The sequence below is a fragment of the Campylobacter sp. RKI_CA19_01122 genome (assembly GCF_025771325.1).
GTDB lineage: Bacteria > Campylobacterota > Campylobacteria > Campylobacterales > Campylobacteraceae > Campylobacter_D > Campylobacter_D lari_D.
In genome coordinates this window covers 1-55,089 of sequence record NZ_JAKMPZ010000011.1, presented here as the reverse complement: position 1 = coordinate 55,089, position 55,089 = coordinate 1, and the positions used below count along the sequence as shown (strand labels likewise).

Genomic DNA, 55,089 nt, shown 5'->3' with positions numbered 1-55,089 from the left:
AACCAAAACCTGAACCAAAACCTGAACCAAAACCTGAACCAAAACCTGAACCAAAACCTGAACAAAAACCTGAACTAAAACCTGAACTAAAACCTGAACTAAAACCTGAACTAAAACCTGAACTAAAACCTGAACCAAAACCTGAACCAAAACCTGAACCAAAACCTGAGCATAATAACTCTCAAATAATAGTCAAGCCTATTATAAAAAACAATGCATATAATACTCAAAATAGCACCATAGGACAAGCATTAAGAAGCATTAGAATGATGGATAACTTAAACGAAAACTATAAAAATTATTTTATTTTACTAGATAATGCAGATAAAAAAATCGTTCAAAGTAGTCTAAAAAGCTTGGAATCAAATGATTATTTATCCAATTCAATCCAATTATTAAACACCTACAGTAATTTCGGACAAAATAACATGCTCTCGACTCTTAATCCAACTTTCATAAATACACCTATGGAGGATATTAGATTAGCTAGTAATACTTATCCGACAAATTTATTATATCAAAGTGATGTAGCCAATTTTAATTTTTATGATAATCAAACATATATCTTCCAAATGGGACCTAGTTTTAAAAAAATATATGGTAATGATTTTCATGGAAGCTCCTATGGACTCAATCTTAGCGTAGGAAAAGAAATTAATTCTTCAATGTTCGCAACGCATTTAAGTACTTCATATTCTAATGTTGATTTTTCAACATCTAATATCAAAACAAAAAACGCAAATTTATCAAGCAATTATATTTTGAATTTAGAAAATTTTAAAATTTTAAGCGGTATTGGCATAGGATTATACTCAAGCAACATGCAAAGATATATACTAAATTCAGATACTTTAAAAGGAACATATAATGGATTGATAACTTCTACCCAATTAGGTGTAGCAAAAGAATTTAGTTATAATAAAAATTTAAATTTAACTCCTTTGGTATATTTTAATTACAATTATTTTCAACAAAATGCATTTAGTGAAAGCGGTGGAATTTTTTCAAAATCTTACGATAGCATAAAACACAACAGCACATCTTTAGTTTTAGGGATTACTTCTTCTTATGTATTACCAAATTTAGATGAAAATAAAAATACTATAACAGGTTCTATATTGTATGAAAAAAGATTAACAGGAAAAAAGATAAGCAATAATGCAAATTTTATTGATTTTAAAAATCAAAAATTTAAACAATACTATGATTTAGATACTAACTTACTCAACATTAACCTTGGACTAAATTTCAAACCAAATAAAACATTCTTTTTTGATATAAAATTATTAAATGAAATTTATAAAAATCAATATAATGTTAATTTGGTGTCAAATTTTGGATTTAATTTTTGATTAAACAACTTAAAAAGGAAAAGAATGCAGATTATAAAATCATTTTTTAAAGGAATTGGAAAAACCATTTCTTATATCAACACTTATTTTAAAACCTTTGTGTTTTTATTTATCGTGTTTTTAATCCTTACTCCAAGCGGGGATAATGCCAAACTTTCTAATGCAAACCTAGCTCAAATTAATCTTAAAGGTGAAATTAGCGATGCGAGCAATCTTTTAGAACAAATTTACAAAGCCAAAGAGGATAAAGCTATAAAAGGAGTTTTGCTTTTTATAGATAGCCCTGGTGGAGCTTTTGCACCAAGCATGGAAATAGCTTTAGCTATACAAGATCTTAAAGCTAAAAAACCTGTGGTAGTCTATGCAGGTGGAACTATAGCAAGCGGAAGCTACCTAAGCGCGGTGGGGGCTAATATGATCATCGCTAACCCTGCTAGCTTTGTAGGATCTATTGGGGTAATCATGCAAGGCTTTGAAGTAAGTGAGCTTGCACAAAAACTTGGTATAAATGAGCAAACCATCAAAGCAGGAAATTACAAAGAAGCAGGAACTTTCATGCGTAAATGGAGTGAAGATGAAAAAGACTTTTTGCAAAATTTAGCTAATCAAAGCTATGAACTTTTCACGCAATTTGTCGCTAAAAATCGCAAGCTAGATTTAAATCAAACAAGCTCATGGGCTGATGCAAAAGTATTTTTAGCAAATGAGGCTTTAAAATTAAAACTCATTGATAAAATAAGCAATTACGAGCAAGCCAAAAAAGAGTTAGAAAAACTAGCCAAAGTGCAAAACCCTATCTGGCAAAAAGAAGATGCTATAGATAAGTTTTTAAAACGATTAGAAGAGCAAAGTGCTAGCTTTTTTGCTAACACTTTAGCGCAATTTTTCACACAAGTAAGCTCACAAAAAATCTACTAAGATTTAATAATCTCATAAAACCCATAAGTATCATTTTCTAAAAAGCCTTTGTATAAAGGCTTTAGCTTTAAATCTAACTTAACATTTTCAAAGGTATTTAAATTCGAGCTTGAAAAAATCAAAAGCATATCTAACTCATCTTTAAAGGCTTTTAAAAAGTTCTCCCCACCCTCATACATGATGAGCTTTGCTTCACTAGGAATGTTTGTAAAAATTTCTCTTTCAGCTACGCTAAATAAAGGAATGTTTAAATCAAAACTTTCTAAATTTTGACGGCTTAGTATGCATAAATTTGGTGCTTTAGCCTGAACTAACCTTGCATCTAAAATAGGCCTATCATACCTTATAGTTTCTCCACCTACTACTAGCAAATCAAGCTTTGAGCGCAATGCATGAGCGTAAGTTCTACTTGCTTTAGAACTTACGATTTTGCCATAAGCAGAACCATTTAAAGAAAGGGCTAGTTTAAAAAATTTAAAACTTGATTTTTGCCATTTTAAAAAAGGCTTTAAAAGCTCTTTGGCTCTTTGCTCGCAAATTCCCATGTGAACTTTTACGCCTTGATCTTTTAAAAATTCTGCCCCACCGCTTGCGAGCTTATGCTCATCTTTAGTAGCAATAAAAACTTCACTAAAACCAAGTGTGCTAAAAAGCTTTGCACAAGGTGGGGTTTTACCCTGATGATTGCAAGGTTCTAAACTCACATAAGCACTAGCGCCTTTTAATAACCCCTGATGATTTTTGCAAATAAACTCATGCAAATCATTTGCATTTTGTGGTAAATCTAAATTTGGATTAAGTGCTTTTAAGGCTTTACTCACTGCTTCAAGTTCTGCATGAGCCTTGCCTGCTTCTTTGTGTGCTTCTATGCTTAAGATTTTGCCATTTTTGTCTAAGATCACACAACCTACGGCTGGATTAGGGTAGGTTAAAAGCTGATATTTCCAAGCTTCATCTATGGCTAAATTCATATAAAATTCGTGATTCATATTACCTTCTATAATTTTATTTTTAAAAATATAGCAAAATATATTAATCACTTATCAATAAATAATCAATATAATAAAATTAATATAATTAATTAGGAATAATATGATTTGGACTATCGTAGGAATAATGATATTTATACTTTTACTCTTAGCTTTTTGGAAATTATGGCTAGGTTTAGCTTTATTTATATTAATCCCAACACTCATAATTGGAGCAATCGTAGGAATAGGGCTTTTAATATACTATAATATCGATGTTGTTATGCTTGTCTTCTCTTTCATAATTGGTGCTATATTAATAATCGGAGCAATTCTTATAGGTATAGTATTTTTATATTATATTTACACGAAAATTTTATCTTTAAAAAATTATCACCCAAAAACAAAAGATGAGTTAAAAGAGTTGATTGAAGATGAAATTAATTTAAAAGATATAGATACCCGCTTTATCACAGATATGAGCGAATTATTTAAAAATTCTACAAGAAGTGATTTTAAAGGATTAAAATATTGGGATGTTTCAAATGTAAAAAACATGGCTTCAATGTTTGAAGGTTGTGAAAATTTTAATCAGGATTTATCGAGTTGGGATATTTCTAAAGTAAAAAATATGGATTTTATGTTTGAAAATTGCGTTAATTTTAATCAAGACTTATCTAATTGGGATACAAGTAAAGTTGATTATATGCATAAAATGTTTAGAAACTGCCATAAACTTGACAAAAGCATTGCGCAAAAATGGAAACTAGATCAAGATTACTTGTTTTAAAAAGGTAAAGGCGCAAAAAATACCTTAAGCTTTACATGCTCATCACAAGCTTTTAAAAAACCTTGTGCTAAAAACTTAATATCTTTAGTTTTTAATTTCTCTCTTAAGTCAAAAGTTCTCTCACATAGAGGATAAATAAGATAAATTTCCTTTATCTCGTATTTATTTGCATAAGCAAACATTTGGTATAAATCGCTTTGCGATATGCCATGCTTTTTCTCATCTTCACTATCATCTGGAATTTTCCATTTGGTATCTAAGATCATTTTATTTTCTATATATAAATCAGGCTTTAACATAAAACATTTTTCATCATTTTTTGAGATTAAATACTTTCCACTACTTTGGGTTTTTATATTTTCACTAGGATTAGCAAGTTTAAACATATAAGCCACATAGTTTTCAAAAAGTTTTTCCATAGGAAAAAGCAAAGCAAAGGCTTCGTTTTTGCCTTTATATTGAGCAAAACTTTGATTTTTTAAAAATACCTTACACCAAGAAAGTATATTTTCATAATAATCAAAATGTCTTGAAATTTTAAAGCTAAAATCTTTTTCATAATTTTTAGAAAATTCTACCTCATCAAGCATTTGCATAGCTTTGATGATTTTAAATTTATTCAAGTTTGTTTTGGATTTTAAAAAATTTAGAGTTGATTTTATCAAACGATTTGGTGCTATATCTAAAACAAATTCATCACTACTTGTGAAAAATCTTTCTTTGTGTATTAAATTTGATTTTATATGCTCATTAAATAGTAATTTTCCTTTTAAGAAAGCTCTATTTTCTTCGCTACTTACATAAGATCTCATCAAACCTTTTTTATACACACTATCAAATTCATCTAAAAACATCGTGATAAACACTTCAAACAAAGGCATTTTAGCAATTTGCAAAGATGAAATTTGAGACTTTTTAAAGGGAGAATTCTTTAAAGTTTTTAACATGTTGATTAAAAGATTTCTAGGATCATTTTTAAGATCTTCTTCACTAAAATCATCATTTTTAGAGATATTTTCTAATTCGTAGTACTTTTTTAATTTTTCTTTATCATAATTTGAGGATTTATCTTCTTTTTTATAGCTATCCAAATTTGTGCATTTTGGAAAGATCTCCAAAACACCGCTTTTAGTCTGTATAATGCCGACATAATTTTTAGCTTTTAAGGTATTTTTGTTTTTAAAGCCTAGAAGACTTTCATTATTTTTTGCAAAGTCTTCTAGCTCTTTATAAAATATTTCAGTCTTTTCTTTGAAAATTTCTTTTAAATCTTCTTTAGAAAAAGCTTGATATTCGATGATAGAAAAAGTGTTAATTGTTTTCATTATTCATATATTTTTTTAAAAGTAGCTTCATCCCATTTTTGACTATCACTAAACTTATAAATAACCTTATCACTTTCTATAAATTCTGTCATATTTTTTAAATAATCTTTATTTTCAACAATAACATTTTCCAACATACCATTTTTATTTAAAACTGCGTCAATCAAAGCATAATCATTATAAAAATACTCTTGCAATAGTGGGATGATTTTATTTTGAAAAACATTTTTTAATTTCTCTAAATTCTCAATGCCTATAAAAAATGCATGTCCTATAGTCTTTTCTCTATCTAGCAAGTATTCTATGCGAGTATTAATAGCTTTTAATAATTCTTTCAAATTAACACCTTCGCAATTATCAGATAAAACATTAGGTTTAGGTATCATCTCGATAAATTCAAAGCGTCTTCGCAAAGCTGTATCAAGTGAAGTTATACTTCTATCAGCTGTATTCATAGTGCCTATGATATAAACATTCTTAGGCACTCCAAATTTTTCACCGCTATAAGGCAAAGTAACTTTTAATCCCTCGCTTTCATCTATTCTTTTGCTAGGTTCTATTAAAGTGATAAGCTCACCAAAAATCTTACTTACATTACCACGATTAATCTCATCTATGATTATTATATAAGGTTTTAATTCTGGCTTTTCACTAGGATTATTATCTACTTTATAATCTTGTTCTCGTTCTTTAAACAATTTAGCTAGCTGAAAATAATAACTATCGATTTGTCTTCTATGTTTGTTATTTAAAATTTGCTTAATGCTTCTTCCGTTTATAATTTTATCTTTATTTTCCAAAAGCGTTTTAAAAATTTCTAAATTTAAATACAAATTTGCATTAGTATCATCTGTGATAATTCTATATTTTTCATTATATTCTTCTAATTTAAATCCACCACTTTGAGTTTTTTCTATAAATTTTTGTTGATCTACTAATTCATCTAAAAAAATTTCTATTTTGTTTTCTAAATCTTCACTCTTTACAAATTCTTCTTGTGTTAATAAAGATACTTTGTAATTATCCAAAGCTTTTTTACAAAGTTCTTTAAAAATTCCGTCTTTTATTTCGTATTCTACTTCCTTGGAATTTTCTTTATCCATGCGAGGCTTTATGCCTTCTACAAATTCTTCATATCCATAGCTTTGATGAAAAGTAGTAAAAACTATTTGTCCGTTTTTGACATACTCATTAAAAAGTTTTTTTCTATCAACTCTATTATTTTTATCAGGAAGTTCTATTTTTTCAACCTTAGATATAATTTCTAAAGCTTTATCTATAGTGTTATAAGTTTTTCCCGTCCCTGGAGGCCCATAAAGAATTTGATTTAAAAGTGGATTTTTGTTTTTATTTAAATTTTTTATATCTAAATTTTCAGATTTTATTTTTAAATGTTCTTCTTGTTTTTTACTATTTTCATACGATTTGAAATCATCTTTATTTAAAGAATTAAAATAATTCATCATTTCTGAAAAATCTTTTATTAATTTATCTTTATTATCTAAACCATAAGCAAAATCAAATCTTTGTAAATATCCTTCACTCTCCATTTTATTTACTGCTATACATCTTGAATTCTCAATATCTTCTTTAGGAAAACCAAATTTTAATACCAAATGTTTATTATTTTGAAAATATCCAGAATATGCTATAAATAAATAAACTCCTTTTGTAGGGGTAATTTTTTTACCATTAATAAGATTTTCTTCCAATAAGTCTTTTCTAACAAACATTATCCAACAATCATTACTTAAAAAACCATTTGAATTTCCTATTGCTATTTTGAAAGAATAGTTGTATTTATCACTAATAAAACTTAAATTTTGTTTAATATTTTGGCTAAAACTGCCTTTATTGCTAATATTACCTCGTTGCGTTTTTTTGTCTCTTAAAATACAATCATCTACTTGTTTTATTAATTCATCTATAGCGTTTATAAATCTTTCTTTTTCTTCATTTAAAAAATCAATCATAAATTATCCTTTATTTTTGATAGATTTAAAATTATTATCTAAATATTATAAGATAAATCTATATTATTATTACTTTATATTAAACTTTAATTATACAAAAGATAAGTAAAAATTTAGATTTCTAAATTTTTACCATTGTATGAAAGTTTTAGCTTTTCTTATATCGCTAAAATTTATAGTAGTTTTTTCTTGAGTTTCTAAATTCTCTAAAGTGATATTTTCATCATCTACAGCGATGATTTTTGCTTCGATTTTTTCTTTTTCACTAGTTGTGATTTTTACAAGTTCGTTAATGCTTTTTGCAAAATGCTCTATTTTACTAAGTTTTCTCTCAAGCCCACAGCTTGATACTTCTAAAAAATACTCCCCACTCACAGGTGGCTCTACATCAAAAATAGGTGATAAAATCTCACTAAGCTTAGCACAATCATCAAGATTTACCCCGCCTTCTTTTTGCACATAAATTCTATAAATCTTTCTACCATTTTCACTTACTAGCTCATCATCATAAAAGCTAAGCCCTGCTTCTTTACAAAGTGCTTCAAGATTCATTTTGTTCCTTTTTGATTTTTTCAAATAAAGCATCCATATGATTTTGATACTCTAATCTATCATCAAATTTAAAGTGAAAATTTGGACACCTATACCACCCTTGCTCGCTCATGCAGTAATTTTGCAAAGCACGGGCGGCTTTTTTGAGTTGGTTGAGTATGATTTCTTGCTCTTGGGTGTTAAAAAACATTTTATCTAAATACACAAAAGCATCATATCTGCCTTTTTTACACTCCACATCCACTACACACAAATTTTTTAAAGCTTCGTTGTCTAAATTTGCTAAAGCTTCTGGTATAAGTTCTTTTAAAATGCTTTCTGTGCGTAGTTTTTTGATTTCAGCTGGATTCATAGACTTACTTGTTCCTCAACTTCTTTGTAACTTTCTATATAATCCCCCACTCTCATATCATTACAACCTTCTATGCCTACACCGCATTCATAACCTTTTGCAACTTCTCTTACATCATCTTTAAAGCGTTTGAGCGAACTTACATTACCTTCAAATACCACAACCCCATCTCTAATAAGCCTGATTTTCGCACCACGATTGATCGTGCCTTCTGTCACCATACAACCTGCGATTTGGCCTAATTTTGGTACATTGATCACTTGGCGAATTTCAGCTTGACCAAGTTGTTCTTCAGAGATGATAGGGCTCATCATACCACCTAGCAAGGCTTTTACATCATCAAGCAAGTTATAAATAACATTATAAGTTTTTATCTCTACGCCTTTATCTTTAGCGCGTTCTTTGATCTCACCAGTTGGGCGTATATTAAAACCTAAAACGATAGAGTTTTCACTCGCACTTGCAAGCTCTATATCACTTTGAGTAATCCCACCTACCCCACTATGGATGATATTAACCTTAATCTCATCGTTTTTAAGTTTTTCTAAACTAGCCTTAATCGCTTCAAGTGAACCTTGCACATCTGCTTTTAAGATCACAGGAAGGGCTTTTAAATTGCCCTCTTTGATTTTTGCACCAAGCTCATCTATGCTTACTTTAGTAGATTTACTTAGTTCTTTTTGGCGGTTGTATTCATGGCGTTTATTAGCATATTCTCTTGCTTGCTTATCACTATCTACGGCTATTAGCGTTTCTCCTGCATCAGCTACTTCACTAAGACCTATGATCACTCCGCACTCACCTGGACCTATTTCTTTTAAAGCTTTGCCTTGATCATCACTCATAGCACGCACTTTACCATAAGCTTCCCCTGCTACGACTGTATTTCCTACTCTTAAAGTACCATTTTGCACGATGATAGTAGCCACAGGACCTCTACCTTTTTGCACTGAAGATTCTATAATACTTGCTTTAGCATGGGCTTTTGGATTTGCTTTAAGCTCTAAAATATCAGCTTGTAATAATACAATTTCAAGTAAATCCTCTACACCATCACCCTTTTTAGCTGAAACTGGCACAAATTCATGGCTTCCACCCCATTCTACTGGCATGATGTCCATTTCTGCTAGTTGGGTTTTTACCATGTCAGGATTTGCGTTTTCTTTATCCATTTTATTAATAGCAATGATGATAGGCACATTAGCTGCTTTTGCATGATTAATCGCTTCTTTAGTTTGTGGTTTTACCCCATCATCTGCAGCTACTACGATAATAACAATATCCGTTATACTAGCTCCCCTTGCACGCATAGCAGTAAATGCCTCATGGCCTGGAGTATCGATAAAAGTGATTTTTCTACCATTTTTTTCCACCATATAAGCGCCCACATGCTGAGTAATCCCACCTGCTTCGCCACTTGCAATGCGTGATTTTCTTATATAATCAAGCAAAGAAGTCTTACCATGATCCACATGCCCCATAATAGTGATAACCGGAGCTCTTTGGCTTAAATTTTCTTCTGTTTGATTTTCATCATAATCTTTTACATAATCAAACTCATCAGCCTCATCAATGATATTAATCTCCACTCCAAATTCAGCAGCAAGAATTTCTATAGCATCTTCATCTAAAAAGTCATTTTTAGTCGTCATCATACCAAGCATGAAAAGTTTAGAGATAACTTCTCCGGTGTTTTTACCAAGTTTTTCAGCAAATTCATACACACGAATTTCTTTAGGTATGCTTACACTTGTTATAGCTTCACTTTCTTTTTTCTCTACCTTTTTAGGTGGTTTTTTACGACTTCTTCTTTGTATACCACCCTCGCCAAATGGGTTGATAGAGTTATTTAAAGATTGCTTTAAAATATTTGGTTGTTTTTTGTTTGCTGGTTGTGCTGGTTTGTTTTCTTTTACACTAAAATCAGGTAAAACTACCATATCATCATCTTCTAAAGAAATATCAGCAAAGTCTTTATCTCCTAAAAGATCCATTTTAGTAGTGCTTTCTTTTTTACTTATCGCAGGATGATTTTTCTTTTCTTTTTTCTTTCTTTTTAAATTCTCATCTGAATTTGAAAAAATCATACTAAGGCTCAAGCCTTGAGTATTTTGCATATTAGATTTTTCTTCATTGTTTATTTGGTTTTCTTTACTTTCTTCTTTTTTCTTTTTAACGATAACTAAACCTCTTCTTTTAGCTAAATTTAAATTAGAGCCTAGTTTTTCATCGAATTTAATTTCTTCTTTTTTTTCCTCTAATGCTTCATTTTTAATAGGATTTTCAGGTTGCTTTTCTTCTTTTTTACTTTCTTCTTTCTTTTCATTTGTTGTTTTAACAGGAGTTTTTGTTTCTTTTTTAGTAGTTTTTTTCTCTTCTTTTTTGCTTTCTTCTTTTTTAGTAGTAGTTTTTTTAGTCGCACTTTCTTTTTTAGGCTTTGCCACTTTTTTTACCACATCTAGTATTTCGCCTGATTGCACATATTGATAAATCGCTTCTGCGATTTCAGAAGATACTTTTTTGTTAGGGGATTTTATATCCTCTAAGCCTATTTCATTGGCTTTTTCTATAATTTCTTTACTAGTATATCCTAACTCTTGAGCGATTTCGCTAATCTTTACATCTGTCATTAAAAAATATCTCCTTTAAATCCTGCTGATTTATACTGCCATAAAAATTGCCTTTGCAAGCTCTCATAAAAGCCTTTTGCAATGTTTTTTCATCTTTTTCAAAACATGGATTACAAATATATAAACTCCTACCAAATTCCACTTTAGTGATAATTTGAGAATTTTTTATTTGAAATTGATGCAAACTTTGCTTTTCATAACGACCTTTGCAAACAATGCACATTCTAATGGGTATATGGTTTTTCAAAATTATATCTTTTTTTTGGAATTTTTAGCAAATTTTAAAGCCCTCATCATCAAATTCTAAAAGCTCAACTCTAAATTTAGCAAATTTATTTTTGATTTTTTCTTTGATTTGTTTAGCATCATCTTTATAAGCTAGAGTGAAAAAACTCGAACCTGAGCCTGAAAGCGTGCTCATGAGAGCATTATTATCTAAAGCTAATTTTTGTACTTCAAAAAGCTCAGGTAAAAGTTTCATTCTTTGATTTTGATGAAGTTTATCTAAACTTGCATATTTTAATAAATCATATTTTTTCTCTAAAAAACAAGCAGTTAAAAATGAAGCATGACAAAGATTAAAAACAGCATCTTCTTGATTAATTTTTTTAGCTAAAACTGTTCTTGATTTTTGAGTATTCATCGCTACATTTGGTATAGTTATAACAGCTTGTAAGTCTTTATCTACTTCTTTTTTTATAGCTAAGACTTTTTGATTTTGATTTAATGCACACACAAAACCTCCAAGAGCTGCTGGAGCTATGTTATCTGGATGATTTTCATATTTTAAAGCTTCATTTAAAATGATATTTTTATCTGCTTTAAATCCGCTTAATTCATAAGCACAAGCAATAGCTCCAATTATTACAGCAGAAGAACTTCCCATACCTCTTGCTAAAGGGATATTATTTTGAAAAACAAAACGAAAATTATCTTTTTTACCGCTAAGTCTTTGATAAATTTCATAAAAAATATTAACAAAAGTATTATTTTTTTTAAGATAGATATTATTTTCACCTTCTCCATGTATGTTAATACTAAAAAATTTAGATTTTTCAACTATAGTTTGATTAAAATGTTTTAAACTCAAGCCCAAACAATCAAAACCAGGACCTAAATTTGCACTTGTCGCAGGAACTAAAATTTTCATTTTTTACCTTAATTAATTGCATCTAAAACATAAAAAGGTGTATTTTCTTTGCTTAAATTTAAACCTTTTAAACTTTGAGGCATAAAAAAACTTCCTGCTTGTGTCTTCTCTAAAATAATTTCACCATTGTCTTTTTTTACAAAACATAAATGTTTGTTTGCAGGTATAGGAGTGTTGTTATTTAACTCAAAAGCACTGATTGCTTTTAAAGGAATGTTTTTGACTATGGCTAATGTCTCAAAAGAAACATAAGAAATTTTTATACCCATGTAAGAACCTGGTCCATGTACATAAATAAGCTTTTCAAACTCATATTGCGAAAGTAATTCTTGCAATATTTTTGGTAAAACCTCGCTAACTTTTAAATCACTTTCAATGGTATTTAACAATAAATCATTTTCATAAATACCAAGCATTAAAGGTTTTGCTATGGCATTTAAAAGCAAAGTAACCTTTTTTATGCAAAAACCTTTTCATAAACCTTATGTGTGCTTTTTTCTAAGCTTACCACTTCATAGGTACTAGGATCTTTTAAAAGTTCTTTAGTTAAAAGATGATTAAGCTTGTGTGAACCTGCATAAGAAGTATAATCTCCAAAAACTCTACATCCAAGCAAGGTTAAATCCCCAATAGCGTCTAAAATTTTATGACGCACAAATTCATCCTTAAAGCGCAAACCTTCAGGGTTTAAAATACGATTATCATCAACCACAACAGCATTTTCTAGGCTTCCACCAAGACCTAAATTCATAGCTCTTAAAGCTTGAACATCTTTTAAAAATCCAAAGGTTCTTGCTCTTGCTATTTGCTCTATGTAGTTTTGTTTGCTAAATTCAAAACAATAATTTTGTTTGCCTATAATAGGATTATCAAATTCGATTGTATAGTTTATAATAGGCATATCCGTAGGACTTAAACGCACAAATTTATTGCCTTCTTTTACTTCTACACTTTTTTTAATCACTAAAATTTTTTTTGCCGCATCAAGCTCTTTTATACCTGCTTCTTCAAGCATCATACAAAAACCTATACTGCTACCATCCATTACAGGAGCTTCGTTTGCGTCTAAAACTATACGCACATTATCAATACCATAAGCATTAATTGCGCTCATTAAATGTTCTATAGTAGAAACATAACCCCTATGATCGCCTATTACAGTAGCCATTTGTGTATCGATGACATTTTCAGGCTTTGCTTCATAAGAAATTCCCAAATCACTTCTATAAAACACTATACCACTACCAGCTTCTAATGGCTCTAATTTTATACTAATAGGCTCACCCTTGTGCAAACCTATACCAACACCTTTAACTTCTTTTGCTATTGTTGTTTGATTCATTTTTATTCACTCAAAATTCTTTTTTTGCTTGATTCTAATACATTATAGATATTTTCTTTTATCCATTTTGCATCTTGCCATTGCTCAGGACGCACTTCAACACCTTGCACCAAAACACCAAAATGCACATGATCTCCAAGCGCTAAGCCTGTAGTGCCTGTAGTGCCTATAACATCACCTGCTCTAACTCTATCGCCCACATTTACATCCACATTAGTGCAATGTCCATAAAGAGTATAAATCCCAAAACCATGATAAATAATAATATTTAGTCCATAAATTCCATTTTCTTGTACAAATACCACTTCACCATCATTATTGCTAATGATAGGCGCTTCTTTTACACTTGCTAAATCAAGCCCCATGTGATAAGAGCTACTAAATGCTTGATTATTATAAGAATAAAACCTATGATCAGCATAATCAGCTACTTTTTGGCCATTTTTTAAAGGCTTGAAAAGATTGACTTTAAAATTATTAATCATAGTATCAGGAACTTTACTCGTAATATCATGAATGATAACTTCATTAGAAGCTCTTAAGTCCTCATTAACAAATTTAAATTTTTCTAGCCTGCTTAACTCTCTGTCTTTTGGAGCATATTTTTGTGCTAAAAATTCAATCTTTCCATCTAAAAATCTATCACTTACTTTTATATTTGATACACGGTATTTTTTATTGGTAAAATAATATCTAATTCTTTGTTTGTTTACATTACCTGCTTTATCTACTGCTACTACATAAGCTCTAAAATGCTCATCGGTTGCCTCCCAAGGAATCAAAGCAGCATAATATCCTTCTTTCACATAAGGAGTTGCTTTAAAAATTTTGTCTTTATCAGTTGTGACATAAACTTCTTGTAAATTCTCATCACTTGCTTTAAATACCACACTACCTACTCCACCTTGTTCGATTTGATAAGAATTGTCTAAAATTTCTACAAATGGTTTTTTGGTATCAATGATAACTTTCACTTCTTTAAGCGCTTGATTTCCTAAAAAGAAATTCCAAAAACTACTATCACTTGCTTCTATTACAAGCTTATAAGAATCAACATTTTCTTTATAAGCTGGTTTTGGTAGTTTTAAATCAAAATGGACACTTTTTTTATTACCTTTAACATGTTCATTAACAAGCATTTCACCATTTAATTCATTTGCTTTAAATAGTGTGACTTTAACATCTTTTAAAACGCTTTCATCGCTTATTTCTATAGATATAGGATCTGTTAAATTGCTATAAATAATATCTGATTTTGTTTGGATTAATGGAGGATTTTTTTCAAACAGCTTTGTATTTAACACAAAAACCCCAAAGGCTAAAAGTATTAAAAAAACTAGAAAAATCCATTTTTTATTTGATCTTTTACGCGTAAAAACCATATTCTCCACTTTCATTGTATAATTTTTGTAAAAATATATTATGCTTTAGCAAATTAAGAGTAAATTATAAAAAATTTTACAAAATTTCTCTTAACTTATTTGCGCTTTTAATCCAAGCTTCAAGTTCATTTATATCACATTTTTCTATCATTTTTTTACACTCTTGTAATTCTTTTTGAAATAAATCAATAGAATTTAATAAATTTTGTTTGTTTTGTTCAAAAATACCACTCCACATTTGAGGGTTTGATTTTGCAATTCTACACATATCTTTAAAAGAAGGACCTCCTAGGTGGGCTATATTTTTTTTATTTTCTTCTTTCATTACAAAATTTGCCAAGGAAAAACTAATCACATGCGGTAAGTGTGAAATGATAGAAGCATGATGATCATGTGAAATACTATCCATAAATACAAGCTTCATTCCTAAATCTGAAAAAATTTCTATAGCTCTTTTTTGATGGATATGATCAGCATTTTGCACATCACATAAAACACAAACTGCATTTTTATATAAGTCTTTTATAGCTGCATTTGGACCGCTATTTTCTGTTCCTGCCATAGGATGAGCTGCGATAAATTGACTTTGTAAATCAGATGGTAAATTTTTAATAATTTCTTCTTTTGTACTTCCAAGCTCAATGATAGTGCAATCTTTAGAAATATTTTGAAATTCTTTTAAAATTTTTACAATAGCTCTTACAGGGATAGCTAAAAAAATTACATCACATTTTTTTAACTCTTCAAATGAAACAATTTTATCTATTAATTTTAGCTCTAGCGCGATTTGTTCAAATTCTTTGTTTATATCATATCCGCAAACTAAATCTATTAATTTATTCTCTCTTAAGCTAAGGCCCAAAGATCCACCTATTAAGCCAAGTCCGATTATACCTACTTTCATAAATTTTCCTTAAAAAGCATTAGTTAAAAATATTTTGGTATTATAACGATTTTGTATATAAAAATTTAGGTAAAATGATGAAAAAATGGTTTGTTTTCTTTGCACTCTCAAGTTCTTTATGTGCAGCTACGATTAAAGATATCAAATTTGAAGGCTTATCGCAACTTTCTAAAGAAAGTGCTATTGCGATTTCTAAATTAAAAATAGGACAAAAAATCGATCCTGCTAGTATAGACATAGCGATTAAAAACCTTTTTGATAGAAATTATTTTAAAGATATAGTAGTAGAAGAAAAAAATGGGGTGCTAACTTTTAAAGTAATAGAAAAACCTTCCATTGGAAAAATAGATATTCAAGGTATAGCAAGTAACGATAGAAAACAAATAGAAAGCCTTGTTGGTTTAAAACCTGGAATTTTATATGATGAAAATTCAGCTAAAGACGCAGCTGAAAAAATCAAACTTTTTTATCAAGCCAAAGGTTTTTATGATACTGTTGTAGAAATCAAAGATGAAAAATTAAGTAATTCAAGCTCATTAAAACTTACTTTTGTTGTAAATCGTGGGGAAAATATCATCATAGAAAAAGTACATTTAAGTGGTGCAAAAAATTTAAGTTATTCAGATATTGAACCTGCGGTAGCAAATAAACAAAGAGAAGCCCTAGGCTGGATGTGGGGCTTTAACGATGGTAAGCTTAAAATCTTTGATCTTGCAAATGATAGCTCAAGAATTTCAGATGTATATTTAAAAGAAGGTTATCTTGATGTGAGCGTATCTCCTGCTTTTTTAAATACTTATACAGATACTTATCAAGCTGATTTAACTTATTTTATCAACGAGGGTGAGGTTTATAAAGTTAAAGGGATTAAAATTTTTAATCCTATTTTTAGTGATGAAGAAAATGAAGCTTTAGTAAATGATTTAAAATTAAGTGTTGGAAAAATAGTTAATATAGAAAAACTAAGAGAAGATATAAAAACTATAGAAACAAAAACAGCTGATTTGGGTTATGCTTTTGTACAGGTTATACCTGATATACAAAAAGATAAAGAAAACCATGAAGCTATGATTATTTTTAAAGTCATACCTAATGAAAAAGTATATGTTAGAAATGTTGAAATTTCAGGTAATACTAAAACAGTTGATAGGGTTATTCGTAGAGAGCTTTATCTAACCGAAGGCAATCTTTATAATAGAACTGATTTAATAGACTCAAGAAATGCTCTAAGAAGAACTGCATATTTTGAAAATGTAGATATTAAAGAACAAAGAGTAGATGATACGCATATTGATTTGATAGTAGAAGTCAAAGAAGCTTCAACTGGAGCTATTTCAGGTGGTATTGGTTATGGAACTAGTGATGGAATTTTACTTAGTGCTTCATTATCTGATGCAAATATCTTAGGCTCTGGCATGAAAGGAAGTGTAAGTATAGACAAAGGCGATGATACACTTTCAGGTAGAATATCTTTAAGAAATCCTAGAGTAAATGATAGTGATTATTCTCTTGGAGGATCATTATATTCAGATCGTTTAGAATGGGATAGTTATGATGAGAGAAACTATGGTTTTGATATAAGTGTTGGTAAAACTTTGGGAAGATATACAAGCATAGATTTAACTTACAATCTTGAACAAAGTGATATTTATCATTTGAGTGATCGCTTAATCGCTCAAGGATATAAACTTGGTAAAACTTACAAAAGTTCTATCACTCCTTCAATAGTATTTAACAATACAGATGATTATTATCTACCAAGATCAGGTTTTATCGCTTCAACCTCACTTGAATATGCAGGCTTAGGTGGAGATCAAGAATTCATAAGCTCTACTACTAAATTTAATTATTATCAAGGCTTAGAAGAATTTATAGGTTGGGATTTGATTTATCGCTATAAAGCAAGTTTTTATAAGGTATGGGATCAAGGTTATTTACCTATCAATGAAAAATTATACCTTGGAGGCATAGGAACTATTAGAGGTTTTGATAGAAGAAGCGTGAGTCCTAAAAACGAATGGGGTGATGAAACAGGTGGTACAGTGGCTTTTGCAAATTCTGTAGAGCTTAGCTTTCCAATCTTTGATAGAATCAAACTAAGAGGAAGTGTGTTTTTTGACTATGGTGCCATAGGAGAAAGTTCTTTAAGTCAAATTCAAAGATGGAGCACAGGTGTTGGCTTTGAGTGGCTAACCCCACTAGGTGCTTTAAATTTAGTTTTTGCTAAACCATTTAACACTAATTCAAAAGACGACTTAAGCAAATTCGAGTTTATGTTGGGTGCAAGATTTTAAAAATACTAAAATCTTGCTATAATTTTGAAATTTTATTTTAGGTAGAGATAATGAATTTTTTAGATATTTTTTCTAGTATAAGACGCAAACAAGCCGCTCCAAGCGAAGCTCCAAATCACTGGGTAAAATGTAATTCTTGTCATGCGTTAATGTATTATAAAGAAATAGAAACTTGTTATAATGTTTGTCCTAAATGTAATTTTCATATGAGATTAAATCCTTTAAAACGTATCGAGCTACTTAGTGATGAAGATACTTTTGTAGAAATGGATAAAGATTTACATGCGATTGATCCGCTTAAATTTGTTGATAGTAAATCATATAAAAAAAGATTAGCAGAAAATGAAGAAAAAACAGGAAGAAAAAGCGCTATAATAAGCGGCGAGTGCAATATAGATGGCATTAAAACTCAATTAGTTGTTTTTGATTTTTCTTTCATGGGTGGAAGTTTGGGCTCAGTAGAAGGTGAAAAAATTCTTAGAGCTATTGAAAGAGCGATTGAGAAAAAAACTCCTGTTGTTATAGTGAGCGCAAGTGGTGGAGCTAGAATGCAAGAAAGCACTTATTCTTTAATGCAAATGAGCAAAACAAGTGCAGCATTAAAGCTATTAGCAGAAGAAAAGCTTCCCTATATTTCTGTCTTAACTGATCCAACTATGGGTGGGGTGAGCGCATCGTTTGCTTGGCTTGGAGATATCATTATGGCTGAACCTGGTGCCCTAGTAGGCTTTGCAGGAGCTAGAGTTATCAAACAAACTATAGGTGCTGATTTACCAGAAGGCTTTCAAAAGGCCGAATTTTTACTTGAACATGGATTAATTGATGCTATTGTAGAAAGAAGTGAACATAAAAAATTTATAGCAGATTTTTTAAGATTTTTTTCTAAAAATTAAAAATGCATATTAATCTTTTAAGCATTCAAAAAAACAATAATAATGAATTTAGTAAAATAGATGAGCACTACACCAAGCTCATCAAAAAATTTTGCAATTTTAATGATATTTGTATTTTTAACAATAAAATTAATTTAGCACAAAATACCAATACCATAGAAGCAAAAAAATCTTATACAAACGCGCTAAATCCTTATAAAAAAGGTTTTTGCATAGCTTTAGATGAAAAGGGTAGAGAGCTTACAAGTGTAGAATTTGCTAAATTATTACAAGATAAAAATGAAATTTCTTTTTTTATAGGTGGCGCTTATGGCCTTGAAAAAGAATTCATCGCACAAATGCATACAAGCATAGCTCTTAGCAAAATGACTTTAGTGCATAAATTTGCTAAAACTATGCTTTTAGAACAAATTTATCGTGCATTTTGCATTAATACAAATCATCCATACCACAAATAGGAGCATTTATGCAAGAGTTAAATCTTGAAGAATTTAAAAATATATTACTTCAAAGACAAAAAGAAATTTTACAAGAACTTCAAGGTAATATAGACAATATCCATGATCTGCAAGATAGTGAACCAAGAGATGAAGTTGATTTACAGCAAATTGACAACAGCTCACATATTGACTTAAAAATCAATGAAAATTTAAAAACAGAATTAGAAGAAATTAAACATTCATTAAGCAAAATAGATAACAATACTTATGGAATTTGTGAGTATTGTGATGAAGATATACATCCTGAAAGACTCAAAGTAAAACCTCACGCAAAATATTGTATAAATTGTCGTGAAAACTTAGAAAAAAGGAAAGAATTATGAAAGTAAAATTATTTTTCTTTGCAAGTTTAGTTTATCTTTTAATCGTAGCAGCCTTAGTTTATAATCTAAATTTGGGAAATTACACTTTCACAATTTCTACTTTTGAGCTAAATTTACCTATCAGCTTGTGGGTAATTTTACCTGCATTTATTTTGATGGTTTTAGCTTTATTGCATATGAGTTTTTATGGCTTTTTAAAACATTTACAATACAAAAATCTTATTAAAGATAGCAAAAATTATGAAAATTTTTTAATTGATGTATTTTTGAAAAAAATAAGCAAAATTAAATTTAAAACTCAAGAATTTCAAGATATAGCCAAAAACACTCAAGCTCTTTATTTTAAAGAAAAAAATCAAAATACAAAAATAGATGATATTATAAATATTTTAGAGCAGTTAGACAAAAAGGAATTTGTGGAATTAAAAAAATACAAACTCGATCCACATAATGAAATTTTCATTTTAAATGAAAAAAATCATTTCCAAAAAGATAGCGACTATGCTTTTTCTTTTATTAAAAATAAAGAAACTCTGACAAATGAATTAGAAAATTTTGCTTATAAAATGGTATTAGATAATGCACCTTATAGCCAAATTAAAACACTAAAAATACAAAAAAATCAAGATGATATTTTATTACTTTTGGATAGATTTGAAAAAGAAAATTTGGAATTAAATCATGCTGAAATCGAAGTTTTGCTTAGCATGAATACCTTAGATGATAAGTCATATTTACAATGCACAAAAATACTTTGTAAAAAAATAGAGCCTCAAATATTAATTGCTTTATTTAAAAAGTTAAAAGATAGTCATTCTCAAGCTTTAAGAGCTTATCTTTATACTTTAGCAGAATTTGGTATGTATGATGAATTGCTTAATGAATTAGGAAATGATCAAAACGAACATAAGGATTTTAGACTCTTGCTCTTTTTAAGAGAACATAATAAAAAAATAGAACTCGAAAAATTTATACAATGATAGATTTTAGTAAAAAACCTTTGTTTTTAGCTCCTATGGCAGGTTTTTCAGACTTGCCTTTGAGAAATTTAGTTAAACAATTTGGGGCTGATGTAACAATTAGTGAGATGATAAGTTCTAATGCTTTAGTGTATGAAAGCTCAAAAACTCTTAAAATGTTGGAAAAAGCTGAACTTGAGAATCCTTATATAGTTCAAATTGCAGGCTCGGATGAAAGTGTGATTCAAAGAGCGGTAGAAATATTAAATCGTTTTGATTTTATAGATGGGATTGATTTTAATTGCGGCTGTCCTGTAAATAAAGTTATAAAACAATGTGCAGGTAGTGCTCTTTTGCAAGATCTTGATAAATTGCAAAGAATTTTAGAACTTATCAAAAAAACAAGTAATAAAAAGCTAACTAGTGTCAAAGTAAGATTAGGGTTTGAAAAAAAAGATCCTATTACCATTGCTAAAGCATGTGAAAATGCTGGGGTAGATTTTATCAGTATGCATGGTCGCACTAGAAAACAAATGTATAGTGGAAATTCTGATTATGAAGCTATAGCTTTAGCTAAAGAAAATATCAAAATTCCTTTAGTTGCAAATGGCGATATTAGCACAGAAAATGCTAAAGAAGTTTTTAAAATAACAAATTGTGATGCATTGATGATAGGGCGTGCAAGCATAGGAAAACCTTGGATATTTCACGAGGTAAAAACTGGCAAAAAAATCGATAAAATTTTAAAAAACAAAATCATCTTTACACATTTTGAAGAAATGCTAAAACATTACAAAGAACAAGGTATAAGCATATTTAGAAAGCACTTACATGAATATTCTAAAGGCTATGAAGATGCTTCAAATTTTAGAGATTGTGTTAATCGCATTAATGATGCAGAAATTATGCGAAAATATATGCAAGAATTTTTCAATAAGGAATGATTTTTGCTTGTAAAATTCTAAGCAATATGAATGAAGAGATACCATAAAACAAGGAAGGTTCATGGCAGCTCATATCAATTCAAAAGGGATTTACAAAGCATTAGGTGGCATTAGAACAAGTGCAAATAATCTAGCAGCACATGCTTCAAAGCTTAACAATCAAAGTTTAAATTTCGAGCAAGTTTTACAACAAACACAACCAAAATGTATAAGCACTTGCTTACAAAGCTCCCAAAAACAACTTGGAAATTTGCTTGAAGATATTAAAAATAGCAAGGAAGCTATTATAAAAAATACACATATTGATAGTGCAAATATCATCGCAAAATTAAGACAAGAGGCTATTATGATGTATGATATTACTCTTAAAAACCCTCTTTAATGATTTTATATAAATTATCAATATATTCATCGCTAAAATGCGATGAATTAAAATTTTCATAAAATTTTGCAAGATCTTCAGCTTTAAACTCATAGCCAAAAGCACATTTTTTATGCGCAGGCAAAAAAGCCCTTACCAATACAACATCTTCTTTTATACACTCATCACACAAAAAGCAAATAAAATCCTTATGCAAGCGTCCTTCAAAGCTTAGAATCTTTAAATAAGCATCCACAATCACACGCTTGCAATCTTGTTTTTCAAAACGCTTAGCACAATCTTCTAAAAGCTCAAAATAAAAACTATCAATCTCCTCAACATCTTTTAAATGCCAATAAAAAAGCCTGATAAATTCTTGCCAAAAAAACATTTTTTCTCTATCTAAAACCCAAGAAAATCCAATGTGTAAAACATCTTTTAAGCGCGGTAAAAATCTTGAACTTTCCTCAAGTTCAAAATCAATCTTATATCCATTTAGAATATTAGAATGTCTCATTCCGTAAAATCTATAACTTTTAATAACTTTTTTGGCGCTTAAAAGATAAACAATCAAATCCTCATCTTTTACGCTCTGAGTGTGCAAAATAAAGCCTTGCATCTATAAAAGCTCTATACCATAAGCTTGTAAAATTTCATAAGCACTATTTTCTAAAGATTCATTAAAACTTGCAGTAGCATTTTTATGTAAAATAATTTTAGAATTAGGCGTGGCGCTTTGAGCTAAAATAATATTACTAAATACACAAATATGCGAAACCAAACCACAAAATTCTATACTTTCATAATGATTTTGTTTTAAAAAATTAGCCAATTCTAAACTACCAAAAGCATTCTTATAAAAGATTTTTTTTGCATTTTTTAAATACACATCAAAATCACTTGGCATTTGCCAACCAAAAGTATCTTTAATACAATGATAAATAGGCAGTTTTTTTCCTTCTTGGGTTTTTAAATAGCTCTCATCATGCGTATCAAAAGTAAAAACAACATCACCTTGATGATTTTTTAAAAGAGTAAGAATATTATCTTTTATCTTGGTAGCTTTTTCAAAACCTAAGCTACCATCGATAAAATCATTTTGATAATCAACTATAATTAAAAGTTTAGTCATTATCCTTAACCATGAAAAAACTATCCGTGTGGATATTTTCAAATGCAGTTTTTAAGCTCGTAAATAATTTTGGATTTTCTTTTTCTAAATTTGCTAAAAGCTGTTTAGCTTCTTCTCTAGCATGAGGAAATTTTACATTTTTTTCACTTAATTTCATACCAGGACAAAATTCATTACCAATTACTTCTAATTCATTATTAATAGCATTTTCTCTTAATTGCCTTTCTCTTACAAAAATCAAAGGACGGATGACTTCTATACCTCTTTTACTTTTATATTTTGGCGCTAAACTTCTAAGAGCACCATTATAAATGAAATTCATAAAAAAACTCTCTACTGCATCATCTAAATGATGAGCTATGGCTAACTTATTAAAACCATTTTCTAAGGCGTAAGTATATAAAGCTCCACGTCTCATTCTTGAAAAATAGCTACAAAAGCTTGAATTTTTTCTAATGGTATCACCTGAAATTTCATAAATATTAGAATCAATAACCTCATGGTCAATACTATGTTCTTTGCAGTGATTATGAAGTTTGGTGTAATCTTCACCCATGCCATAACTTAAAGTTACTGCTTTAAGTTCAAATTTAAAAGGTGCATGTGCTTGCATACGCTTTAAAAGATGAGCTAGAGCTAGAGAGTCTTTCCCGCCACTAAGTCCTAATAAAACTTTATCATTATCTTCTATTAAGGAAAACTTAGCATTTGCTTTTGCAACTTCTCTGATTAGTCTTTTGCTAAGATTTATCATAATTTCTCACAAATTTTTAAAACAAAATTAGCTGAAATTTTAGCGGATTTTTCTACAAACTCATCAAAGTCAAATTCAGCTTTTTCACCTGCCTTATCACTCATTGATCTTAAAACCAAACATGGAATTTTTAAAGCATCACATACCAAAGCCACACTAGCTCCTTCCATTTCACAAGCATCTGCATTAAAAATTTCTCTAATTTTTGCTTTTTTATTCTCATCACAAATAAATTCATCACCCGTAGCGATAATACCTGATTGTAATTTAACACCAAGTTCTTTAGCAACCTCTATGGCAAGATTATTAAGCTTATCGTCTGTTTTTATAAAAATTTCATTACCAGGAACATAACCGAGCGGATGTCCAAAAGCTGTAATATCTAAATCATATTGAGCTAATTTTGTAGCATAGATTAAATCCCCTATTTCCAAACTAGGATTAAAAGCACCAGCCACTCCTGTAAAAAGCATAAGTTCAGCTTTAAATTTTTCTATCATAATAGTCGCACTAAGAGTGGAATTTACTTTCCCTATCTTAGAATAAGCGATGATTAATTCATGATTTTTGTATTTTGCAATATAATAAGTATTATTTGCATATTCAATTGTTTGATATTCTTTTAATGTTTCGAGTAAAGGAGTAACCTCTTCGGGCATAGCTCCTAAAATAGCTATTTTCATTTAATCACCTTTAGAATTTCATCAATATCTTCTATTTTACTTAAAGCATAAGTTTCTTTTTGAGTGATTTTTTTATTTAAGCCCTTTAGCACGCTCGCACCAAATTCTATATAAAAATCCACTTCATTATCTATTGTTTTAATGCTTTGCTTATAAAGAACAGGCTTTATAAGTTGCTCGCTTAAAAGTGTTAAAGCTTGAGTTTTATCACTATATATTTTTGCATTTACATTTGAAACTACACTTTTAAAATCATCTTTTAACACAAGCTCTAGTTCTTTTGTAAGTTTTAAAGACGCATTTTTTAATAATGGACAATGGCTTGCAACACTCATATTCAAAAGCATAGCTCTTTTGGCTCCTGCATTCTTAAACTCACTCTCATAAGAAGCTAAATCAGGCTTTAAACCCGCTACTACAATCTGTCCTTCACAATTATAATTAGCTGCAAAAATACTTTTTTGCTCACTTAATGCCTTTTGGCAAAGTTCTTCTACTACTTTATCTTCAAGTCCTAAAACCACCATCATACCAGCTTCGATTTTAGAGCAATCCTCCTGCATAAATTGGCCACGCTTGTTAACAAGTACTATAACATCTAAAAAGTCAAATGCACCTTGAGTCGCTAAAGCACTAAATTCTCCTAGTGAATGGCCTAAACTATACTTAGCTTCTATACTAGCTTGCTCTTTTAAAGCTTCATAAGCCATTAGTGAGTTTAACACTATGGCCATTTGTGTAAATTCGCTTTTATTTAAATTTTCATTTTCCTTAAAAAGCAAATTTTTAAAATCAATCTTACAATAATCACTTGCACAATCTAATAATTCTCTTGCTTTAAGTGAATTCTCATAAAAACTAAGCCCCATACCAACACTTTGAGAGCCTTGGCCTGGGAAAATAAATGCACTATTCATTAGTGTCCACCGCAGCAACCGCCACCACCATGTCCGTGGCCACCACAACATCCACCACCATGTCCGTGATGATGATCATGATGATGTCCTCCACCACCACATCCACAACTTCTGCTACCTGCAATAATTCCTGTTAAAATTTCATCTTCACTTGCAGCTCTAACATCTACAATATTAATTGAAAATAACAAGTCTTTTCCTGCGTAAGCATGATTATAATCAATAATAACTTCATTCTCAGTAATTTCTCTAACAATTACTCTTACTGTATTACCATCTTCGCCTTCGCCAAAAAGCTCCATACCAACTTGCAAATCAATCCCTGCAAACTGTTCTTTTGGTAAAGTTTGCAATGCATTTGCATCATATTCACCCAAAGCATTTTCTTTTTTTATCACAATATCGGCATTACACGGGGCATCAAGTTTTTGAATTTCTTCTTCTAGTCCTTCTAAAATTTGACCCTTACCTAAAATAAAAGAAATAGGTTCAGCATAAATATTTGATTCTAAAACTTCATTTGTGTTTGCATCTTTTAACTCATAAAACATTGAAACTACACTATTTTTTTCTATAGCCATTTTATCTCCTTTTTTATTTTCTATCTGGCGAAACTTTTGCTTCAGGACTATCAGGATAAGCTGTCTTTAAAGCTTTGTAAAATTTATTAGCACTTTTTGGATCCCCAACTTTATCTAAGCTAATAGCCGTATGATAAAGTAATTTTGGCACATAATCACCCTTGGTGCTTATAGCAGAACTTTTTTTGTAAAATCCCAAAGCGCCTGCATAATCTTTTTGTTTATATCTTATCTCTCCAAGCCAAAAAGTAGATCTAGCAGGTTTATAATGGATACTAATTAAATACTCAAATTTTTCTTTTGCATCATCAAATTGATTTTTATTGGTTTCATCAATAGCTTTTTTTAAAATTTCGCTAGATTGCAGTTTTTTCCAACTATCATCTTTCGCTTGAACAATTTCTTTTTCCAAAGTCGTATTTGTTTCTTTAATGACTTCTTGTGTTTTATTGCTTTCGCTAGCAATAGGAACAACTTGGATATTATTTGTTTGATTTTGCACTCTAGCTATTTCCGATTGAAAAAAAGTTATGGTTTGGTTCATATCTTCTTTAGAAACATAATCATCATTAATTTTATTGATCAAAGTTGTTATTTCGCTCAATACTTTTTGAATTTCTTGGTGATTTTTTTCTTGAATTTGCCTATTTTCTTCTACATAAGCTCTTAAATTTTGAATTTCTTTTGTGATATTTGCATCAAAATTTTGATAGTTTTCTTCTAGTGAAAGTAATTTTGTATTCGCTTTAGAATATTGAGCATTTAAACCCTCGGTTACACTTTGTAAACCTTCTATATTTTCTACAGCAGTATTTATCTTACTAGTCAAATTAGTATAATATTCATTTAAAGCTTTTAAGCGTTCTTGATTTTCGTATTGTAATTTTTCATTTTGAGTTAAGCCATAAGGTGTTTTTGTATCTACTTTTCCTGCATCAAATGCTGAAATTTCAGCGTATAAAAAAGTAGCTCCTAAAAGAGCTACTGATAATAATTTGATTTTCATTTATTTAAAACTTATTTTGATAATTTAAATTCTGCACGACGATTTTGCGCATCACAAGCTTTTGTTCTTTCAGTACATACAGGATTAGTTTCTCCATAACTTTTTACGCTTATTCTATCTGCGCTAACACCTTGAGCTACTAAAGATTCTTTAACAGCTTTAGCTCTTTTTAAACCTAGAGCTTGATTGTATTCATCAGTTCCCCATTCATCGCAGTTTCCCTCAACTACAATTGCAGCATTCGCGGCTTCTTTGTTGAAAATTTCAGCATTATCTGCAACAACTTTTTGCATATCTTTTCTAACATTAAATTTATCAAAATCAAAATACACATTTGCAATAGAATTCAAAGATTCAAGATTTTCAAATCTATCAGAACCACCACTACCTTTTGATCCATCTACACTACTTGAACTGCTTACACTAGTATTTTTTGTAGCACAACCACTTACAATAACAGCAAACGCAGTAATTGAAGCAAAAATGATTTTTTTCATTGCTTTTCCCCTTTTTTATTTAAAAATCATGTTTAATTATAACAAAAAAAATACAATTTTGATATTTTACCAATCAATTGATTGAATTTTACCCACCTTTAAACCATAATGAAAAGCCCTATTTGCATTAATTCTAATGACTCCTAAGGCACTTTGTGAACCTAAATATTTAATAAATACTACACTTTCTCCATCACTTGAAAATCTTGGAAAAAGATTTTTACCATTTGCAGTGAGTTGTCTTATATAATCACTCTGGGTTGACATTAAATAAAGATTAAAAACCCCACTTTGATTTACCTCCCTGCTAGAATAAACCATATAATGTTTATAGGTAGAAACTGAAGAATTATTTTTACCATGAAAAACTACTTGTTCTGTTAAATTAGAATCTAAATTTTGCATAAAAATATTTGGATAACCTAAACGATCTGATACAAATACGATTTTTTTATCATCATCTACAAAGTTGCCATTTACATCAATACCCGTATAATTTGTGATCTGTTTTAAATCTTTTGTATCTGTATCATACAAATACACATCTGGCTGATCTTTTGGCGCCATAGTAAGTAAAATTTTTTTACCATCATCGCTAACATCAGAAGCAACCATCATACCCTTACTAGCAATGATTTTTGTGATGTTTTTATTTTTCATATTATATTTATAAAGTGTTGGAATTTCATCTTCATAAGCAGTGAAATAAAATGCATCTTGTTCTTTATTTGCCCATTTGGGAAATAAATTTAAACCTTTTGATATTAATATCTTTTGATAAGTTAAAGTATAATCTGCTAACAAAATATCACTTTGCTTATTACCTTGAGTTCTAGCTATTAAAATTTTATGATCCATCCAATCAACTGGTGCAAAACCTAATTTTCTATTCATTTGAGCGACACTTCTATGTGCTAAAAATGGATATTCTTCAATGGAAAGAATTTGCTCATAAAATCTCGTTTTTGTTTCATTTGCAGCTAAAATTTCAACATCAATATCCAAAAGCTTACCATTTTTATTTAAAACATAAGAAAAAATATAATCACCTTGTTTTTCATCTTGAGTTAATTCAAAATTTGAACTCACTTTTATATCATTAACAAGCATATTATAAAAGCTTTTTTTAAGATCTAAATCATTCAATCTTGATTGATCTTTAATATAAATTTTAGGTAATTGCATACCTTTATTTACAACAGATATTGTCGCATCTTGCCCAAATAATACTGAACAAAAAAATAAAAACGCTAATATTTTTCTCATCACTTCTCCGTTTTAAACTCAATTATATCACTAAGTTTCATTTTAATTTTTCTTATTTTACCATTTGGAGGTAAAGTTATGTATTTTCCTTCTAAATTTTGTAAAAATTCTTTTGCCTTTTTATCAAAATTATCACTATGTGCGCTAGTGGTACTTAACAAATAAAAATATCCGTTATTATCAATTACAAATTCTACTTCTATACTTAAATTACCACTAGGATTGTATATTCTCCATCTATCTTCAAGATGTTTTCTAACAACACCTAAAAATTGATCATAAACTCCTATTTTTTGTTCTATAACAGATTGTCCTAGTTCTTGATTAATTTGTAGATTTTCATTTAATTGCTTAGAAAAATCATTGATTTTTTCTCTTTGAGTAAAAGTAGGTTTTTTCGATGGCATTGAAGATTGTACTTTTGTAGTTTTTTCTTCTTGATAGTCTTCTATTTTGCCAAATAACTCATTGAAAACACTAGCTTGTTGTTCTACATTTTGAGTATTAACATTTTTATTTGTAGTGTATTTTTGCAAAAGATTCTCTTCAAATAAACTTTGCAAATTTTCCTTTTGTAGCTCTTGTATCATATTTACTTGATTTTGATTTATACTATCTCCAAGTTCTATATTAATAAAACTATTGGGATCAATGGTATATTCAATAGCTTTTGGCTTATATTCGACTAACTTAAAAAATACTAAAAAAACAACAAAAAAATAAACTAAAATCGCATAAGTAAAAGCTTTAAAATTATATGTAGAATTTTCTTCCATTTTTTACTCAGTTTGCAAAGCAACTTTTTGAAAACCCAAATGCTTCATTGTTCTTAAAACACTCATTACATCATCATATTTTAAATTCTTATCCGCTCTAATGAAAACTGTTTCTTGAGTATTATATTGCACTTTTAATGCATTCATATTATCCGCAAAACTTAAAAAATTAAATTTATCTTTTCCTATAAAAATTTCTTTTTTTGCATTAATTGTTATAATTAAACTTTTGATATTTGGAGCACTTGAAGTTTTTTGTGAACCTTGAGGAAGTTGAACTTTTTCTTCATATGTAATACTTGGTGCTGTTACCATTAAAATAGCAAGCAATACAAGCATAATATCCACTAAAGGTGTAATATTTAGTTCGGGTTTTTCTTCTAAAAACATCAATTAAACCTTTGCTGAACTTACTAATACTTTTATCTCACTATCTAAAATATTAATTAGTTCATAAGCTTTGCGTTTGATAATCAAATGAAAACTATATGCAGGAATTGCCACTAAAATTCCACAACCTGTAGCTATCAAAGCTTCACTAATTTTTGGCGCAATAATACTCAAAGAATTTTGCATTTCTAAACCACCAAAAGTTTCAAGTATAGAAATAACTGTACCAAAAAGACCTATAAAAGGAGAGGTTGAAGCAATAATACTAAGCCAAGTTAATCCAATTGTGGCTTTTTTTTCAACAGAATTTTTATAAATATTCATCTTAGTTTCATCAATCTCTATACATTTTTTTAAAATTGATGCACTTTGGCTTAAATCCCTCTCTCCTCTCATCAAAGCTTCTAAAGCCTGACTTTCATCTTGCATCCATTTATTAATAAGCATTAATCTTGAGAATAAAATGCTAAAACTAAGTATAAAATACACCGAAAGCCAAGCCAATACAATATAAGTAATTAAGCTTGTATTTTCAAAAAAATGAAAAATTGATTGAAAATCCACTATTTTTGCCTTACATTATTATCCATCTTAGCAAAAGTAGAAGCTAAAGCAACACTATCACTACTCATAGATTTGATTAAATCTTTTGCATCTGCTAATCTTTTTGCTATTTCACTATCACTATTTCCTCCAACCCACACAGCACCTTTTGCTAAAACGCTTACTTTCGTTTCAGAAACTTTTGCATGACCTGAATCAATAGCAACTAACTCATGGGTAGAATCTGATTTTTCTATATCTATAATCCCTGCCCTTAAAGAAGAAATTAAAGATGCATGTCCTTTTAAAACACCAAATTCACCTTCACTTCCAGGAAGAACAATAGATTTTACATTATCATTGTAAATCATACCAAGAGGTGTTACCACCTCTATATGTATTAAATTATCCATTATTAAGCCTTAAGTTTTTCTGCTTTTTCAATAACTTCATCAATTCCACCTACCATATAGAAAGCATTTTCAGGTAAATGGTCATATTTTCCTTCTAAAATACCTTTAAAACCTGCTATTGTATCTTCTAAACTAATATATTTACCAGGACTTCCTGTAAATACTTCAGCAACGAAGAATGGTTGAGATAGGAATTTTTCAATTTTTCTTGCTCTTTCAACGATCAATTTATCTTCTTCACTCAATTCATCCATACCTAAAATAGCAATAATATCTTGCAAATCTTTGTATTTTTGAAGTACTGATTGTACTCCACGAGCTACTTTGTAATGCTCTTCACCAATAATTTGTGGATCAAGCATTCTTGAAGTAGAATCAAGCGGATCAACAGCTGGATAAATACCTTTTTCAGCAATCGATCTATTTAAAACCGTAGTTGCATCCAAATGCGCAAAAACAGTTGCAGGAGCAGGGTCTGTTAAATCATCTGCTGGCACATAAACTGCTTGAACTGAAGTAATAGAACCTTTTTTAGTTGAAGTAATTCTCTCTTGGAATTTACCCATTTCGCTAGCTAAAGTTGGTTGATACCCAACAGCTGAAGGAATTCTTCCTAAAAGTGCCGACATTTCAGAACCTGATTGTGAAAATCTAAAGATATTATCAATAAACATCAACACATCAAGTCCCATTTCATCTCTAAAATACTCAGCCATAGTAAGACCTGTTAAAGCAATACGATTTCTTGCTCCTGGTGGTTCATTCATTTGACCATAACATAATGCAACTTTATCTAAAACATTACTTTCTTTCATTTCATTGTAAAGATCATTACCCTCACGAGTTCTTTCACCAACACCTGCAAAAACAGAATAACCGCTATGTTTAAATGCAACATTGTGGATTAACTCCATAATAATAACGGTTTTACCAACACCTGCACCACCAAAAAGTCCTACTTTACCACCTTTTGCATAAGGAGCTAACAAATCAACTACCTTAATACCTGTTTCAAAAATTTCACTTTTTGTACTTTGCTCTTCAAATGGAGGTGGATCTCTATGGATTGACCAATGTTTATCAAAATTGATCTCTTCACCCTCATCAATCAAATCACCTGTTACATTGAAAATTCTTCCAAGTACTTTTTCGCCCACTGGAACGCTAATTGGGTTTCCAGTCGCAACAGCCGTTAAACCCCTAACAAGACCATCAGTCATATCCATAGCGATAGTTCTTACTTTATTATCACCCAAATGCGCAGCTACTTCAAGCACTAGCTTGCATTCTTTTCCTTCTAATTCATAATTTACAATTATAGCTTCGTTAATTTGTGGAAGATATTCTTTAAATTCAACATCAACCACTGGTCCTAAAACTTGAGAAATAAAACCTTGCATCATCACTCCTAAATTTATTTCATTGACTCAACACCACTGATAATTTCTATCAATTCGGTGGTAATAGATTCTTGTCTTGCTTTATTATAAGCTAAATTGAGTTGTTTAACTCTAGCTTTTGCATTATTGGTTGCATTATCCATAGCTTGCATTCTTGCACTATGCTCAGCCGCCAAAGAATCAACTAAAGAAAAATACATATTATATTCAAAATAAGTTTTTAATAAATCATTTAAAATTTCTTCATCTTCAGGTTCTAAATCCATTAAAGATTGAGACTCTTGTTCTTCTTTGCTCGCAATAGCTTGCACTGGTAATAATTCATTAATACGAATTTCTTGCGAAATCATATTTTTATAGCCATTGTGTACAATTACAACCTTATCTGTAACTTCATTTATAAAATCATCAACTGCATTTTCAATAATAGCACAAGCTTTTTCATAATCAGGGCTAGAGCTTGTGTCTAAATATTTTTCTAAAATTTCAATATTTTGAAAATTAAAATACTCAATACCTGTTTTACCAATAGCTCTTAATCTTACCTTGATTTTTTTTGCTTTACAATCTTCGAGCATTTCATTTACTGTTTTAATAGTTTTAATGTTAAAACCGCCACACAAGCCTTTATCAGCAGTAATGAAAATAATATCCATTTTTTCAATATTGTCTTTTTTTCTAAAAAATGGAAGTTTATCATCAAGACCTTCGTATTGATTAATCTTGAAAGCAATTTCAGATAAAACTTCATCAATTTTTTGAGCAAAAATCTTTGACTTTTTAGCTGCCTCTTCTGCCTTTCTTAATTTGGCAGTAGAAACAAGCTTCATTGCATTAGTTGTTTTTTGTGTATTATGGACACTTTTTATTTTTCTTTTTATTTCTTTTAAATTAGACATTTAAAAACCTTATATATGGTTTGCTTTAAACTCACTCAACGCTTTAGCTAATTTTTCTTCCAAATCTTTATCTAAAGCTTTTTTAGTTCTAATTTGCTCAAAAATTTCTGGATATTTAGCTTCAATAAATGGATATAAGGCTGCTTCAAATTCTCCTATTTTTGAAACTGCAATATCATCTAAATATCCTTTAGTTCCTGCATAAATCATCACTACTTGATTTTCAGCTGAAAGCGGAGAATATGGAGGCTGCTTTAGAACTTCAACCATTCTTTGTCCACGCTCAAGTTGTTTTCTACTTGCTTCATCTAAATCACTTGCAAATTGCGCAAAAGCTTGCAATTCTCTATATTGAGCTAAGTCAAGTCTTAAGGTACCTGAAACTTGTTTTGTTGCTTTAATTTGTGCAGCACCACCAACACGAGATACAGATAAACCAACATTAATCGCAGGACGAATACCTGAGTTAAACAAATCTGTCTCTAAGAAAATTTGACCATCGGTAATTGAAATAACATTGGTTGGAATGTAAGCTGAAACATCCCCTGCTTGAGTTTCAATAATAGGTAATGCTGTTAAGCTTCCTGCGCCAAGCTCATCACTTAATTTACTTGCTCTTTCAAGCAATCTTGAATGTAAATAAAATACATCCCCTGGATAAGCTTCGCGACCCGGAGGACGACGCAAAATCAAAGACATTTCACGATAAGCAACAGCATGCTTACTCAAATCATCATAAACAATCAACGCATGTCTTGAGTTATCTCTAAAATACTCACCCATAGTTACACCTGTATATGGAGCAAGATATTGCAATGCAGCAGGATCTGAAGCACCTGCATTTACCACTATACTATAATCCATTGCGCCGTATTCTTCAAGCTTTTTAACTACTTGAGCCACTGTGCTTTGTTTTTGACCAATTGCCACATAAATACAAATAACATCTTTACCTTTTTGACTAATAATCGTATCTATTGCAACAGTAGTTTTACCCGTTTGTCTATCACCAATAATTAGCTCTCTTTGTCCTCTACCAATTGGAACTAAAGCATCAATAGCTTTAATACCCGTATGTAATGGTTCATGAACACTTTTTCTAGCCATAATACCTTTTGCTTTTTCTTCCACAAAGCGATATTCACTTGTTTCAATCGCTCCTTTAGCATCAATTGGCTCACCTAAAGCATTTACAACACGGCCTATCAATGCATCACCAACTGGAACCTTTAGAAGTTTTTTTAATCTTTTTACAGAACTTCCTTCTTTTAAGCCAAGTCCCTTTCCTAAAATAACAATACCAACACTTGATTCTTCAAGGTTAAGCACCATTCCCTTTTCGCCATTTTCAAATTCAACCATCTCACCGGCCATAGCATTTTTAAGACCATAAACCTTAGCAACACCATCAGCAACTGAAATAATCTTACCGGTTTCTTCTATTTCAAGATTAAAATCAAATTTTTCAATTCTTTCTTTTATAATAGAACTAATTTCATCTGCTTTAAATTTCATCAAGTCTCCTTAAATTGCTTTTAATATATATTCATTCATTTTAGCTTTTAAGCTTTGCATTGAAAATGAAATTTCATAACCAAGTCCATCTAAGCTAATTTTTACACTGTCATTATCACTTATTTTACTATCTAATCTAATCTTTGCGTTGAATTTAAGACTAAGTTTTTCTTCTAAATTTTTAATTTCTTCTTCACTTAATTTTTCTTTTGAATAAACTTGCCCTAAAAATTCATTTTCTTTTAATGCTTTTTGTTCACTCAATTCTTTAGTAATGCTTGGAATTAACATCTCTCTATTGTTGCCAACAACTAAGCTCATAAAATTTTTAAAAGCATCACTTGGATTATCTAATAAAGAAAGTATAAAATCTAATTTTTTTTCTTGTTTAAGCTCATAAGCATTTAAAATACTTACAAATTTATCAGAAGCAAAAGCTGAACTAAGTTGTAATAAATTTGAATAAAAATTTTCAAAATCTTTTCTTTCTAATATAGCTTTTGCATAGGTTTTTGCAATTACACTTTCCATCAAGACACCTTTTTCATCATGATATTTAAAATTTCTTTTTGCTGAAGCTGTAAACTTTGATCTTCAAAAATTTCTTCTAAAACCGCTTGCACAACTTCTTTTTCCATTCTTCTTATTTCATATTCTTTATGCTCTTCATAAGTTTTTTCTAAAGCCTTAATCTCCATTTTTGTTTCAGCTTCTATTTTATCTGTAATGATTTCTGCTTCTTTTTTTGCAAGAGCAACTGCATTAATTGCTTCTTGTTTAGCTAAATCTAGTTTTTTCATCATTTCTAATTTATGATTTTTGCTTGCAATAAGTTTTTCTTGTATTTCATTCATCCTAGAGGCAATTTTTGCAATTCTTCCGTGGTAAAAATTTTTTAAAGGTGTTGCTATAAAATAATATAAAATAGCAGCAAACAAAACAAAATTAACTGCTCTTGGGATAATATCATACTCACCACTTCCATTACCTGCTGCAAAAGCATAAAAAGGAAGCACCAATAATAATGTAATTTTTTTCAACATTTATCTTCCTTAAATTTTACTCAAGCTATCTTTAAAGCTTTGCTTAAATTCTGGCATTTTTAACCGCATCTCTTCTTTTAATTCTTTTTCTTTTTCTCTTAGACTTTTTAGAAAAACATGCATTTGTTCTTCTAATTCTTTTTTCTTTATTGATAATTCTTTTTCTTGTTTTATTTTAGCTTCTTCTACTGCTTTTGCTTTGATTTGATTAATCTCATCTCTTGTTTGTATATGAATTTTTTCCAACTCATTTTCTACATTTGAAACATCATCAGAATTTTTTTTCATTTTTTCTTCGTCATTTTTAATGGTCAAATCTCTAGAATCCATAAATTTAATCAAAGGTTTATAGAGTATAGAATTTAAAATTGCTATCATGAGCAAAAAAATGACACCAGTAGCTATCATGATGGAAAAATGTACATCATTAAACATTAATACTCCTAAATAAATCTAAATAAAACGCGCAATTATACCAAAATATACCTAAAAGCATATTTAATCTAGTATTTTTAAAAATTTTAAAATCTCATTTTCGTCAGAAAAATTAACAATAATTTTTAAATCTTTCACCACTGTCTTAAATCCAAAAGATTCTATTTTTTCTTTTAAATTTAATATAGATTGATTTTGCTTATTTAAATTTGTATTTTTTTCTAAATTATTTGAATTTTTAAAATTTTTAATCAGTTTTTCTGTATCTCTTACATTAAGTTTTTGACCTATGATAGTATCAACTATCATTTTTTCTTCTTCTTTTTCAAGTCCTACTAAAACTTTTGCATGACCTTGTGAAATTTTACCTTCTATAATGAAATTTTGCGTTTGCTCATTTAAATTTAAAAGTCTTAAGGTATTAGCAATTTGTGGTCTTGACTTGTGAATAAGATCTGCTAATTTTTCTTGAGTTATGTCATGAATTTCCAATAATTCTTTATAAGAATGTGCCAATTCTATAGGATTTAAATTTTCCCTTTGGATATTTTCAATCAAAGCAAGCTCGCGTAATTTTATATCATCCACATTTAAAACTACGGCTTTAATCTGTTCTTTTTCTAAAAGCTTACATGCTCTAAATCTTCTCTCGCCAGCTATTATAATATAATCAAATTCATCTTTTTTAAAAACTACAATAGGCTGAATTAAACCATATTCTTTAATAGACCCCGCAAGCTCTTCTAAAGCTTGTGTATCAAAATTTTTCCTTGGCTGATAAGGATTTGGACTAATTAAATCTATATCAATTTCTTCTATTTTGCCTTCTTTTGATCCTAATTCTTTTTCATAAACCTCATCAATATCAGCCAAAATACTACTTAAACCTCTTCCTAATGCACTTTTTTTTGCCATTTTTTATCCTAATATAGAATGTGCTAAATTTTGATATGCTACTGAACCTGGGGATTTTATATCATAAAGTATAATAGGTTTTCCATAACTTGGACTTTCAGCAAGTTTTACATTTCTTGGTATGATGATAAAATCATCTTCATTATCACCTGTTCTAAATAGCTTTTGCTTGAAATTTTGCTTTAAATCTTCCACGGTATCTTTTGAAAGATTATTTTGCGAGCTATACATAGTTGGTAAAAAACCTTTTATTTTTAACTTTGGGTTGATAGTTTTTTTCACAAATTTTATGGTGTTTAAAACCATCGCAACACCCTCAAGCGCATAAAATTCACATTGTATAGGAATAATAACACTATCGCTTGCTGCAAAAGCATTTACCGTAATGCTTCCAAGTGCAGGAGGTGAGTCAATGATAATAAAATCATAATCTTTAGCAATTTCTTTGATTTTTTCTCTTAAAATCGTTCTATATTCTCCGCTTTCTTTTACTACTTCTTGTTCAATTCCAACCAAAGAAATATTTGATGGAGCTAAGTATAATTGTGGAAGTTCAGTTTTTAAAATGATTTCAGAAAGTTTTTTCCTGCCTATAAAAACATGGTAAATATTATACTCATAATTACTTCTATTAAAACCAAGTCCTGTTGTAGCATTAGCTTGTGGATCAATATCTATCAAAAGAACCTTTTTTTCAGCTACTGCTAAAGAAGCCGCTAGATTAATAGCGGTAGTAGTTTTACCTACCCCACCTTTTTGATTTGCAATAGTTATTATCTCACTCATCTTAAACTATATATCCTTTTATTATCTAACAATATAGAACCATCTTTATACAACAAAGCATCTTTTAAAGATAAAATCTTACCTTCATTATGTATAAAAAAATTTCTTGATTTTTCAAATTCTAGCATATACTTGCTAAAAATATTCTTCCATAAAATTTTCTCATCTACATAAGAAAAATACTCATTTAAAAGTTTTGCTATATCTACTTCTATATCTAAAATTTCAGCATTAAATGGAGCATATTTAAGATTAATCCCTATTCCTACAACCAAAAAATCATTGATTTTAGAACTCATCAGACCGCCTATTTTTTTATCTTCTATATAAAAATCATTGGGCCATTTAATCCATACTTTCGAATTTTTTCTTTGCAATACTTCTTTCATTAAAAATGCAAAATATATACTAGCAGAAGCCAAAGGAAGATCTTGTGCTAATTCTTGAGTTTTTATGCAAAAAGATACATGTAAATTTCCTTGCTTACTTTGCCAAGTATTGTCCCTACTACCTATACCAGCACTTTGGATAAAAGCACAAATGGCTGTATTGTTAGTAATTTCTCCACTACGAATTTTATCACTTAAATAAATTTGAGTTGATTCAAGCTCATCAAAATAAACTATCTCCAAGTTTTAACCTTTTTCCATTTAAATAAGTCTTAGCGTCTAAAGCCTTTTTTCCACTTTCTTGTAAATTTTTAATCCTTAAAACACCTTTTTTACATGAAAGCAAAAAGCCTTCCTTTTCTATTTGTAAAATCACACCTGATTTTTGAGTTTTTTCACTATCGACTAATTCTATATCTAAAAATTTCAAACCATTTTCTAAAAAAATTCCAGGCCAAGGTGTAAAAGCTAAAAATTTTTGATAAATTTCATTTGCATTATTTAAAGCAATCAAGCCATCTTCTTTTTTGATTTTTTTACAATGTGTAACTAAATTTTCATCTTGTTTTTTTGGGATAATTTTTTCAAAATTTAAAAGTGTAGAAACAGTAAGTTTAGCAGCTAAATTTGAAAGCATAATAAACACTTCAGCTGAATTTTTACCTTCTATATCACATTCTATACTTTCTAAAATTGCACCACTATCAAGCCCTTCTTCCATAAGCATAGTACAAACCCCGCTTATTTTATCCCCATTTAAAATAGCACTTTGTATAGGCGAAGCCCCGCGATATTTAGGAAGTAAGGAAGCATGTAAATTGATACAAGGAGCAATATCTAAAATTTCTTTTGGTAAAATCTTCCCATAAGCAGCAACAACTATAAAATCAGGTTTTAGGCTTTTTATTCTATTAGTTATGTTTTCATCTTTTAAGCTTTTTGGAGTGAAAATTTCTATATTTAAATTATCTTCTAAAACAAATTTTTTAGTATCACTTGGGGTTAAAATTTGTTTTCTACCCACAGGTTTATCAGGTTGGGTAAATAAAGCTTGGATATTAAACCCTTTATCAACAAGCTCTTTTAAAATACAAGTTGCATAAGATGGAGTTCCCATAAAAATGATATTTTTCATAATGCCACTATCCTTTTTTTATAAGTTTTTATAGCTTTTTGATATGAAAGCTCAAGATAATCTTTAAAAATTTCAAAATTTTTTCTAGAAGGGTTGTTGATGCAAATATATCCCATATAAGCATAAATTGGATGAGGCATGATAAAATCAAGCATAGAAAAATCATAATTTAAACTAACAACCTCACCCTTTAAAGCTTTTTTAGGTTTTTTACCAAAAAGATTTTGGTAATCTTGATCACAAAGAGAGCAACTTAGACGAAATACACCTTCTCTATTTAAATTCGAAGCTTTATCATTTATGCCATCATTTTCTTTAATAGTGCAAAAATAAACTCCGTTTTTTAAAACCTTATCGAGATTATAAAAAAAGCTATGTTCTTTATAAGTAAATTTATATACCAAGCCTTTAAAATTAGACTTGATATATTCTTGAATAAAATCTATAGTTAAATTTTCACTCATCAAAGATTATTTTGACTTCTAATTTTTTTAACTTCTTCTAAAAGCATAAATTTAAGATCTTTAAGTCCAGTTTTTTCAAGGCTTGATACTTTAATAAAAAAACTTTGTGGATTATTTTGACTTTGCAAATAAGCTTTTAGCTCATTATAATCTTCTTCCATTTTTTGTGCAAATTCCTCACCCAAATTTAAACTATCACTTTTTGAAAGCATTAAGCCAAAATTTCTTGCATAAAGTTTGCTTGAAAATTTTTCCAATTCTTTTCTTAAAATACAAAATTGCTCTTTTAAGCTCATATCTCTTAATGGATCAAGCACAAAAAGCAAAAAAGAAGTTCTTTCTATGTGTCTTAAAAACTCAAGTCCCAAACCCCTACCATCGCTTGCACCTTCTATAATACCTGGGATATCTGCCATCACAAAAGAATTATAATCATCTACTTCAACCATACCAAGTTTTGGAGTTAAAGTAGTAAATTCATAATTAGCTATTTCAGGTCTTGCATTAGATACTACGCTTATAAGAGTGGATTTTCCTACATTTGGAAAGCCCACAAGTCCAACATCTGCTATGAGTTTTAATTCTAAGCGCACGCTTAAGGTTTTTCCTGCCACGCCTGGTTGGGCATAATCTGGGCGTTGATTAGTAGAGTTTTTAAAATGAGTATTACCAAGACCACCTTTACCGCCTTTTAAAAATAATTCTTTTTGGCCCTCTACTAACATATCAAGCAAAACTTCCCCACTTTGTGCATCAATTACTTGAGTGCCTTGAGGAACGATTAATTCTAAACTCTCCCCTCTTTTGCCGTTTTTATTACGACCTAGGCCTGGCTGGCCATTTTGTGCTTTAAGTTCTTTTTTACCTTTAAAGTGCGCTAGCGTATGGGTATTATTATCACATATAAAATATATATCGCCGCCATTTCCACCATCGCCGCCATCAGGCCCACCGAGTGGAACATGTTTTTCACGGCGAAAACTCACAGCACCTTTGCCACCATTACCTGAACTTAAAACTAATTTCACATTATCTATAAACATACAATCACCAAAATATAAATTTTTAAAATGATATTATATTTTTTTTAATATATTAAGATTAAAAAGAAGAAAAAGGCTACAAAGTAGCCTTAAAATTATGCAGGATAAACAGAAACTTTTTTTCTATTTTTATCTTTTCTTTCGAATTTTACGAAACCATCAATTAAAGCAAAAATTGTATGATCTTTTCCTATGCCTACATTATTACCCGCATGAGTTGCTGTTCCTCTTTGGCGGATGATGATGTTGCCAGCGCGAACAAATTCTCCACCAAATTTTTTAACACCTAGACGACGACCTATAGAATCACGATTATTCTGAGTTGAACCTTGACCTTTCTTGTGTGCCATTCTTTACTCCTTAAGCTTTAATATCTACTACTCTAACGCGAGTAAATTGTCTTCTAAAACCGCGTTTTAATTTTGAGTCTTTTCTACGTCTTTTTTTATAAATCACAACTTTTTTGTCTTTTCCATGAGCAATCACTTCTAAAACAACTTTTGCACCCGCAACAAACGGCGCACCTACCTTTAATTCTTTATCGCATATAGCAAGAACTTCACTTACTTCTATGCTTGATTTTGCTTCAGCTTCAAAACGATCTAGTTTAAGCTCATCACCTTGGCTTACTCTGTATTGTTTTCCACTGTGTTTTATAATAGCATACATACAGCTATCCTTTCTTAAAATATTTTGGTAGCACCATAAAGCATTATGCATAAACATAATTTTAGAAAGCTTTAATGGCTAAAAGCAGTAATTATATCTTGATTTTATATAAAGTAAGCTTAAGACGCAAAAAGCGTCTTAAGGTTTAAATTAAAGCTCTGGTTTTGGAGTTTTTTCAGTTGCTTTTGGAAGTTGAGGGTAAGTAATGCTTGGTTTTTTACCTGTTAAGGCATGTAAGAAAGTTTCTATAGAAGCTGCTTCTTTATCAGAAATTTCTATGCCAAGTTGCACACTGCCCATTTCTTTAATTGCTTCTTGTAAAGACCAAATAGCACCATTGTGAAAATACGGAGCAGTTTCAGCAATATTTCTTAAGGTTGGAGTTTTAACTAAGCCATTTGCATCACCTTTAAAATCTCCTACATTTGCAAATTTATATTTAGCTGCTACTTGGAAAGCCTGCATACTACCACCTAAATTTACCCCTGTATGACAAGCTGTACAGCCTTTATCGATGAAAGTTTTCAAACCTTCTTTTTCTTTTTTATTTAATGCTTTTGTATCACCTTCTAAGAATTTATCAAATTTAGATGGAGTTAAAAGTGTTCTTTCAAATGTAGCAATAGCATCTGCAATATTATCAAAAGTTACTCCACTGCTACCATAAACTTTTTTAAATTCTTTTACATATTCTGGCATAGAAGCTATTTTTTCTACTGCTAATTTGGCAGGAGTTGCCATTTCAGGTTCTGCTTCGATTGGCCCTTTTGCTTGGTCTGCTAAAGTTCCTGCTCTACCATCCCAAAATTGAGTTGAATTTAAAACTGAGTTATAAACTGTTGGCGAATTTAAATGATGAGGATTAGCTGTCCATTTATGTCCTACAGCAGCCGCTATACCATCAGTACCACCCATACCTAAATTATGACAGGTATTACAAGAAATCAAACCACTTTTAGAAAGTCTTGGCTCAAAATACAGCTTTTTACCAAGGTTAGCTTTCTCTTTAGAGAATTTACTAGCTTTAATACCCATTTCTTTTAATAGTTTTTCAACACCTGTCTGATCTTTTGGTAAAGGCGCCAAACCTGCAGCTTTTGCTTCATCAAGCAAAGCTTTATCGTTAGCAAAAGCAGTTGATGCAACTAATAATGATGATGCAACTAATAATGAAATTTTTTTCATTATCTACTCCTAAATAAGATAAAATAAAGCCTATTTAAAATAAACTTATTGAAAATATATCTATAATTTTCTTTAAATAATATAAAAAATTTATATTTAACAATAAAAATTATTATAGGAGAAAATGTCTCTTAAATATTTATTTCAGGGTTTTTTGCTATTATTACAGAGTTTTACAAAAATCTTAGGGAAAAGTAAATGGAAAATTTAATAATCTATCTTTTAGCTTATCTCATAGGCGCTATACCATTTGGGCTTTTACTAGCTCAAATCTTTGCTAAAACAAACATTAAAAATATGGGTAGTAAAAGTATAGGCGCTACAAATGTTTTAAGGGTAGTAAAAGAAAGCGATCCTAAACTAGCTAAAATACTTGCTATTGCAACCGCTATTTTAGACGCATTAAAAGGAATCATACCTATATTAGTGGCAAAATTTATGGGCTATGATGAAAATATCTTATGGACTATGGCTGTTTTAGCAGTATTTGGGCACTGCTTTTCTCCTTATTTAAAATTTGAAGGTGGTAAAGGAGTGGCTACAGGGGCTGGGGTTTTAGCAGTATTTTTACCTTTTGAAATAATATCTGCGGTTTTAGCTTGGTTTATCATAGGAAAGGTATTTAAAATTTCAAGCTTAGCTTCATTAGGAGCTTTAATTGTTTTAATAGCTACTTCATTTATTTTTCATTATAACATGCCTGTGATCAACACCCATGCACCAATTTTTGTTATTGCATTTATAGTAATTTATAAACATATACCAAATATTTTAAGGCTTATTGGAAAACAAGAATGCAAAGTCATATAAAAGTCAGTTTAGAATTTAAATGTATTATAGGGCTTTTGGATTTTGAAAGAATTCAAGAACAAAAAGTTATTATAGAACTAGAAGCTAAAAGTAAAAAATTTTTAGATTATGCAAAACTTTGTATTAGAATAGAAAAAATTTATAAAAAGAAAAAATTTAAAACTATAGAAAAATCTTTAAAATACATATGCAAGGATATTAAAAAACATAATAAAAAGCTTAAATTTATAAATATCACTTGTTACAAACCTGATATTATCAAAAATGCATGCGTTGGAGCTAGTCTGAGTAAAAAATATTAAAATTTTTTTAAAGAATTTTGAACATTTGCTTAATTTGTGTTATACTTTTGCACTAAAACTATCTTCAAAGGAATAAAATGCGTATTTTAGTTGTAGAAGATGAAGCATCACTTAATAAAACTCTATCAAATACCTTAAATGAGTTTGGCTATCAAAGTGATACTTCAGAAAATTTTAAAGACGCTGAGTATTTTATAGGTATTAGACACTATGATTTAGTATTATCAAATTGGACTATTGGCAATAATGATGCAAGTGATTTAATTAATGCCATTAAGCAAAAATCTCCAAGAACCGCTATAGTTACAATATGCGCAAAAGCAGATAAAGAAAATGAAATCAAAGCTTTGAAAGCTGGAGCAGATGATTATATAAAAAAACCTTTAGATTTTGAAATTTTAATGGCGAGAATTGAAGCTAGACTTAGATTTGGCGGAACAAATGTGATCAAAATCGATGATTTAGTGATTGATCCTGATGAAGAAAAAATCACTTATCAAGGAAAAGATATAGAATTAAAAGGAAAACCTTTTGAAGTTTTAACTCATTTAGCTAGACATTCAGATCAGATTGTGTCAAAAGAACAACTTTTAGATGCTATTTGGGAAGAACCTGAACTTGTAACTCCAAATGTTATAGAGGTTGCAATCAATCAAATAAGACAAAAAATGGATAAACCGCTTAACATCTCTACCATAGAAACCGTGCGTCGTAGAGGGTATCGTTTTTGTTTTCCTAAAAAAACTAACTAAAATTTTAGAATGATTTAATCATTCTAAAAAGTAGATTTTGTTTTTTCTTTCATTTTAAATTACCTATAAGTTTTTATATAGTATAAGTTTGCTTTATTACTTATAAAAAGGAAAAAAAATATGTCACTTTTAATCACTAGAGAATGCATATCCTGTGATGCATGTAGGGAAGAATGTCCCGATGAAGCAATCTATGATAATGATCCAATTTATGTCATAGATCCTGATCTTTGTACTGAATGTGTGAATGAATTTTCAGAACCAGCTTGTATAGTAGCTTGTCCAGTAGATTGTATCATACCTGATCCTGATAATGTAGAAAGCATTGATGAGCTTCGTTTAAAACATAAAAATAAAGATATTTAATGGCTAAAAAAACAGCAGTAATTGACCTTGGCTCTAATTCCGTTCGTATGGTAGTTTTTGAAAAAACCTCAAGATATGGTTTTTTCATTTGTAGTGAGCACAAAAAGAAAGTAAGACTTGGAGAAAATGCTTACAATAATAATAAGATTCTTCAAGAAGAAGCCATGCTTAAAGCCGAAAAAGCTTTGACTTATTTTAAGGAAAAAGCTTTAAAAGAAAAATGTAGAAAAATTATTGCTGTTGGAACTTCTGCATTAAGAGATGCACCCAATGCTAAAGATTTCATAGCTAGAATAGCAAAAAATGTAGGTTTAAATATAAAATGTATTAATGGAAAAACAGAGTCATTTTTAGGTGGGCTTGCTGCGCTAAATTTACTATCAGATATTCAAAATGCCACCACTATAGATATAGGTGGAGGATCGACTGAGCTTTGTTTAATCAAAGAAGGTAGGATTGTAGATTGTATTTCACTTGATCTTGGCACAGTAAGATTAAAAGAAATTTTTTACGATACAAAAAAATTTAATGCACTAGACCAATTTATACAAGAAGCACTAAAACAAGTTCCAAAGCATTTTCAAAATGAAAATATCATTGCCATAGGTGGAAGTTTAAGGGCATTATCAAATTCTATAATGAAAAAAAACTCTTACCCGTTAAAAATGATTCATAATTTTAGTTATAGTTTTGAAAAAGAAAAAAATCACATAGAAAAAATTCAAAATGCTAAAAATTTAAATGATTTTAACATAAAAAAAGATCGTTTTGATACTATAAAAGAAGGATGTGTGATATTTTTAGCACTAGCAAAAAATTTAAAAGCTAAAAATATCACCACCTCTGCAGTAGGTGTTAGAGAAGGTGTATTTTTATCTAATCTTTTTCAAAAATATACTAAAATAAAAAATGAAACAACGGATTTTTCAAAATTTAATGCCAAATTTCCTCCGAATTTCAATCCAAGCTTAAAATCTATACAAGATCGTTTTAGTATAGATTATAATGATAAAAGTGCTTATTTTGCAAATAAATTATTTGATGCCCTTTTACCTATCCATAAAATTAATCTTGCTTTTAAAAAAGATCTTATAAATGCTGCAAAATTATCGCATATAGGCGAAAGAATTAATTTTTATTTTGCCAATGAACATAGTGCTTATATAGCTCTAAATAGCCTGCATTTTGGTTTTTCACATAAAGAAATTTTATTAATTTCTACTATTTTAAAAGCCAATGGAAAAAAAATCAATCCATTTGCGATAGAAAATATAAAAGATTTACTACCAAATAATCACATATTAGCTTGGCTTAATTTTATTTTAGCTTTATCAAAAAAACTTGCAAAAGACACTGATGAGAATCTTGATTTCACGCTAAAAAATCATACTTTGTATATATACTCGACTAAAAAACAAATTTATTTTTCAAAAGAAGAAATCAAAAAAATTTCAAAGCCAAAACTTATCATTTTGGCTTTTAATCAGCAAAATTAATTATTTTGTTTTAAAAGTAAATTTTGCAATCTTTGTTTATTTTCTTCAAAATAAGAGTCAAAATCTTTTTCTTTTGGCTTTTGAGGTGCTTTGTTTTGTTCTTCATTTTTTATCAAAGCTTCATTTGTTTCTAATACCACATTAGAGTTTCCTATAATCATAGTATAACGCTTCAAACCATACTCAAAAACTACAAGTTGATTGTGTCTATCAAGTGGTCTTTGAAAGATTAAATTAAAATTCCTATCTAAAGGGTGTTTTTGTCTTAGATATATTTTTAAAAACCAAAGTCCAACAAGCAAAAGTATCAAAACGCTTACAACTAAAATATAATTTGTAAAATCATATTCTTGCATTTTTATTTCCTCGTTTTTTTCCTCTAAGCTTTTTTTAGTACTTAAATTTACACCTTCTTTTTGAGCACGCAATCTTAAACCATATTCACCAATCGCATCAGCGGTAATTTGTATTTTATCACCTACACTTAAAGCTATAAAAGTTTTTTTATCTTCTGAAAAAATTTTAATTTTTTTTATAATATCAGAATTCAACACTCTATCTTCCTCTTTTGCACTTTTAGCATTTAAAGTAAAAATAATAATACCATCTTTTTTATTTTGACTAATACCTTCTTTATAAGGAACATCAAATGAAAAAGTAATATCCACCCTATCTTCTCTTGGATAAATATTGTAATCAAGAATTTTTGCCCCAAAAAGAGGTAAAGCGAGTAATAAAATCCAAATAAATTTCATTGCAATTCTTTTTTGAAATACTGCAATACTGATTTAGAATCTAAAATTTCATTAATCCTTATAGCAAGGTTTTTCTCATACACCATTACCTCACCTTTTCCAAAAATTCTTCTATTTAAATAAAGTTCCACGCTTTCACCTGCTGGCTTTTCAAGGTCTATCACAGAACCAACTTCTAGCTTTAAAAGCTCTCTTACGCTCATATTAGTAGTACCAAGCTCACTAACAAAATCAACGCTAATATCTAAAATATCTTCATAAGATTGCAACAATCCTAAATGATCTTCTATCATAATTTTTTATAACCTATTCTAAAACGAGCATTTTTCATTTCATAAGTAAATTTTTCTTTGAGTTTGATTTTTGAAAATCCATCAATACGTCCTAAATATTCGGGAACACCCAAACGATACTCATCTTTGCCATTAGTATCATTAAGTAATTTTTTGGCATAACCTATAATTTGATTAGCTACTTCTTTTACTAAATCTGCTAGATCATCTTCTTTTAACTCTTCATGCAATAAAAATTGCGCAATCTCATTAAGAGCCTTTTTTTGAAAAAACAGATAAAAACTATATTCTTCATCTTTAAAATACAAAGGTATAGAAGCCCCATAAAGCTCGCCTCTAATCACGCTTGTTGGTGTAATTTTAAGTTTTAAAATGTGTTCACAAAAGTGATAAATCGAATATTCTAGTGTTTTAGTCATAGTTTTTTCCTTAGATAACTTTATAGTAAATTTATTTTACTAAATAAACCTTTAATCACAATTAATAATTAAAATATAAAATATAGTAAATTTTTATTTAAATTAAAAAAGGTTTTTTGATGTTTATAGAAAATTTTAACATAAATGAAAAAGTTTTCATCATCGCTGAACTTTCAGCCAATCATGCAAATAGTCTTGAAATAGCTTTAAAAACTATACAAGCAGCCAAAAAAGCAGGAGCTAATGCTATAAAAATTCAAACCTATACCCCAGATAGCTTAACACTAAATTCTAACAAAAAAGATTTTATTATTGAAGGTGGTTTATGGCATGGACGCAAACTATATGAGCTCTACGAAGAAGCTAAAACTCCTTATGAGTGGCATGAAAAACTTTTTGAATGTGCTAAAAATGAAGGTTTAATTTGCTTTTCTAGTCCTTTTTCTAAAGAAGATGTAAATTTTTTAAGGCAATTTAATCCCCCAGCTTATAAAATCGCTTCCTTTGAAGCAAATGATTATGATTTTGTGCGTTATGTAGCAAAAGAAAACAAACCTACTTTAGTTTCTACAGGCATAGCCTATGAAGAAGAACTTGAAATGATTGTTAAAATTTTTAAAGAAGAAAACAATCCGAATTTAATTTTGCTTAAATGCACCTCGGCTTATCCTTCACAAATTTGTGATTTAAATTTAAATGTCATAAAAACTTTACAAGAAAAATTTAACACTATTGTTGGTTTAAGTGATCATAGCGAGGGATTTTTAGCACCAACTTTAGCCGTAGCTCTTGGCGCAAGAATCATAGAAAAACATTTTATATTAGACAAAACTTTAAATAGCGCTGATGCTAAATTTAGTCTTGATTTTGAGGAATTTAAGCAAATGTGTTCTATGGTGCGTTTAAGCGAGCAAGCTTTAGGAAACAAAGAATTTAGCATGGATGAAAAAACTTTAAAAAACCGCCATTTTGCAAGAAGTTTATACGCAAGTAAAGACATCAAAAAAGGTGATATTTTCACACGAGAAAATATAAAAAGCGTAAGACCAAGCCTAGGTTTGCATCCTAAATTTTTACCTATCATGCTTGGTAAAAAAGCAAGTTGTGATATAGAATTTGCTAAAGCTTTAGAAGAAAAACATTTCAAGGAATAATCATGGAAAAACATATTTTTAATAAAAATTTAGAAGCTTTAAGTGATAAAAATTTAAAAGACAAATTGGCAAATTTTAAGCAAAATAATTTTGATACAAAACAAGGATCCGATCCCTTAGATGTTAATTTTATTCACCAAAAAAAGGATATGTGTTATATAACGATACACTTGATGAATTAAATGAAAAATCGGACTTATATAATGACAAATATTTATTATATCCAGTGCTATATTTTTTTGGTTTTGGTAATGGAATTTTATATAAAGCCCTTTTACAAAACAAAAATAGACAAAAATAGTTATTTTTGAAAAAGAAATAGAATTTATTTATCTGAGCTTTCATTTTTTAGATTTTAGTGAAGAATTAAAAGACTTCCGGCTAATTATTTTAGATATAAACAATATAAATTCTACATATTTTCAAATTTTATGCAATAGCTCACCATTTTTTAATTTCTTAAGAACTTATTTTTTGATATCCATTGCGATTATTATGAAAAATTTCATAATGACATTTTAAAAACAAACGAAACTATGCAAACTTATATAAAAAATTCTATTTTAAAATTTGGAAATTCTTCAAAAGATACTTTAAAAGGTATAGAAAATTTTATTTATAATCTACCTGATCTTTTTTTAAATTATTCCTTTAAAGAATTATTATCAAAACGAAAAAATATTTATCAAAATGCTATTATAGTTTCAACAGGCCCTTCTTTAATCAAACAACTTCCTCTGCTTAAAAAATATATAAATAAAGCAACTATTTTTTGCGCTGATAGTGCTTATCCTATACTCGCAAAACATGATATAAAACCTGATTATGTTTTATCTTTGGAAAGAATAGAAAAAACGAGTGAATTTTTTAATAACAATTTTGGCGATTTTGATAAAAATATTTTATTTATCTTAACTGAAATTGTATATAAAAATACTCCCAAATATCTAAAAGAAAACAATAGAAAGTTCACCTTTATACAAAAAATAGGGGATTTCAGCAAACTTTTTCATTTAAAAGATTTGGGTAGTTTAGTAAACACTCCAAGTGTAGCAAATATGGCTTATTTCATAGCATCTTGCTTGAAACATAAAATATCATTTTAATAGGACAAGATTTGGCTTATTCTGATGATGGATTTTCACATCCTCAAGATTATCATTATAAGGCTGATTGTGAAAGTCATTATGATCGTATTCAAACCCTAGGTTATGGTGGGCAAAACATAGTTAAAACACATGAAATATGGATGGTATTTAAGCATTATCTAGAAGAAGCTATTGCTAAAAATAATAAACAAAATATCCAAACCTATAATGCCACTGAAGGCGGAGTAAGGATAGAAGGAGCTATAGAAAAACCTTTTAAAGAGCTTTGTGAAACTTTATTTGAAAACACTACACCAAAATCATTTATACAACTTGACAAAATCACACAGAATAAAAAAAAATGAACTCATGCTTAAATCATTTTATAAAACACAACAAGCCATTAAACTTTGTGAATTTTTGCACAAAGAAAATTTATACATACTCAATCGCATTTGTTTTTTAATAAGTGATGAAAAAAATTTCATTGATTTAATACAAGAAATAGAAAATCACAAAACAAAGCTTACCAAAGTAAGCATTTTAAAAGAATTAACTAGCGCTATTGGTATTCAGTTTGAACTTAATTTAGCAAGAATTCAAGTACTTAATCCTAAAACACAAGAAGATAGTTTTAACAAAATGCTTCTTTGGATCAAAGAATGCCTAGCTTTTATTGAAATTATTAATGAGCATATTGTTGCATTAAAAGTAGCTTTAGAAACAAATATATTAAATTTAGAAAATTTTCTAATTGAAAGTAAATTTAAAAAATATATTCAAAAAATAAAAGCAACAAAATTACAAAGCCACTATTTGATATAAGCATACTCAATATTGCTATAATATAATTTTTGTTATAATCAAAATAAAAATGGACACCTATGAATAAAGAATTATTTTTAAAAAACACCCAAGCTCTTTTTGAAGTAGATCAAATACTAGCTTATGAGTTGAGAAAAATCACTCAAAATCATAAATTTAAAATCATAGAAAATAAAATTTTTGATTTGCAAAATCAAGTTTTTTTAGATGAAAATCATTCTTTTGATTATGATAAATTTCAATTATATCCAGTATTATTTTTTTATGGTTTTGGCGATGGAAAATTTTTTATAGAACTTTTAAAAAATCAGAATTTAAAACATATTGTTATTTTTGAAGAAGAATTAGAAATTTTATATCTAGCTTTTCATATGATTGATTTTACCACACTTCTTAGAAAAGAAAAACTTATTTTGTTTTTTACACCAAATATCAACACCGCTCAACTTAAAGTTTTATTTAATTATCCGCAAATCAAACATACGCTGAAAATTTTCAATTTTCATTTTTATAATGATTTTTATATTAATTTTTATACACCCAATGCTCAAAATGTGATGCAAATTTTATTAAATCTCATAAAAACACTAATGCTTGCTCGTGGAAATGACCCAAAAGATGCTTTGCTAGGAATAAAACATAATATTATAAATTTAGAAAAAATCATCACTCATACACCTTTTAAAAATCTAATAAAAGATAGAAAAGCAAGAGCAAAAAATGCCATTATAGTTTCAACAGGTCCTTCTTTGATGAAACAACTTCCGCTTTTAAAAAAATACCAAGAAAATGTTGTGATTTTTAGTGCTGATAGCTCTTATATTATCTTAGCTAAAGAAGGAATTAAGCCTGATTATGTCTTTTCACTAGAAAGAGAAGATATGACTAGCGAATTTTTTAATAATGATTTTGGAGAATTTGATAAAAATATTTTATTTATCATAGCCTCTTTAACTCATCCTAAAACTATAGAATATTTAGAAAAAAACAATAGAAATTATATGCTTGTTTTAAGACCTTTGTTTTTTGAAAGCAAACTTGGCTTAAATGAATATGGTTTTTTGGGAAATGGCATGAGTGTTGCTAATATGGCTTATGAGTTAGCTGGAGCTTTAAGATTTGAAAATATTATTTTAATAGGGCAAGATCTAGCTTATAGTGATGATGGAAAGTCTCACCCAAAAGAACATTTATATGGTGATCAAGGAGACGAAGAAGTTGTTTATAAAACAATCTGTGCATATGGAGGCAATAAAGAAGTAAAAACACAACTCACATGGTATTTGTTTTTAAAAAGTTTTGAAAAAGATATAGCTCTAGCTAGAGATATATTAAAAATCAAAACTTATAATGCCACAGAAGGTGGGGCAAGGATAGAAGGGACCATAGAAAAACCTTTTAAAGAAATTTGTGAAGAGTTTTTAAAAGAAAAAATTGAAAAAAATATTATTTTAACAAAAGCAAAAAATCCACAAAAAAAACTAAAACAATGCAAAGAAAAACTCAACAAACAAATAAAACAAAGTGAAATTTTTATCAATGAATGCAAAAAAGCTATTAAGGATAAAAGCTTAGAAAGATTAGAAAAACTAAGACTTAAGCTCCCAAAAAGTGAATTTTTTTCAGATATTTTACAAGCTAGATGCTTTCAAAATGAATGTGAGGTTTTAAAATACAAAGTTGAAAAAGAAAAAAATACAAAATCTTTCTTAGAACAACAAATCGATTTTTTTGATGAGATTATTTTATATCTTGAAAATTATAATAAAACTATAAAAGAAAATTTAAAACAATAACACATCAAATTTTTGATAAAAAACATAAAAAATGACGATATTATTTTTTTAATCAAAAAGGATAAAAATGAAAACAGAGATTTTTAAAAAAAATTTAAAAGCCTTAAAAGGAAGTGAATATCAAACGCTAAAAAGAAGATTAGGTAGAATAAAAGAAGCTAAAGATTATATTTATGTTTTTGATAAAGATCCTTTAAATTGTAATATATGTTATAAAAATATAAAAAATTTATATATAAATCCTTTAAAAGAATTACAAGAAAAAATTGAGCTATTTAATAAAGAATTCTTAAGATACCCTATACTTTTTTTCTATGGATTAGGCAATGGTATATTTTACAAAAGTTTGCTTGCAAATAAAGAACATAAAAAAGTTATTGTATATGAAAAAGACATTGAGTTAATATTTTTAGTTTTTAATATGATAGATTTTTCCAAAGAACTTTTAGAAGGTAGATTTATTTTAATCCATGCAAAGGAATTTAACTATACAAAAGCTGATACTTTATGCTCTTTTTTAAATTTATTTTTAAAAACTTACACTCTACATATTCATTGTGAATTTTATGAAGAAAGACAAAAAGAAGAAATTAAAAACATAAATGATTTAAATTCCAAAGTTATTAAAAATATTGCTTTAAGAAGAGGAAATGACCCAATTGATGCTATGCAAGGCATAGAACAATTTGTTCTAAATTTACCTAAAATGCTTACACATCCAAGTTTTAACGAATTTAAGAAAAAAAGATCAAATAAAAGCAAAAATGCTATATTGGTAGCTACTGGACCTTCTTTAAAAAAACAACTTCTTTTACTTAAAAAATATGCTAATAAAGCTACTATATTTTGCGCTGATAGTGCTTATCCTATCTTAGCAAAGGCAGGTATAAAACCTGATTATGTTTGTATGCTAGAAAGAGATGATGTGGTGTCAAAATGCTTTGATAATGATTTTAAAGAATTTGATAAAGACATTACTTTTATTTTAGCTTCATTAGTATATAAAGATAGTATAGAATTTTTAGAAAAAAATAAAAGAAAATATATTTTAGTTTCAAGATCATTACCTTTTGCTTATTCTTTAGGATTGCATGATTTTGGCTATGTAAGTGGTGGAATGAGCGTGGCACATTTAAACTATGAACTAGCGCTTTTGTTAGGGCATGAAAATATCATCTTAATAGGACAAGATTTAGCTTATAGTGATGATGGAAAATCTCATAGTGAAGGATTTTTACATGAAAGTTATCACGAAGGAGATTTTGAACGCGATCATGGAAAATTTGAAACCTTAGCTTATGGTGGAAAAACTTATGTGCAAAGTTCAGAGGTTTGGATGCTATTTAAACAAATTTTTGAAAGTTTATTTCATAAACAAACAAAAGCAAAAATTTATAATGCCACAGAAGGTGGGGCAAGGATAGAAGGGACCATAGAAAAACCTTTTAAAGAAATTTGTGAAGAGTTTTTAAAAGATGAGGTAAAAAAACCTTTTCCAAAACTAAATCCACCAAAACGCAAAGATAGCCAAGAGCTTATGCTAAAAGCTTACAAACAAATCAAACAAAATATAAAAGCTAATGAAAAATTTTTAAAAATTTGTAAAAAATTACATAAAGAATTAAACTATCAAAGCAAAATACACTATACTTTACATGAATTAAATACAAAAATAGATCAACTAAAAGAGACTATAGAAAGCAATAAATACATTTTCTTAAGAGAAGTTTTAAGTCCTTCTTTATTTCATATTGAAAGCAATTTTTCAAAAATTTATGTTAATCCTATGCATAATGATAGTGATAAACAAAATAAACTTGTTGCTTGGATTACAGCACATAAATCTTGGCTAGAAGAGATTAGCGAGTTAGCTTTAGTCCAAGAAAAAGCCTTAAAAATAGCCATCATACCTTTACAAGATATTTTAGAAAAAAGAAATTTAATATAAGGCAAAACTGCCTTATATTATTTGGATTTATTGTAAGAGTTTTAAAACATTTTGTTGCACAGCATTAGCCTGACTCATAGCATAAGATCCACTTTGAGCTAGGATGTTGTATTTAGAGAAATTTGCACTTTCTGCTGCAAAATCTACATCTCTGATGTTTGATTCAGCTGATTTGATATTTACTTGGGTTACACTGATGTTATTTAGTGTAGCTGTGATTTGATTTTGCACCGCACCAATATCAGCTCTAATGGCATCTAGATTTGCTGTAGCGGTTTCTACTATATCCATCACAGCCATAGCACCTTTGAGTGTGGTAACACCTGGGGTTTGATCA

The 55,089-nt window shown here is 29.1% G+C and carries 66 protein-coding genes; 22 read left to right on the top strand and 44 right to left on the bottom strand.

Annotated features, from left to right (window positions below):
• Together L8U37_RS06925 and sppA are read left to right on the top strand one after the other, a co-directional pair.
• The coding region (locus L8U37_RS06925) for an autotransporter outer membrane beta-barrel domain-containing protein (protein WP_263728894.1) at nucleotides 1-1,352 on the top strand (1,352 nt) is incomplete at its 5' end.
• A gap of 24 nt (nucleotides 1,353-1,376) precedes the next feature.
• Complete coding sequence (gene sppA / locus L8U37_RS06920) at nucleotides 1,377-2,270, top strand: signal peptide peptidase SppA (protein WP_263728893.1); 894 nt, start codon at nucleotides 1,377-1,379, stop codon at nucleotides 2,268-2,270.
• Here the strand turns inward: sppA and ribD are convergent.
• Nucleotides 2,267-3,259 (bottom strand): bifunctional diaminohydroxyphosphoribosylaminopyrimidine deaminase/5-amino-6-(5-phosphoribosylamino)uracil reductase RibD, encoded by a 993-nt coding sequence (gene ribD / locus L8U37_RS06915; RefSeq protein ID WP_263728891.1) that lies wholly within the window; start codon nucleotides 3,257-3,259, stop codon nucleotides 2,267-2,269. The genes sppA and ribD overlap by 4 nt on opposite strands.
• Nucleotides 3,260-3,362: 103 nt before the next feature.
• Here ribD and L8U37_RS06910 point away from each other — a divergent pair, with 103 nt between their 5' ends.
• Entirely contained in the window at nucleotides 3,363-4,028 is a 666-nt protein-coding gene (locus tag L8U37_RS06910) for a BspA family leucine-rich repeat surface protein (RefSeq protein WP_181800989.1), read from the top strand.
• On the opposite strand, the gene L8U37_RS06905 is transcribed toward L8U37_RS06910, so the two are convergent.
• The 11 genes from L8U37_RS06905 to L8U37_RS06855 form a co-directional block, all read right to left on the bottom strand.
• Nucleotides 4,025-5,353, bottom strand: coding sequence for an McrC family protein (locus tag L8U37_RS06905; protein WP_263728890.1), 1,329 nt, complete (start codon nucleotides 5,351-5,353; stop codon nucleotides 4,025-4,027). The genes L8U37_RS06910 and L8U37_RS06905 overlap by 4 nt on opposite strands.
• Complete coding sequence (locus L8U37_RS06900) at nucleotides 5,353-7,326, bottom strand: McrB family protein (protein WP_318529657.1); 1,974 nt, start codon at nucleotides 7,324-7,326, stop codon at nucleotides 5,353-5,355. Before L8U37_RS06900 ends, L8U37_RS06905 begins: the two co-directional genes overlap by 1 nt.
• A gap of 129 nt (nucleotides 7,327-7,455) precedes the next feature.
• Nucleotides 7,456-7,878: a ribosome maturation factor RimP gene (gene rimP / locus L8U37_RS06895; protein WP_263673204.1), complete on the bottom strand. Its 423-nt coding sequence runs from the start codon at nucleotides 7,876-7,878 to the stop codon at nucleotides 7,456-7,458.
• A complete protein-coding gene (rbfA, locus tag L8U37_RS06890) occupies nucleotides 7,868-8,230 on the bottom strand; it encodes a 30S ribosome-binding factor RbfA (protein ID WP_039617407.1) in 363 nt (120 codons plus the stop codon). The genes rimP and rbfA overlap by 11 nt, the downstream gene beginning before the upstream one ends.
• Nucleotides 8,227-10,860, bottom strand: coding sequence for a translation initiation factor IF-2 (infB, locus tag L8U37_RS06885; protein ID WP_263728889.1), 2,634 nt, complete (start codon nucleotides 10,858-10,860; stop codon nucleotides 8,227-8,229). Before infB ends, rbfA begins: the two co-directional genes overlap by 4 nt.
• A complete protein-coding gene (locus tag L8U37_RS06880) occupies nucleotides 10,841-11,107 on the bottom strand; it encodes a DUF448 domain-containing protein (protein ID WP_133319640.1) in 267 nt (88 codons plus the stop codon). The genes infB and L8U37_RS06880 overlap by 20 nt, the downstream gene beginning before the upstream one ends.
• Nucleotides 11,108-11,131: 24 nt before the next feature.
• Complete coding sequence (gene thrB / locus L8U37_RS06875; protein WP_263728888.1) at nucleotides 11,132-12,010, bottom strand: homoserine kinase; 879 nt, start codon at nucleotides 12,008-12,010, stop codon at nucleotides 11,132-11,134.
• Between the two features lie 8 nt (nucleotides 12,011-12,018).
• Nucleotides 12,019-12,426, bottom strand: coding sequence for a tRNA threonylcarbamoyladenosine biosynthesis protein TsaB (locus tag L8U37_RS06870; protein WP_263660747.1), 408 nt, complete (start codon nucleotides 12,424-12,426; stop codon nucleotides 12,019-12,021).
• A 41-nt stretch (nucleotides 12,427-12,467) separates the two neighbouring features.
• Nucleotides 12,468-13,352 carry a UDP-3-O-acyl-N-acetylglucosamine deacetylase gene (gene lpxC / locus L8U37_RS06865; protein ID WP_263661636.1) on the bottom strand — a complete coding sequence of 295 codons (885 nt, stop codon included), beginning with the start codon at nucleotides 13,350-13,352 and terminating at the stop codon, nucleotides 12,468-12,470.
• A 2-nt stretch (nucleotides 13,353-13,354) separates the two neighbouring features.
• A complete protein-coding gene (locus tag L8U37_RS06860; RefSeq protein ID WP_263728886.1) occupies nucleotides 13,355-14,734 on the bottom strand; it encodes a M23 family metallopeptidase in 1,380 nt (459 codons plus the stop codon).
• 76 nt (nucleotides 14,735-14,810) lie between these two features.
• Nucleotides 14,811-15,638 carry a prephenate dehydrogenase gene (locus L8U37_RS06855; protein ID WP_263676314.1) on the bottom strand — a complete coding sequence of 276 codons (828 nt, stop codon included), beginning with the start codon at nucleotides 15,636-15,638 and terminating at the stop codon, nucleotides 14,811-14,813.
• A 77-nt stretch (nucleotides 15,639-15,715) separates the two neighbouring features.
• Here L8U37_RS06855 and bamA point away from each other — a divergent pair, with 77 nt between their 5' ends.
• The 7 genes from bamA (at nucleotide 15,716) to L8U37_RS06820 (ending at nucleotide 21,933) form a co-directional block, all read left to right on the top strand.
• Complete coding sequence (bamA, locus tag L8U37_RS06850; protein WP_263676315.1) at nucleotides 15,716-17,932, top strand: outer membrane protein assembly factor BamA; 2,217 nt, start codon at nucleotides 15,716-15,718, stop codon at nucleotides 17,930-17,932.
• Between the two features lie 50 nt (nucleotides 17,933-17,982).
• Complete coding sequence (accD, locus tag L8U37_RS06845) at nucleotides 17,983-18,825, top strand: acetyl-CoA carboxylase, carboxyltransferase subunit beta (RefSeq protein WP_263660733.1); 843 nt, start codon at nucleotides 17,983-17,985, stop codon at nucleotides 18,823-18,825.
• 2 nt (nucleotides 18,826-18,827) lie between these two features.
• Nucleotides 18,828-19,283, top strand: a complete 456-nt coding sequence (locus L8U37_RS06840; protein WP_220566494.1) for a 23S rRNA (pseudouridine(1915)-N(3))-methyltransferase RlmH — start codon at nucleotides 18,828-18,830, stop codon at nucleotides 19,281-19,283.
• A gap of 8 nt (nucleotides 19,284-19,291) precedes the next feature.
• Entirely contained in the window at nucleotides 19,292-19,648 is a 357-nt protein-coding gene (dksA, locus tag L8U37_RS06835) for an RNA polymerase-binding protein DksA (protein ID WP_133319649.1), read from the top strand.
• Complete coding sequence (locus L8U37_RS06830) at nucleotides 19,645-20,628, top strand: hypothetical protein (protein ID WP_220566495.1); 984 nt, start codon at nucleotides 19,645-19,647, stop codon at nucleotides 20,626-20,628. The genes dksA and L8U37_RS06830 overlap by 4 nt, the downstream gene beginning before the upstream one ends.
• Nucleotides 20,625-21,551, top strand: a complete 927-nt coding sequence (locus tag L8U37_RS06825; protein ID WP_220566496.1) for a tRNA dihydrouridine synthase — start codon at nucleotides 20,625-20,627, stop codon at nucleotides 21,549-21,551. The genes L8U37_RS06830 and L8U37_RS06825 overlap by 4 nt, the downstream gene beginning before the upstream one ends.
• Nucleotides 21,552-21,612: 61 nt before the next feature.
• Complete coding sequence (locus L8U37_RS06820) at nucleotides 21,613-21,933, top strand: hypothetical protein (RefSeq protein ID WP_039617382.1); 321 nt, start codon at nucleotides 21,613-21,615, stop codon at nucleotides 21,931-21,933.
• Here the strand turns inward: L8U37_RS06820 and recO are convergent.
• The 28 genes from recO to L8U37_RS06680 all read right to left on the bottom strand — a co-directional run bounded on the left by recO (nucleotide 21,917) and on the right by L8U37_RS06680 (nucleotide 42,748).
• The gene (gene recO, locus L8U37_RS06815) at nucleotides 21,917-22,531 is read right to left on the bottom strand and encodes a recombination protein RecO (RefSeq protein WP_220566497.1); all 615 of its coding nucleotides are present in this window, start codon (nucleotides 22,529-22,531) and stop codon (nucleotides 21,917-21,919) included. The genes L8U37_RS06820 and recO overlap by 17 nt on opposite strands.
• On the bottom strand, nucleotides 22,532-23,044 hold the full coding sequence (locus tag L8U37_RS06810) for a cysteine hydrolase family protein (protein WP_263676319.1): 513 nt from the start codon (nucleotides 23,042-23,044) through the stop codon (nucleotides 22,532-22,534).
• Nucleotides 23,037-23,798, bottom strand: coding sequence for an ATP-binding protein (locus tag L8U37_RS06805; protein ID WP_263676320.1), 762 nt, complete (start codon nucleotides 23,796-23,798; stop codon nucleotides 23,037-23,039). The genes L8U37_RS06810 and L8U37_RS06805 overlap by 8 nt, the downstream gene beginning before the upstream one ends.
• Nucleotides 23,795-24,481 (bottom strand): 5'-methylthioadenosine/adenosylhomocysteine nucleosidase, encoded by a 687-nt coding sequence (locus L8U37_RS06800; RefSeq protein ID WP_133319656.1) that lies wholly within the window; start codon nucleotides 24,479-24,481, stop codon nucleotides 23,795-23,797. The genes L8U37_RS06805 and L8U37_RS06800 overlap by 4 nt, the downstream gene beginning before the upstream one ends.
• Nucleotides 24,478-25,398, bottom strand: coding sequence for an ACP S-malonyltransferase (gene fabD / locus L8U37_RS06795; RefSeq protein WP_263728884.1), 921 nt, complete (start codon nucleotides 25,396-25,398; stop codon nucleotides 24,478-24,480). Before fabD ends, L8U37_RS06800 begins: the two co-directional genes overlap by 4 nt.
• The gene (locus L8U37_RS06790; RefSeq protein WP_263728883.1) at nucleotides 25,398-25,979 is read right to left on the bottom strand and encodes an FKBP-type peptidyl-prolyl cis-trans isomerase; all 582 of its coding nucleotides are present in this window, start codon (nucleotides 25,977-25,979) and stop codon (nucleotides 25,398-25,400) included. Before L8U37_RS06790 ends, fabD begins: the two co-directional genes overlap by 1 nt.
• A 13-nt stretch (nucleotides 25,980-25,992) precedes the next feature.
• Nucleotides 25,993-26,985 (bottom strand): tetratricopeptide repeat protein, encoded by a 993-nt coding sequence (locus L8U37_RS06785; RefSeq protein ID WP_263728882.1) that lies wholly within the window; start codon nucleotides 26,983-26,985, stop codon nucleotides 25,993-25,995.
• An 11-nt stretch (nucleotides 26,986-26,996) separates the two neighbouring features.
• Nucleotides 26,997-27,482: a peptidoglycan-associated lipoprotein Pal gene (gene pal / locus L8U37_RS06780; RefSeq protein ID WP_133319660.1), complete on the bottom strand. Its 486-nt coding sequence runs from the start codon at nucleotides 27,480-27,482 to the stop codon at nucleotides 26,997-26,999.
• 66 nt (nucleotides 27,483-27,548) lie between these two features.
• Nucleotides 27,549-28,748, bottom strand: coding sequence for a Tol-Pal system protein TolB (tolB, locus tag L8U37_RS06775; protein ID WP_133319661.1), 1,200 nt, complete (start codon nucleotides 28,746-28,748; stop codon nucleotides 27,549-27,551).
• On the bottom strand, nucleotides 28,748-29,524 hold the full coding sequence (locus L8U37_RS06770; protein WP_263728881.1) for a TonB C-terminal domain-containing protein: 777 nt from the start codon (nucleotides 29,522-29,524) through the stop codon (nucleotides 28,748-28,750). The genes tolB and L8U37_RS06770 overlap by 1 nt, the downstream gene beginning before the upstream one ends.
• Before the next feature lie 3 nt (nucleotides 29,525-29,527).
• Nucleotides 29,528-29,917, bottom strand: coding sequence for an ExbD/TolR family protein (locus L8U37_RS06765; protein ID WP_133319663.1), 390 nt, complete (start codon nucleotides 29,915-29,917; stop codon nucleotides 29,528-29,530).
• Nucleotides 29,918-30,478 (bottom strand): MotA/TolQ/ExbB proton channel family protein, encoded by a 561-nt coding sequence (locus L8U37_RS06760; RefSeq protein WP_263728880.1) that lies wholly within the window; start codon nucleotides 30,476-30,478, stop codon nucleotides 29,918-29,920.
• Nucleotides 30,478-30,870 (bottom strand): ATP synthase F1 subunit epsilon, encoded by a 393-nt coding sequence (gene atpC / locus L8U37_RS06755; RefSeq protein WP_133319665.1) that lies wholly within the window; start codon nucleotides 30,868-30,870, stop codon nucleotides 30,478-30,480. The genes L8U37_RS06760 and atpC overlap by 1 nt, the downstream gene beginning before the upstream one ends.
• A 2-nt stretch (nucleotides 30,871-30,872) precedes the next feature.
• The gene (gene atpD / locus L8U37_RS06750) at nucleotides 30,873-32,270 is read right to left on the bottom strand and encodes a F0F1 ATP synthase subunit beta (RefSeq protein ID WP_133319666.1); all 1,398 of its coding nucleotides are present in this window, start codon (nucleotides 32,268-32,270) and stop codon (nucleotides 30,873-30,875) included.
• A 14-nt stretch (nucleotides 32,271-32,284) separates the two neighbouring features.
• Nucleotides 32,285-33,169 carry an ATP synthase F1 subunit gamma gene (gene atpG / locus L8U37_RS06745; protein ID WP_133319667.1) on the bottom strand — a complete coding sequence of 295 codons (885 nt, stop codon included), beginning with the start codon at nucleotides 33,167-33,169 and terminating at the stop codon, nucleotides 32,285-32,287.
• Nucleotides 33,170-33,178: 9 nt separating this feature from the next.
• Entirely contained in the window at nucleotides 33,179-34,684 is a 1,506-nt protein-coding gene (atpA, locus tag L8U37_RS06740; protein WP_133319668.1) for a F0F1 ATP synthase subunit alpha, read from the bottom strand.
• 9 nt (nucleotides 34,685-34,693) lie between these two features.
• Nucleotides 34,694-35,215 carry a F0F1 ATP synthase subunit delta gene (locus tag L8U37_RS06735; protein WP_133319669.1) on the bottom strand — a complete coding sequence of 174 codons (522 nt, stop codon included), beginning with the start codon at nucleotides 35,213-35,215 and terminating at the stop codon, nucleotides 34,694-34,696.
• Nucleotides 35,215-35,727, bottom strand: coding sequence for a F0F1 ATP synthase subunit B (locus L8U37_RS06730; RefSeq protein WP_263659715.1), 513 nt, complete (start codon nucleotides 35,725-35,727; stop codon nucleotides 35,215-35,217). Before L8U37_RS06730 ends, L8U37_RS06735 begins: the two co-directional genes overlap by 1 nt.
• A 9-nt stretch (nucleotides 35,728-35,736) precedes the next feature.
• Nucleotides 35,737-36,162, bottom strand: a complete 426-nt coding sequence (locus tag L8U37_RS06725) for a FoF1 ATP synthase subunit B' (RefSeq protein WP_133319671.1) — start codon at nucleotides 36,160-36,162, stop codon at nucleotides 35,737-35,739.
• A 63-nt stretch (nucleotides 36,163-36,225) separates the two neighbouring features.
• The gene (locus L8U37_RS06720; protein ID WP_263659714.1) at nucleotides 36,226-37,077 is read right to left on the bottom strand and encodes a ParB/RepB/Spo0J family partition protein; all 852 of its coding nucleotides are present in this window, start codon (nucleotides 37,075-37,077) and stop codon (nucleotides 36,226-36,228) included.
• Nucleotides 37,078-37,080: 3 nt separating this feature from the next.
• Entirely contained in the window at nucleotides 37,081-37,863 is a 783-nt protein-coding gene (locus tag L8U37_RS06715; RefSeq protein WP_012660935.1) for a ParA family protein, read from the bottom strand.
• The gene (locus L8U37_RS06710; RefSeq protein ID WP_220566507.1) at nucleotides 37,860-38,495 is read right to left on the bottom strand and encodes a biotin--[acetyl-CoA-carboxylase] ligase; all 636 of its coding nucleotides are present in this window, start codon (nucleotides 38,493-38,495) and stop codon (nucleotides 37,860-37,862) included. The genes L8U37_RS06715 and L8U37_RS06710 overlap by 4 nt, the downstream gene beginning before the upstream one ends.
• Complete coding sequence (fmt, locus tag L8U37_RS06705; protein ID WP_263665820.1) at nucleotides 38,476-39,387, bottom strand: methionyl-tRNA formyltransferase; 912 nt, start codon at nucleotides 39,385-39,387, stop codon at nucleotides 38,476-38,478. The genes L8U37_RS06710 and fmt overlap by 20 nt, the downstream gene beginning before the upstream one ends.
• Nucleotides 39,384-39,851: a DUF6194 family protein gene (locus tag L8U37_RS06700; protein WP_263728879.1), complete on the bottom strand. Its 468-nt coding sequence runs from the start codon at nucleotides 39,849-39,851 to the stop codon at nucleotides 39,384-39,386. Before L8U37_RS06700 ends, fmt begins: the two co-directional genes overlap by 4 nt.
• A complete protein-coding gene (gene obgE, locus L8U37_RS06695) occupies nucleotides 39,851-40,894 on the bottom strand; it encodes a GTPase ObgE (protein WP_263665822.1) in 1,044 nt (347 codons plus the stop codon). Before obgE ends, L8U37_RS06700 begins: the two co-directional genes overlap by 1 nt.
• A gap of 95 nt (nucleotides 40,895-40,989) precedes the next feature.
• Nucleotides 40,990-41,244, bottom strand: a complete 255-nt coding sequence (rpmA, locus tag L8U37_RS06690) for a 50S ribosomal protein L27 (RefSeq protein ID WP_039649045.1) — start codon at nucleotides 41,242-41,244, stop codon at nucleotides 40,990-40,992.
• Between the two features lie 10 nt (nucleotides 41,245-41,254).
• On the bottom strand, nucleotides 41,255-41,563 hold the full coding sequence (gene rplU / locus L8U37_RS06685; RefSeq protein WP_263659711.1) for a 50S ribosomal protein L21: 309 nt from the start codon (nucleotides 41,561-41,563) through the stop codon (nucleotides 41,255-41,257).
• A 150-nt stretch (nucleotides 41,564-41,713) separates the two neighbouring features.
• A complete protein-coding gene (locus L8U37_RS06680) occupies nucleotides 41,714-42,748 on the bottom strand; it encodes a cytochrome-c peroxidase (protein WP_133319678.1) in 1,035 nt (344 codons plus the stop codon).
• 198 nt (nucleotides 42,749-42,946) lie between these two features.
• Here L8U37_RS06680 and plsY point away from each other — a divergent pair, with 198 nt between their 5' ends.
• The 5 genes from plsY (at nucleotide 42,947) to L8U37_RS06655 (ending at nucleotide 46,474) form a co-directional block, all read left to right on the top strand.
• Nucleotides 42,947-43,558 (top strand): glycerol-3-phosphate 1-O-acyltransferase PlsY, encoded by a 612-nt coding sequence (gene plsY, locus L8U37_RS06675; protein WP_263669751.1) that lies wholly within the window; start codon nucleotides 42,947-42,949, stop codon nucleotides 43,556-43,558.
• Nucleotides 43,543-43,860 carry a dihydroneopterin aldolase gene (locus L8U37_RS06670; protein WP_133319680.1) on the top strand — a complete coding sequence of 106 codons (318 nt, stop codon included), beginning with the start codon at nucleotides 43,543-43,545 and terminating at the stop codon, nucleotides 43,858-43,860. Before plsY ends, L8U37_RS06670 begins: the two co-directional genes overlap by 16 nt.
• Before the next feature lie 77 nt (nucleotides 43,861-43,937).
• The gene (hsrA, locus tag L8U37_RS06665; protein ID WP_133319681.1) at nucleotides 43,938-44,612 is read left to right on the top strand and encodes a homeostatic response regulator transcription factor HsrA; all 675 of its coding nucleotides are present in this window, start codon (nucleotides 43,938-43,940) and stop codon (nucleotides 44,610-44,612) included.
• Between the two features lie 120 nt (nucleotides 44,613-44,732).
• The gene (locus tag L8U37_RS06660) at nucleotides 44,733-44,978 is read left to right on the top strand and encodes a YfhL family 4Fe-4S dicluster ferredoxin (RefSeq protein ID WP_012660922.1); all 246 of its coding nucleotides are present in this window, start codon (nucleotides 44,733-44,735) and stop codon (nucleotides 44,976-44,978) included.
• On the top strand, nucleotides 44,978-46,474 hold the full coding sequence (locus L8U37_RS06655; protein WP_263728878.1) for a Ppx/GppA phosphatase family protein: 1,497 nt from the start codon (nucleotides 44,978-44,980) through the stop codon (nucleotides 46,472-46,474). Before L8U37_RS06660 ends, L8U37_RS06655 begins: the two co-directional genes overlap by 1 nt.
• On the opposite strand, the gene L8U37_RS06650 is transcribed toward L8U37_RS06655, so the two are convergent.
• From L8U37_RS06650 to L8U37_RS06640, 3 genes are read right to left on the bottom strand one after another with little or no spacing between them, the layout of a single operon-like run.
• Nucleotides 46,471-47,229, bottom strand: coding sequence for a hypothetical protein (locus L8U37_RS06650; protein ID WP_263728877.1), 759 nt, complete (start codon nucleotides 47,227-47,229; stop codon nucleotides 46,471-46,473). The two genes, L8U37_RS06655 and L8U37_RS06650, sit on opposite strands and share 4 nt — an antisense overlap.
• Complete coding sequence (gene fliN, locus L8U37_RS06645) at nucleotides 47,226-47,522, bottom strand: flagellar motor switch protein FliN (RefSeq protein ID WP_133319684.1); 297 nt, start codon at nucleotides 47,520-47,522, stop codon at nucleotides 47,226-47,228. Before fliN ends, L8U37_RS06650 begins: the two co-directional genes overlap by 4 nt.
• Nucleotides 47,519-47,941: a chemotaxis protein CheX gene (locus tag L8U37_RS06640; RefSeq protein WP_133319685.1), complete on the bottom strand. Its 423-nt coding sequence runs from the start codon at nucleotides 47,939-47,941 to the stop codon at nucleotides 47,519-47,521. Before L8U37_RS06640 ends, fliN begins: the two co-directional genes overlap by 4 nt.
• 119 nt (nucleotides 47,942-48,060) lie before the next feature.
• Here L8U37_RS06640 and pseI point away from each other — a divergent pair, with 119 nt between their 5' ends.
• The 7 genes from pseI to L8U37_RS06620 all read left to right on the top strand — a co-directional run bounded on the left by pseI (nucleotide 48,061) and on the right by L8U37_RS06620 (nucleotide 54,752).
• On the top strand, nucleotides 48,061-49,095 hold the full coding sequence (gene pseI / locus L8U37_RS06635; protein ID WP_263728876.1) for a pseudaminic acid synthase: 1,035 nt from the start codon (nucleotides 48,061-48,063) through the stop codon (nucleotides 49,093-49,095).
• Between the two features lie 2 nt (nucleotides 49,096-49,097).
• Nucleotides 49,098-49,277, top strand: coding sequence for a hypothetical protein (locus L8U37_RS08265; RefSeq protein WP_412174907.1), 180 nt, complete (start codon nucleotides 49,098-49,100; stop codon nucleotides 49,275-49,277).
• A 354-nt stretch (nucleotides 49,278-49,631) separates the two neighbouring features.
• Nucleotides 49,632-50,201 carry a 6-hydroxymethylpterin diphosphokinase MptE-like protein gene (locus tag L8U37_RS08260; RefSeq protein ID WP_412174906.1) on the top strand — a complete coding sequence of 190 codons (570 nt, stop codon included), beginning with the start codon at nucleotides 49,632-49,634 and terminating at the stop codon, nucleotides 50,199-50,201.
• Between the two features lie 11 nt (nucleotides 50,202-50,212).
• Nucleotides 50,213-50,548, top strand: a complete 336-nt coding sequence (locus L8U37_RS08255; protein ID WP_412174905.1) for a hypothetical protein — start codon at nucleotides 50,213-50,215, stop codon at nucleotides 50,546-50,548.
• Between the two features lie 4 nt (nucleotides 50,549-50,552).
• The gene (locus L8U37_RS08250; RefSeq protein ID WP_412174904.1) at nucleotides 50,553-51,008 is read left to right on the top strand and encodes a hypothetical protein; all 456 of its coding nucleotides are present in this window, start codon (nucleotides 50,553-50,555) and stop codon (nucleotides 51,006-51,008) included.
• Nucleotides 51,009-51,067: 59 nt separating this feature from the next.
• Entirely contained in the window at nucleotides 51,068-52,804 is a 1,737-nt protein-coding gene (locus L8U37_RS06625) for a motility associated factor glycosyltransferase family protein (protein ID WP_263728875.1), read from the top strand.
• Nucleotides 52,805-52,871: 67 nt separating this feature from the next.
• Nucleotides 52,872-54,752 carry a motility associated factor glycosyltransferase family protein gene (locus L8U37_RS06620; protein WP_263728873.1) on the top strand — a complete coding sequence of 627 codons (1,881 nt, stop codon included), beginning with the start codon at nucleotides 52,872-52,874 and terminating at the stop codon, nucleotides 54,750-54,752.
• Between the two features lie 27 nt (nucleotides 54,753-54,779).
• On the opposite strand, the gene L8U37_RS06615 is transcribed toward L8U37_RS06620, so the two are convergent.
• A partial coding sequence (locus tag L8U37_RS06615) for a flagellin (protein WP_259443331.1) occupies nucleotides 54,780-55,089 on the bottom strand: 310 nt, incomplete at its 5' end.

Bases quoted from the DNA above. Each gene is read 5' to 3' on its own strand.
- sppA (WP_263728893.1), top strand. From the start codon at position 1,377: ATGCAGATTATAAAATCATTTTTTAAAGGAATTGGAAAAACCATTTCT.
- ribD (WP_263728891.1), bottom strand. From the start codon at position 3,259: ATGAATCACGAATTTTATATGAATTTAGCCATAGATGAAGCTTGGAAA.
- L8U37_RS06910 (WP_181800989.1), top strand. From the start codon at position 3,363: ATGATTTGGACTATCGTAGGAATAATGATATTTATACTTTTACTCTTA.
- L8U37_RS06905 (WP_263728890.1), bottom strand. From the start codon at position 5,353: ATGAAAACAATTAACACTTTTTCTATCATCGAATATCAAGCTTTTTCT.
- L8U37_RS06900 (WP_318529657.1), bottom strand. From the start codon at position 7,326: ATGATTGATTTTTTAAATGAAGAAAAAGAAAGATTTATAAACGCTATA.
- rimP (WP_263673204.1), bottom strand. From the start codon at position 7,878: ATGAATCTTGAAGCACTTTGTAAAGAAGCAGGGCTTAGCTTTTATGAT.
- rbfA (WP_039617407.1), bottom strand. From the start codon at position 8,230: ATGAATCCAGCTGAAATCAAAAAACTACGCACAGAAAGCATTTTAAAA.
- infB (WP_263728889.1), bottom strand. From the start codon at position 10,860: ATGACAGATGTAAAGATTAGCGAAATCGCTCAAGAGTTAGGATATACT.
- thrB (WP_263728888.1), bottom strand. From the start codon at position 12,010: ATGAAAATTTTAGTTCCTGCGACAAGTGCAAATTTAGGTCCTGGTTTT.
- L8U37_RS06870 (WP_263660747.1), bottom strand. From the start codon at position 12,426: ATGCTTGGTATTTATGAAAATGATTTATTGTTAAATACCATTGAAAGT.
- lpxC (WP_263661636.1), bottom strand. From the start codon at position 13,352: ATGAATCAAACAACAATAGCAAAAGAAGTTAAAGGTGTTGGTATAGGT.
- L8U37_RS06860 (WP_263728886.1), bottom strand. From the start codon at position 14,734: ATGGTTTTTACGCGTAAAAGATCAAATAAAAAATGGATTTTTCTAGTT.
- L8U37_RS06855 (WP_263676314.1), bottom strand. From the start codon at position 15,638: ATGAAAGTAGGTATAATCGGACTTGGCTTAATAGGTGGATCTTTGGGC.
- bamA (WP_263676315.1), top strand. From the start codon at position 15,716: ATGAAAAAATGGTTTGTTTTCTTTGCACTCTCAAGTTCTTTATGTGCA.
- accD (WP_263660733.1), top strand. From the start codon at position 17,983: ATGAATTTTTTAGATATTTTTTCTAGTATAAGACGCAAACAAGCCGCT.
- L8U37_RS06840 (WP_220566494.1), top strand. From the start codon at position 18,828: ATGCATATTAATCTTTTAAGCATTCAAAAAAACAATAATAATGAATTT.
- dksA (WP_133319649.1), top strand. From the start codon at position 19,292: ATGCAAGAGTTAAATCTTGAAGAATTTAAAAATATATTACTTCAAAGA.
- L8U37_RS06830 (WP_220566495.1), top strand. From the start codon at position 19,645: ATGAAAGTAAAATTATTTTTCTTTGCAAGTTTAGTTTATCTTTTAATC.
- L8U37_RS06825 (WP_220566496.1), top strand. From the start codon at position 20,625: ATGATAGATTTTAGTAAAAAACCTTTGTTTTTAGCTCCTATGGCAGGT.
- L8U37_RS06820 (WP_039617382.1), top strand. From the start codon at position 21,613: ATGGCAGCTCATATCAATTCAAAAGGGATTTACAAAGCATTAGGTGGC.
- recO (WP_220566497.1), bottom strand. From the start codon at position 22,531: ATGCAAGGCTTTATTTTGCACACTCAGAGCGTAAAAGATGAGGATTTG.
- L8U37_RS06810 (WP_263676319.1), bottom strand. From the start codon at position 23,044: ATGACTAAACTTTTAATTATAGTTGATTATCAAAATGATTTTATCGAT.
- L8U37_RS06805 (WP_263676320.1), bottom strand. From the start codon at position 23,798: ATGATAAATCTTAGCAAAAGACTAATCAGAGAAGTTGCAAAAGCAAAT.
- L8U37_RS06800 (WP_133319656.1), bottom strand. From the start codon at position 24,481: ATGAAAATAGCTATTTTAGGAGCTATGCCCGAAGAGGTTACTCCTTTA.
- fabD (WP_263728884.1), bottom strand. From the start codon at position 25,398: ATGAATAGTGCATTTATTTTCCCAGGCCAAGGCTCTCAAAGTGTTGGT.
- L8U37_RS06790 (WP_263728883.1), bottom strand. From the start codon at position 25,979: ATGGCTATAGAAAAAAATAGTGTAGTTTCAATGTTTTATGAGTTAAAA.
- L8U37_RS06785 (WP_263728882.1), bottom strand. From the start codon at position 26,985: ATGAAAATCAAATTATTATCAGTAGCTCTTTTAGGAGCTACTTTTTTA.
- pal (WP_133319660.1), bottom strand. From the start codon at position 27,482: ATGAAAAAAATCATTTTTGCTTCAATTACTGCGTTTGCTGTTATTGTA.
- tolB (WP_133319661.1), bottom strand. From the start codon at position 28,748: ATGAGAAAAATATTAGCGTTTTTATTTTTTTGTTCAGTATTATTTGGG.
- L8U37_RS06770 (WP_263728881.1), bottom strand. From the start codon at position 29,524: ATGGAAGAAAATTCTACATATAATTTTAAAGCTTTTACTTATGCGATT.
- atpC (WP_133319665.1), bottom strand. From the start codon at position 30,870: ATGGATAATTTAATACATATAGAGGTGGTAACACCTCTTGGTATGATT.
- atpD (WP_133319666.1), bottom strand. From the start codon at position 32,270: ATGCAAGGTTTTATTTCTCAAGTTTTAGGACCAGTGGTTGATGTTGAA.
- atpG (WP_133319667.1), bottom strand. From the start codon at position 33,169: ATGTCTAATTTAAAAGAAATAAAAAGAAAAATAAAAAGTGTCCATAAT.
- atpA (WP_133319668.1), bottom strand. From the start codon at position 34,684: ATGAAATTTAAAGCAGATGAAATTAGTTCTATTATAAAAGAAAGAATT.
- L8U37_RS06735 (WP_133319669.1), bottom strand. From the start codon at position 35,215: ATGGAAAGTGTAATTGCAAAAACCTATGCAAAAGCTATATTAGAAAGA.
- L8U37_RS06730 (WP_263659715.1), bottom strand. From the start codon at position 35,727: ATGTTGAAAAAAATTACATTATTATTGGTGCTTCCTTTTTATGCTTTT.
- L8U37_RS06725 (WP_133319671.1), bottom strand. From the start codon at position 36,162: ATGTTTAATGATGTACATTTTTCCATCATGATAGCTACTGGTGTCATT.
- L8U37_RS06720 (WP_263659714.1), bottom strand. From the start codon at position 37,077: ATGGCAAAAAAAAGTGCATTAGGAAGAGGTTTAAGTAGTATTTTGGCT.
- L8U37_RS06715 (WP_012660935.1), bottom strand. From the start codon at position 37,863: ATGAGTGAGATAATAACTATTGCAAATCAAAAAGGTGGGGTAGGTAAA.
- fmt (WP_263665820.1), bottom strand. From the start codon at position 39,387: ATGAAAAATATCATTTTTATGGGAACTCCATCTTATGCAACTTGTATT.
- L8U37_RS06700 (WP_263728879.1), bottom strand. From the start codon at position 39,851: ATGAGTGAAAATTTAACTATAGATTTTATTCAAGAATATATCAAGTCT.
- obgE (WP_263665822.1), bottom strand. From the start codon at position 40,894: ATGTTTATAGATAATGTGAAATTAGTTTTAAGTTCAGGTAATGGTGGC.
- rpmA (WP_039649045.1), bottom strand. From the start codon at position 41,244: ATGGCACACAAGAAAGGTCAAGGTTCAACTCAGAATAATCGTGATTCT.
- rplU (WP_263659711.1), bottom strand. From the start codon at position 41,563: ATGTATGCTATTATAAAACACAGTGGAAAACAATACAGAGTAAGCCAA.
- L8U37_RS06680 (WP_133319678.1), bottom strand. From the start codon at position 42,748: ATGAAAAAAATTTCATTATTAGTTGCATCATCATTATTAGTTGCATCA.
- plsY (WP_263669751.1), top strand. From the start codon at position 42,947: ATGGAAAATTTAATAATCTATCTTTTAGCTTATCTCATAGGCGCTATA.
- L8U37_RS06670 (WP_133319680.1), top strand. From the start codon at position 43,543: ATGCAAAGTCATATAAAAGTCAGTTTAGAATTTAAATGTATTATAGGG.
- hsrA (WP_133319681.1), top strand. From the start codon at position 43,938: ATGCGTATTTTAGTTGTAGAAGATGAAGCATCACTTAATAAAACTCTA.
- L8U37_RS06660 (WP_012660922.1), top strand. From the start codon at position 44,733: ATGTCACTTTTAATCACTAGAGAATGCATATCCTGTGATGCATGTAGG.
- L8U37_RS06655 (WP_263728878.1), top strand. From the start codon at position 44,978: ATGGCTAAAAAAACAGCAGTAATTGACCTTGGCTCTAATTCCGTTCGT.
- L8U37_RS06650 (WP_263728877.1), bottom strand. From the start codon at position 47,229: ATGAAATTTATTTGGATTTTATTACTCGCTTTACCTCTTTTTGGGGCA.
- fliN (WP_133319684.1), bottom strand. From the start codon at position 47,522: ATGATAGAAGATCATTTAGGATTGTTGCAATCTTATGAAGATATTTTA.
- L8U37_RS06640 (WP_133319685.1), bottom strand. From the start codon at position 47,941: ATGACTAAAACACTAGAATATTCGATTTATCACTTTTGTGAACACATT.
- pseI (WP_263728876.1), top strand. From the start codon at position 48,061: ATGTTTATAGAAAATTTTAACATAAATGAAAAAGTTTTCATCATCGCT.
- L8U37_RS08265 (WP_412174907.1), top strand. From the start codon at position 49,098: ATGGAAAAACATATTTTTAATAAAAATTTAGAAGCTTTAAGTGATAAA.
- L8U37_RS08260 (WP_412174906.1), top strand. From the start codon at position 49,632: ATGCAAACTTATATAAAAAATTCTATTTTAAAATTTGGAAATTCTTCA.
- L8U37_RS08250 (WP_412174904.1), top strand. From the start codon at position 50,553: ATGCTTAAATCATTTTATAAAACACAACAAGCCATTAAACTTTGTGAA.
- L8U37_RS06625 (WP_263728875.1), top strand. From the start codon at position 51,068: ATGAATAAAGAATTATTTTTAAAAAACACCCAAGCTCTTTTTGAAGTA.
- L8U37_RS06620 (WP_263728873.1), top strand. From the start codon at position 52,872: ATGAAAACAGAGATTTTTAAAAAAAATTTAAAAGCCTTAAAAGGAAGT.